At 71.1% G+C, this 57,671-nt stretch carries 47 protein-coding genes, 2 tRNA genes and 1 pseudogene; 13 read left to right on the top strand and 37 right to left on the bottom strand.

The window, feature by feature from the left end; all coding sequences use genetic code 11:
* Positions 1-19: 19 nt before the first annotated feature.
* From ACWER9_RS20360 to ACWER9_RS20345, 4 genes are all read right to left on the bottom strand, one after another.
* On the bottom strand, positions 20-1,237 hold the full coding sequence (locus ACWER9_RS20360) for an Imm21 family immunity protein (RefSeq protein ID WP_452303309.1): 1,218 nt from the start codon (positions 1,235-1,237) through the stop codon (positions 20-22).
* 270 nt (positions 1,238-1,507) lie between these two features.
* Positions 1,508-2,395: a hypothetical protein gene (locus tag ACWER9_RS20355; RefSeq protein WP_452303308.1), complete on the bottom strand. Its 888-nt coding sequence runs from the start codon at positions 2,393-2,395 to the stop codon at positions 1,508-1,510.
* Positions 2,396-2,438: 43 nt separating this feature from the next.
* Positions 2,439-3,158: a hypothetical protein gene (locus ACWER9_RS20350; protein ID WP_452303307.1), complete on the bottom strand. Its 720-nt coding sequence runs from the start codon at positions 3,156-3,158 to the stop codon at positions 2,439-2,441.
* Between the two features lie 88 nt (positions 3,159-3,246).
* Positions 3,247-6,027, bottom strand: coding sequence for a BTAD domain-containing putative transcriptional regulator (locus ACWER9_RS20345; RefSeq protein WP_452303306.1), 2,781 nt, complete (start codon positions 6,025-6,027; stop codon positions 3,247-3,249).
* Positions 6,028-6,189: 162 nt separating this feature from the next.
* Between ACWER9_RS20345 and ACWER9_RS20340 the strand changes: the two genes are divergently transcribed.
* From ACWER9_RS20340 to ACWER9_RS20330, 3 genes are all read left to right on the top strand, one after another.
* Positions 6,190-6,627 (top strand): hypothetical protein, encoded by a 438-nt coding sequence (locus ACWER9_RS20340; RefSeq protein ID WP_452303305.1) that lies wholly within the window; start codon positions 6,190-6,192, stop codon positions 6,625-6,627.
* A gap of 97 nt (positions 6,628-6,724) precedes the next feature.
* On the top strand, positions 6,725-7,180 hold the full coding sequence (locus ACWER9_RS20335) for a hypothetical protein (RefSeq protein WP_452303304.1): 456 nt from the start codon (positions 6,725-6,727) through the stop codon (positions 7,178-7,180).
* A gap of 111 nt (positions 7,181-7,291) precedes the next feature.
* A complete protein-coding gene (locus ACWER9_RS20330) occupies positions 7,292-7,996 on the top strand; it encodes a TMEM175 family protein (RefSeq protein ID WP_452303303.1) in 705 nt (234 codons plus the stop codon).
* 21 nt (positions 7,997-8,017) lie between these two features.
* Here the strand turns inward: ACWER9_RS20330 and ACWER9_RS20325 are convergent, their stop codons facing one another.
* Positions 8,018-8,620 carry a hypothetical protein gene (locus tag ACWER9_RS20325; protein WP_452303302.1) on the bottom strand — a complete coding sequence of 201 codons (603 nt, stop codon included), beginning with the start codon at positions 8,618-8,620 and terminating at the stop codon, positions 8,018-8,020.
* Between the two features lie 104 nt (positions 8,621-8,724).
* Between ACWER9_RS20325 and ACWER9_RS20320 the strand changes: the two genes are divergently transcribed.
* Positions 8,725-9,153, top strand: coding sequence for a hypothetical protein (locus tag ACWER9_RS20320; RefSeq protein ID WP_452303301.1), 429 nt, complete (start codon positions 8,725-8,727; stop codon positions 9,151-9,153).
* 477 nt (positions 9,154-9,630) lie between these two features.
* On the opposite strand, the gene ACWER9_RS20315 is transcribed toward ACWER9_RS20320, so the two are convergent.
* The 4 genes from ACWER9_RS20315 to ACWER9_RS20300 all read right to left on the bottom strand — a co-directional run bounded on the left by ACWER9_RS20315 (position 9,631) and on the right by ACWER9_RS20300 (position 13,515).
* Positions 9,631-9,707, bottom strand: a tRNA-Ile gene (locus ACWER9_RS20315).
* 122 nt (positions 9,708-9,829) lie between these two features.
* A complete protein-coding gene (locus tag ACWER9_RS20310) occupies positions 9,830-11,068 on the bottom strand; it encodes an FAD-dependent oxidoreductase (RefSeq protein WP_452303300.1) in 1,239 nt (412 codons plus the stop codon).
* Complete coding sequence (locus ACWER9_RS20305) at positions 11,058-13,175, bottom strand: MMPL family transporter (RefSeq protein WP_452303299.1); 2,118 nt, start codon at positions 13,173-13,175, stop codon at positions 11,058-11,060. Before ACWER9_RS20305 ends, ACWER9_RS20310 begins: the two co-directional genes overlap by 11 nt.
* 267 nt (positions 13,176-13,442) lie before the next feature.
* Positions 13,443-13,515: transfer RNA gene (locus tag ACWER9_RS20300), tRNA-Asn, on the bottom strand.
* A 262-nt stretch (positions 13,516-13,777) separates the two neighbouring features.
* On the opposite strand from ACWER9_RS20300, the gene ACWER9_RS20295 reads away from it, so the two are divergent.
* Positions 13,778-14,182 (top strand): hypothetical protein, encoded by a 405-nt coding sequence (locus ACWER9_RS20295; RefSeq protein ID WP_357358432.1) that lies wholly within the window; start codon positions 13,778-13,780, stop codon positions 14,180-14,182.
* 64 nt (positions 14,183-14,246) lie between these two features.
* Here ACWER9_RS20295 and ACWER9_RS20290 read toward each other — a convergent pair whose 3' ends face one another.
* The 18 genes from ACWER9_RS20290 to ACWER9_RS20205 form a co-directional block, all read right to left on the bottom strand.
* Positions 14,247-15,254 (bottom strand): sugar phosphate isomerase/epimerase family protein, encoded by a 1,008-nt coding sequence (locus ACWER9_RS20290; RefSeq protein ID WP_452303298.1) that lies wholly within the window; start codon positions 15,252-15,254, stop codon positions 14,247-14,249.
* Positions 15,255-15,465: 211 nt separating this feature from the next.
* Positions 15,466-15,969 carry a sensor histidine kinase gene (locus tag ACWER9_RS20285; protein ID WP_452303297.1) on the bottom strand — a complete coding sequence of 168 codons (504 nt, stop codon included), beginning with the start codon at positions 15,967-15,969 and terminating at the stop codon, positions 15,466-15,468.
* Between the two features lie 263 nt (positions 15,970-16,232).
* Positions 16,233-18,347 carry a ThuA domain-containing protein gene (locus tag ACWER9_RS20280; RefSeq protein ID WP_452303296.1) on the bottom strand — a complete coding sequence of 705 codons (2,115 nt, stop codon included), beginning with the start codon at positions 18,345-18,347 and terminating at the stop codon, positions 16,233-16,235.
* Between the two features lie 75 nt (positions 18,348-18,422).
* On the bottom strand, positions 18,423-21,281 hold the full coding sequence (locus ACWER9_RS20275) for a PQQ-dependent sugar dehydrogenase (protein ID WP_452303295.1): 2,859 nt from the start codon (positions 21,279-21,281) through the stop codon (positions 18,423-18,425).
* A gap of 218 nt (positions 21,282-21,499) precedes the next feature.
* Positions 21,500-22,567: a polyprenyl synthetase family protein gene (locus ACWER9_RS20270; RefSeq protein WP_452303294.1), complete on the bottom strand. Its 1,068-nt coding sequence runs from the start codon at positions 22,565-22,567 to the stop codon at positions 21,500-21,502.
* Positions 22,564-23,979 carry an alkaline phosphatase family protein gene (locus ACWER9_RS20265; protein ID WP_452303293.1) on the bottom strand — a complete coding sequence of 472 codons (1,416 nt, stop codon included), beginning with the start codon at positions 23,977-23,979 and terminating at the stop codon, positions 22,564-22,566. The genes ACWER9_RS20270 and ACWER9_RS20265 overlap by 4 nt, the downstream gene beginning before the upstream one ends.
* Positions 23,976-25,175, bottom strand: a complete 1,200-nt coding sequence (gene eboE, locus ACWER9_RS20260; RefSeq protein WP_452303292.1) for a metabolite traffic protein EboE — start codon at positions 25,173-25,175, stop codon at positions 23,976-23,978. The genes ACWER9_RS20265 and eboE overlap by 4 nt, the downstream gene beginning before the upstream one ends.
* Positions 25,175-26,032, bottom strand: a complete 858-nt coding sequence (locus ACWER9_RS20255) for a TatD family hydrolase (RefSeq protein ID WP_357845432.1) — start codon at positions 26,030-26,032, stop codon at positions 25,175-25,177. Before ACWER9_RS20255 ends, eboE begins: the two co-directional genes overlap by 1 nt.
* Positions 26,033-26,641, bottom strand: a complete 609-nt coding sequence (locus ACWER9_RS20250; protein ID WP_452303291.1) for an EboA domain-containing protein — start codon at positions 26,639-26,641, stop codon at positions 26,033-26,035.
* Positions 26,642-26,694: 53 nt separating this feature from the next.
* Entirely contained in the window at positions 26,695-27,615 is a 921-nt protein-coding gene (locus ACWER9_RS20245; RefSeq protein ID WP_452303290.1) for a sugar phosphate isomerase/epimerase family protein, read from the bottom strand.
* Complete coding sequence (locus tag ACWER9_RS20240; RefSeq protein WP_452303289.1) at positions 27,612-28,502, bottom strand: SCO3242 family prenyltransferase; 891 nt, start codon at positions 28,500-28,502, stop codon at positions 27,612-27,614. The genes ACWER9_RS20245 and ACWER9_RS20240 overlap by 4 nt, the downstream gene beginning before the upstream one ends.
* Positions 28,486-29,652 (bottom strand): inositol-3-phosphate synthase, encoded by a 1,167-nt coding sequence (locus tag ACWER9_RS20235; protein ID WP_452303288.1) that lies wholly within the window; start codon positions 29,650-29,652, stop codon positions 28,486-28,488. The genes ACWER9_RS20240 and ACWER9_RS20235 overlap by 17 nt, the downstream gene beginning before the upstream one ends.
* A gap of 415 nt (positions 29,653-30,067) precedes the next feature.
* Positions 30,068-30,202: a hypothetical protein gene (locus ACWER9_RS20230; protein ID WP_452303287.1), complete on the bottom strand. Its 135-nt coding sequence runs from the start codon at positions 30,200-30,202 to the stop codon at positions 30,068-30,070.
* A gap of 93 nt (positions 30,203-30,295) precedes the next feature.
* Positions 30,296-31,471, bottom strand: a complete 1,176-nt coding sequence (locus ACWER9_RS20225) for a Gfo/Idh/MocA family protein (protein ID WP_452303319.1) — start codon at positions 31,469-31,471, stop codon at positions 30,296-30,298.
* Positions 31,472-31,525: 54 nt separating this feature from the next.
* Entirely contained in the window at positions 31,526-32,578 is a 1,053-nt protein-coding gene (locus tag ACWER9_RS20220) for a substrate-binding domain-containing protein (RefSeq protein WP_452303286.1), read from the bottom strand.
* Between the two features lie 97 nt (positions 32,579-32,675).
* Entirely contained in the window at positions 32,676-33,803 is a 1,128-nt protein-coding gene (locus ACWER9_RS20215) for an ABC transporter permease (protein WP_357357936.1), read from the bottom strand.
* Positions 33,800-35,308, bottom strand: coding sequence for a sugar ABC transporter ATP-binding protein (locus ACWER9_RS20210; RefSeq protein ID WP_452303318.1), 1,509 nt, complete (start codon positions 35,306-35,308; stop codon positions 33,800-33,802). The genes ACWER9_RS20215 and ACWER9_RS20210 overlap by 4 nt, the downstream gene beginning before the upstream one ends.
* A gap of 313 nt (positions 35,309-35,621) precedes the next feature.
* Positions 35,622-36,800, bottom strand: coding sequence for an ROK family protein (locus tag ACWER9_RS20205; protein ID WP_452303285.1), 1,179 nt, complete (start codon positions 36,798-36,800; stop codon positions 35,622-35,624).
* Positions 36,801-37,342: 542 nt separating this feature from the next.
* Here ACWER9_RS20205 and ACWER9_RS20200 point away from each other — a divergent pair.
* On the top strand, positions 37,343-37,816 hold the full coding sequence (locus ACWER9_RS20200) for a hypothetical protein (RefSeq protein WP_452303284.1): 474 nt from the start codon (positions 37,343-37,345) through the stop codon (positions 37,814-37,816).
* A gap of 74 nt (positions 37,817-37,890) precedes the next feature.
* Here ACWER9_RS20200 and ACWER9_RS20195 read toward each other — a convergent pair whose 3' ends face one another.
* From ACWER9_RS20195 to ACWER9_RS20185, 3 genes are all read right to left on the bottom strand, one after another.
* On the bottom strand, positions 37,891-38,919 hold the full coding sequence (locus ACWER9_RS20195) for a YihY/virulence factor BrkB family protein (RefSeq protein WP_452303283.1): 1,029 nt from the start codon (positions 38,917-38,919) through the stop codon (positions 37,891-37,893).
* 190 nt (positions 38,920-39,109) lie between these two features.
* On the bottom strand, positions 39,110-39,301 hold the full coding sequence (locus ACWER9_RS20190; protein ID WP_452303282.1) for a DUF397 domain-containing protein: 192 nt from the start codon (positions 39,299-39,301) through the stop codon (positions 39,110-39,112).
* Complete coding sequence (locus ACWER9_RS20185) at positions 39,292-40,080, bottom strand: helix-turn-helix domain-containing protein (RefSeq protein ID WP_452303281.1); 789 nt, start codon at positions 40,078-40,080, stop codon at positions 39,292-39,294. The genes ACWER9_RS20190 and ACWER9_RS20185 overlap by 10 nt, the downstream gene beginning before the upstream one ends.
* Before the next feature lie 269 nt (positions 40,081-40,349).
* Between ACWER9_RS20185 and ACWER9_RS20180 the strand changes: the two genes are divergently transcribed.
* Entirely contained in the window at positions 40,350-40,586 is a 237-nt protein-coding gene (locus ACWER9_RS20180; protein ID WP_452303280.1) for a flavin reductase, read from the top strand.
* A 20-nt stretch (positions 40,587-40,606) separates the two neighbouring features.
* On the opposite strand, the gene ACWER9_RS20175 is transcribed toward ACWER9_RS20180, so the two are convergent.
* A complete protein-coding gene (locus ACWER9_RS20175; RefSeq protein ID WP_452303279.1) occupies positions 40,607-41,146 on the bottom strand; it encodes a hypothetical protein in 540 nt (179 codons plus the stop codon).
* 346 nt (positions 41,147-41,492) lie between these two features.
* On the opposite strand from ACWER9_RS20175, the gene ACWER9_RS20170 reads away from it, so the two are divergent.
* A complete protein-coding gene (locus ACWER9_RS20170) occupies positions 41,493-43,736 on the top strand; it encodes a TRAP transporter permease (RefSeq protein ID WP_452303278.1) in 2,244 nt (747 codons plus the stop codon).
* On the top strand, positions 43,733-44,752 hold the full coding sequence (locus tag ACWER9_RS20165) for a TAXI family TRAP transporter solute-binding subunit (protein WP_452303277.1): 1,020 nt from the start codon (positions 43,733-43,735) through the stop codon (positions 44,750-44,752). Before ACWER9_RS20170 ends, ACWER9_RS20165 begins: the two co-directional genes overlap by 4 nt.
* A 9-nt stretch (positions 44,753-44,761) precedes the next feature.
* Here ACWER9_RS20165 and ACWER9_RS20160 read toward each other — a convergent pair whose 3' ends face one another.
* Positions 44,762-45,298, bottom strand: a complete 537-nt coding sequence (locus ACWER9_RS20160; RefSeq protein ID WP_452303276.1) for a hypothetical protein — start codon at positions 45,296-45,298, stop codon at positions 44,762-44,764.
* Positions 45,299-47,201 (bottom strand): annotated as a pseudogene (dnaG, locus tag ACWER9_RS20155) (DNA primase).
* A gap of 113 nt (positions 47,202-47,314) precedes the next feature.
* On the opposite strand from dnaG, the gene ACWER9_RS20150 reads away from it, so the two are divergent.
* A complete protein-coding gene (locus ACWER9_RS20150; RefSeq protein WP_452303275.1) occupies positions 47,315-48,520 on the top strand; it encodes a low temperature requirement protein A in 1,206 nt (401 codons plus the stop codon).
* Positions 48,521-48,527: 7 nt separating this feature from the next.
* On the opposite strand, the gene ACWER9_RS20145 is transcribed toward ACWER9_RS20150, so the two are convergent.
* From ACWER9_RS20145 to ACWER9_RS20135, 3 genes are read right to left on the bottom strand one after another with little or no spacing between them, the layout of a single operon-like run.
* Entirely contained in the window at positions 48,528-49,376 is an 849-nt protein-coding gene (locus tag ACWER9_RS20145) for a siderophore-interacting protein (protein WP_452303274.1), read from the bottom strand.
* Positions 49,377-49,391: 15 nt separating this feature from the next.
* Positions 49,392-50,657, bottom strand: a complete 1,266-nt coding sequence (locus tag ACWER9_RS20140) for a deoxyguanosinetriphosphate triphosphohydrolase (RefSeq protein WP_452303273.1) — start codon at positions 50,655-50,657, stop codon at positions 49,392-49,394.
* Positions 50,641-50,994, bottom strand: a complete 354-nt coding sequence (locus tag ACWER9_RS20135; RefSeq protein ID WP_452303272.1) for a VOC family protein — start codon at positions 50,992-50,994, stop codon at positions 50,641-50,643. The genes ACWER9_RS20140 and ACWER9_RS20135 overlap by 17 nt, the downstream gene beginning before the upstream one ends.
* 252 nt (positions 50,995-51,246) lie before the next feature.
* Here ACWER9_RS20135 and ACWER9_RS20130 point away from each other — a divergent pair, with 252 nt between their 5' ends.
* Positions 51,247-51,747: a roadblock/LC7 domain-containing protein gene (locus ACWER9_RS20130; protein WP_452303271.1), complete on the top strand. Its 501-nt coding sequence runs from the start codon at positions 51,247-51,249 to the stop codon at positions 51,745-51,747.
* A gap of 42 nt (positions 51,748-51,789) precedes the next feature.
* Here the strand turns inward: ACWER9_RS20130 and ppdK are convergent, their stop codons facing one another.
* Positions 51,790-54,525: a pyruvate, phosphate dikinase gene (ppdK, locus tag ACWER9_RS20125; protein WP_452303270.1), complete on the bottom strand. Its 2,736-nt coding sequence runs from the start codon at positions 54,523-54,525 to the stop codon at positions 51,790-51,792.
* A 368-nt stretch (positions 54,526-54,893) separates the two neighbouring features.
* Between ppdK and ACWER9_RS20120 the strand changes: the two genes are divergently transcribed.
* Together ACWER9_RS20120 and ACWER9_RS20115 are read left to right on the top strand one after the other, a co-directional pair.
* Positions 54,894-56,555 (top strand): beta-N-acetylhexosaminidase, encoded by a 1,662-nt coding sequence (locus tag ACWER9_RS20120; RefSeq protein ID WP_452303317.1) that lies wholly within the window; start codon positions 54,894-54,896, stop codon positions 56,553-56,555.
* A 329-nt stretch (positions 56,556-56,884) separates the two neighbouring features.
* On the top strand, positions 56,885-57,547 hold the full coding sequence (locus ACWER9_RS20115; RefSeq protein WP_452303269.1) for a C39 family peptidase: 663 nt from the start codon (positions 56,885-56,887) through the stop codon (positions 57,545-57,547).
* Positions 57,548-57,671: the final 124 nt, after the last annotated feature.

The following is a 57,671-nucleotide window of genomic DNA, read 5'->3' as shown; positions in this document are numbered from 1 at the left end:
TCGGACCTGTTCGGAGCACTCAGACCGGCTGCGTCTGCTCGACCAGGTGGACCAGCACCAGCGCCGTGCTCCTGTCCGGTTGCACGAACGCGGTGCGGATCAGGTACGTGCCCCGAGGCAGGTCCACCGCGAGGTGGGTGGCGTGCTCCAGCCCGTCGCCGGTGTAGCCGGAGTCGAACAACTCGGCCGGCCCACTCGTCGTCCAGGTGCCCGCGTCCTCCCAGTCGGCGATCTCGAGTGCCCGGGGAATGAGGCGGACGACCTCCGCTTCGGAGGGTGCGTAGAGCCACCGCACGAAGACCCGCCGCTCCGGCAGGTACGTGGTGGGGGCCGGTTCGTCGGCCAGAACGAGCGCCTGGTCGGCACCGACCTCCAGCACTCCCACGTAACCGTCGACCCGGCAGGCCCGCTCGTAGTCACCCCAGGAGTCGTCGTCGTCCACCGACGCGCCCCTCCACTCGCCGAGCGCCGACGTGGGCACCACGATGAGCGGCCCGCCGCCGGAGTCGACCCACGGCAGCTCGCTGACCGGCCTGCGCGTACGAGCGAGGACGCCGGCCAGGTCGCTCATGTCGGTCACGATCGCGTCGGCACCGGCGGCGGCGAGGCGTTCCGCCTTGCCGGGCCGGTTCGCGTACCCGATGCAGGCGACACCTGCCGCTCGGGCGGCTGCGATGTCGGTGGTCGAGTCACCGACCAGCACAGCGGCACCGGGTGCGACCTTCAGCGCCCGCAGGGCCTGCACCACCGGCGCAAGGTTGGGCTTCAGCAGGTCGGGGTGCTCACCTCGGCCGATGACGGCGGCGAAGTAGCGGGCCCGGTCGCGGCGCCCGAGGTAGGCGCGGATGGCTGCGGCGGAGTTGTTGCTGACGATGGCGAGGGGACGCCCGGTCTCCAGGCACGCCGCGACCACGTCGAAGGCCCCGATCGTGGCCTCCGCCGACGCCGACGCCTCGACCTCGGCCGCCGCAAGTGCCGCACCGACGACGCCGACCAGGTCGGGCGCGAGCACGGCGGTCGCGCGGAACAGCTCCAGCGGGTCGTCCCCGTCGCGCAGCTCGTCGGGCAGGGCGACGCCCCGGTCGAGGATCAGTTGACGCAGGTCGGCGGCGATGCGCGGCGCGGCCTTTCTGCCGAACAGGCGGCAGATCGGGCCGTCGAAGTCGACGAGTACGACCTCGGCCCGCTCGGCGATGTCGGCGAGCCAGTCGGTTGGCGGTGCCGCCTCGGTCGTCATCGTGCGCCCCCGCCTGCCGTCGTCGCCGTCAAGGCTGTCGATCCTAGAGGCCAGCGAGCGGCCGAGCCGTCCTCGGACGACTCGGCCGCTCGTCGCTGGGTCAGCGTGTCACCCGGGTGGCCGGGCTGTCGCCCGGCAGACCCCCCGCATCGCGGTCCGCCTCCACCGGCGGCAACGGGGTGGTCCCGAGAACGCCTGAGGTATACCGCTCAACACCGCATCCGCCCCGACGACGATGACCGACGGTGACGGCCGAGCCGTGCGGTCCGGTCAGAACCCGCCCCACTGCCGGGCCGAACACTTCCAGGTCTTTCCGTCGTCCTGCGAGATGCAGACCGCGAGGAACTTGCCGAGAAACGGCAGGGTGAAGGTGAAGATATGGGCCTTCGTCTTCGCGTACACGACGCCTGACTTCTCGGCGATGTCGGCAAGCGCCCACCCGGGGTCCGGTCGGTCCACTGTCGCCACCCGGCGTAGCGACGGGATGTCCTTGCCGTCGAGGAGCGTCCTGATCTCGTCCGCCGAGGGCTCTCCCTCGCCGACAAGCGTCTGCACGCTTGACGGGCCGTCGACGGCGACGCCACCATTCGCCTTCTCGAAGGCCGCCCTCGTCCCGCCGACCGTGGTGCCACCGGGGAGGTCGAGGGTGAGAACCAGTTCACCGGTCCGGCGCGACAGCAGGCACTCCCAGACGGACTTGCCGGACGCGACGCACATGGTCAGGCACCACTCCCGCCCGTCCGGGGTGGACGAGGCGAAGAGCAGGGACGTTGCCGTCCCGCCCTCGCCCCTGCCGTCGTACGCCCCGTCGGCGAGGTCGGCCATCGTCGTGCCGAGCACGTCCCGGCTACCCGGGATCGTGCCGACGACAGTGACACCGTCGACCTCCTTGCCGGCGGCGAGCGCCTCGAGCTGGTCGCGGGTGAGTTTCCGCCCGCCGGTGTCGACGGCCAGCACCGTGTCCAGGTCGCCGACGGGCCGGCCGGTCAGGTCCTCGAACTGTTGGAGCATGGTCCCCGGGGCGCCGGGGTGGTCGGTGATCGTCGTGCGGGCCTCGCTGTCGGCGGCGTGGGACGGGGCGTACGAGGCGGTCAGCCCGACGAGCAGGGCGGCCGCGACGACCGTGGCGCGCCTGGTGACGTTCCGCAGAGTTGTCATGCTGTCCTCACTTCCGTGATCGGAGTCGGCGGGTCGGAACGGGCTACCAGCGACACGTGACGATGTCGCCCACGGTGTTGGGGGACCCCCACTCGCAGTGGTCGTCGATCCACTCACCGATATAGTTGATCGTGTCCACGATCCAGGCGAACACCGACTTGATCGCGCCCCAGAGGCTGAAGTAGACGACTGTCGTCTCCGGGGTTCCGCCGGCCTCGTCGATGACGTCCTTCGTCGACATCGCGGCATCCGGCTTCTCGATGATGTCCAGCACCCGTACCCCGGTGTCGTCCTTGCCGGCCAACAGCGCCGCGATCTGTTCGGGCGTCCGCTCCTTGCCGTCGTCGACAGCGACTATCGCGCGGTCGACGAACACCTCTGGGCTGCCGCTGACAGCCCTGGCGATACCGGCGATCTCGCCCACCGTGAGGTCGTTGCCGAGCGCGGGGCCGGTGAACCGCCGGACCGACACGGCACCTGACGGCTCCACCTGGATCGCGTCGGCCGTGATCCTGTCGTCCTCTCCGAAGGGCTCCCAGGCGTACGCCCACGTCCCGCCGGCGCAGCGGAACGGACCGTACTCCCGCCCCTCGGGCGCGGTCTCGGTACGGACGACGCCGCCGCGCTCGTCGACGTGCTGGACCACGCAGTCGGCGCCCTTGCGCGGCGGCTTCTCGGTCTGCGCCACGGCGGCGGAGGACATGGTCAGCACCGTCGCGCTGACCACCCCGACCACCGCGAGGCGGTGTGCCAAACGACTCATCGGACGCTCCATTCCTGAACGGAAGAGACTGGTGTCCGAAGAGTGCCGGGCTGCGCTGAAGCGGCCCGGAAACGGCGCTGAAAGAGGGTCAGCGCAGCCGGGTGGCGTCGAGCTGTTCGAGGTCGACGCGGATCGACTCGGCGTCGGCATCGCCGAGTTCGTCGAGGATGGTCAGGGCTCGACGCCAGGCGGCACGGGTGGCGGTGAGGTCGTCGAGCGCCCGGTGGCTCCCGCCGAGGTTCACGTACGTGCTCGCTTCGGCGTACCTGTCGTTGACCTGGGTGAAGAGTTCGAGCGCGTGCTCGTAGCAGGCGATCGCGCGCCGGTCGTCCCCGAGCTGGTGGTGGGCGTGGCCGAGGCTGTCCCAGGTGTCGGCCTGTCCCTGGACGTCGTCGACCTCCTGCAACATGCGCAGCGCCTCGCCGCACGAGTCGAGGGCACTGTGGTAGTTGCCGAGCAACGCTTCCTGCCAGCCGACCGCGTTGAGGGTGTACCCCTGCCCGGCCCGGTTCCCGGTCCCCCGGAACAGCGCCAGCGCCTGCCGGGAATGGCGCAGCGCCTGCTGGTGCTGCCCCTGCCGCTCGGCCAGCTGACCGAGGTTGAGGCAGGTGTGTGCCCGGCCGGCGTCGTCACCGACGTCGGTGAACAGGTCGAACGCGCGCCGCAGGTGGTCGTCGGCCTCGTCGTACCGTCGCAGGCGGGAGCAGGCGAGACCGAGGCTGCGGTGTGCGTGGCCCTGCCCCGTCCGGTCCCCGATGCGGGACGCGGCAGCCAGGGCTATCTGCTGCGTGCCCAGCCAGTCCTGCCAGTGCCCCTGCCGGTGCAGGAAACCGGCCAGGGTCCAGGCGAGCCGCCAGGCGTGTCCCTCGAACCCGGAGCGCGCCGCGAGCGGCACTGCGGCGAGCAGGACGGGGACCTCGACGGTGAACCATGCCGTGGCGGCCGACCGGCTCCTGGGGCGTTCCGCCGTCACGCCCGCCCGAGGCGGCGGGAGGCTGATCGCGCTGAAGTGCGGGTGCAGTGCGAGATCGGCGGCGTGGGCGGTGTGCAGGCAGTGGTCGAGCAGCCGGTGGACGGCGGCACGGCGCTCGGCCGGCGGCTCCGCCTCGTCGGCGAGGTCGGTGGCGTACGCGCGCAGCAGGTCGTGGAACGCGTAGCGCCCGTACGTGTGCTCGGTGAAGAGGTTCGCCCGGGTCAGCTCGGTGAGGAGAGGGCCGATCGCCGGCCCGTCGACGCCGGCCAGGCTGGCCACGGCCGGGGCCGAGACATCCGGACCAGGGTGCAGGCTCAGCAGCCGGAACAGCCGGGCCGCCGGTGGGCTGAGCGTCCGGCACGACCAGGAGAAGACCGCCCGGACGTCGGTGGCCTCGTCGCCACCGTGGAAGGCGTCCAGGTCGCCCAGCTCGCCGGCGACGGCGGCCAACGAGAACTGCCGGTTGGTGGCGGCTCTGGCCGCCACGATCGCCAGGGCGATGGGCAGCCGCGCGCAGCGGTCGGCGATGGTGTCGGCCGCGCCGGGTTCGGCGGCGACCTGACCCGCCCCGAGCCGGCGGACAAGCATGTCGCGGGCTTCGCCGGGGCTCAGCAGGGCCAGGGGCACCGGTTGGGCGCTCTCGGTGACGACGAGCGGGATGAGCTGGTCGCGACTGGTGACGATGGCGAGGCACTCCGGTGAGCCGGGCAGCAACGGCCGGACCTGTTCGGCGTCGCGGGCGTTGTCCAGCACCACGAGCAGTCGCTTGCCCGCCAGCGTCGTGCGGTACAGGCTCACCATCGTGTCCGGGTCGCTGGGCATCCGCGCCGCCGGGACGCCGAGCGCCTCCAGGAAGCCGTGCAGCGCTCGCGCCGGCTCGGTGGGTGCGGCCGCCGGGTCGAAGCCGCGCAGGTTGACGTAGAGCTGCCCGTCGGGGAAGCGCTCGGCCACCCGGTGCGCCCAGTGCACGGCGAGCGCGGTCTTGCCGACACCTGCCGTCCCGGACACCACGACGGCGCCGCCCCGGTCGACGAGCGTGTCGAGGGTGGCGAGCTCCGCGTCACGTCCGGCGAACGTGGGTACGGGAGGAGGCAGTTGCGCCGCGACAGGTGCCGCCGCAGCCGGCCCCGCCAGCGCGGGCGCGGCGATGGCGGTGTCCTGGCGCAGGATGGCGCACTCCAGGTCGCGGAGCCGCGGCCCCGGGTCGATGCCGAGGTTGTCCCGCAGGTTGTCGCGCAACCGTCGGTAGGTGGCGACCGCGTCGCCCTGTCGGCCGTCGCGGTACAGGGCGAGCATCAGCTGCGCGTGCAGGTGCTCGTCGAAGGGGTGCTGTCGGACGAGCCGTTCCAGACCGGGTACGAGCCCGGCGTGCTCACCGACGGACAACCTGGCGTCGGCGAGCGACCGTTCGGCCTCCAACCGCAGGCGCGCCAGGTGCTCCGCCTGCTCCTCCAGCCAGGCCGACCCGGCCACGTCGGCAAGCGGTGGACCCCGCCACAGCGCCACCGCGGCCGTCAGGTGCTTCACCTGCTCGTTGTGGTCCGTCGACCGCCGGGCCAGCTCGATGAGGCGCTCGGCGGCCTGGACATCTGTCGAGTCTGGCCCGGTGTCGAGCAGATAACCGGGCGGGCGTGCCACGATCGTCCCCGGCTCGCCGAGCACTCCGCGCAGGTAGGAGATGTGGCGTTGCAGCGTGTTCGCCGCGGTGGCCGGTAGCTGGTCGCCCCAGACCACGTCGATGAGCCGGTCGACGCTTACCACCCGGCCCGCGTGCAGCGCCAACGTCGCCAGCACCGCCTTGCGGCGCAGGCCGTTGACCGCCTGCGGTCGGCCGGCGACGACCACCTCCACCGGCCCGAGCAGCCTGACCCGTACGCCCGAGGCAGCCGTCGACATCACCGGCTCAGGCTAAGTCTCCAGCCCAGCGACCTCGGTCGGTTCGTCGCGCACTGGACACGTGCGGCCAGCCTGGCGCTCGACCCGGTGCGCACGAATACGGTGGCAGGCGATGACGGTGGTGTGGCAGGGTTCCCGTCATGATGCAGCCCCGAAAGGTCCATGGCGCGTAGGTCCCCCGGCGCGCTACGCGCCCTGTCGAGGTCGGCCAGTCGGAACGCCGACAGGATCCGCTTCATCGACGGCCTGTCGATCGGTGCCAACGCGGCCATTGTCCGGCTCGAACGCAGGCATCCCGGCCTTTGGTCGCTGAAAACCGCGCTGGACGGCTATCGCCGTGCGATCAGGCAGTCGGGGCGGTGGCTGGATCTGTCTCCGGACTACTGCTCATGCCCGGGTTGCGGCGATGTGGTGGAGCACCGGGACGTCCTGGGCGATGCGCTGCGCCGACTGCCAGCGAGGGCCCGTCGCGAGTTGCAGCGTGTCGTCGACCCGTTGGACGAGGAGTTTCTCCGCAAGACCCTGCCGGACCCCCGAGCTGCCGAGCTGAGTTCCTGGCACGCGCAGGCGTGGTGGCGGCAGCGGCTGAGGGATCGGTGAACGCGCCACGTCGACCGGGACGGCCCGCGACCCGGTCACCGAGTAGCCTGCCGACGACCGGAGGCGGTACCGGCCGAGTCGTACGAGGGAGACCGTGGTGTCTGCGATCGCATCCTTGACCCTGGTCCCCAGGGACAGCATCCCTCACCTGGCCCACCTGGCCCGCACGGCACCGTCGTCGCTCCACTCGTACCTGGCCGAACACGGGAGCAGAGTCCGGAGGGAGTACGACTGGTCCGGCTACTGCCTGCTGTACGTCCTGACCTATCTCCAGGAGCACGGCATCGACCTGGAGCGGTCGGCCTTCCATGCCGAGTCGGAGGCCATCAACGGTGCTTACGGTCTGACCGTCCTCGTCACTCCCGCCCCGCAGCGGTTACTGGACCAGCTCGATCCCGCCGAGCACCGCGCGGAGGAGTTGGCCGCGCACTTCGAGGAGATGGGGATGGACTTCGAGGAGAGCGGCACGGCCGGGCTGGACGGGCTGGGGCTGCTGCGCGACAGCATCTCCGACCTCCGCGACGACCAGGTGTTGCTGCTGCACATCGGCTGAGGCCGGCAGTTTCGCCTCTGCTTGATCGTCGCCGGCGGGTCCCCGGCGGTTTGGTTCGGGCGGCGGCGGGAACCCGCGCCACCGGAAGGCCGCTCACCGTTGGAGGAGCTCATGGGCTGGTTCCGCGCGGGCCGCGGCACCTCCGCGACGGCCACCACCAGAACCAGCAACCCGATCGGTGCGGAACGAGATCCGAAGCGACTTGTCACCTTCAGCGACGCGGTCATCGCCATCGCGGTCACCCTGCTCGTCCTGGAGATCCAGCCGCCGGAGGACACCGAACACCTGCTCCGCGGCCTCGTCGAGCTGTGGCCCTCATACGTGGCGTACGCCATCACCTTTCTGCTGATCGGGCAGATGTGGGTGAATCACCACGTCATGTTCGACCACATCCGGTCCGCCGACCGGCTGCTGCTCCTGCTCAACACCATGCTGCTGATGGTGATCGCGTTCCTGCCGTTCGCCTCGTCCCTCCTGGCCCACGCCTTCGAGTCCGGCCACGGCCAACGCACCGCACTCATCTTCTACGGGGCCACGTACGTGGTGGCCGCCATTCTCTTCAACGTGATCTGGGAGTACGCCAGGTATGGACGCCGCCTGTTGACCTCCACCACCGACAACGACACCGCCTGGGCGATCAGCAGACGTTTCCGCCCCGCGCCGTTCTGGATCGTCGCCGGGACCGCGCTGGGCGCCCTTCATCCGGTCGTGGGCCTCGTGGTGGTCACCGCGTTCATCCCCTTCTACTGGCTGCCGATCAAAGGCGAGATTGCAAGCATCAAGCGCACCCGCGAGCAGAGCCACGGTGACCGGTAGCCGGCAGACCGGCGCTGGGTGTCAGCTCGCCGCGCCGGGCCAGACCGTCACCCGAATCTTCCACGCGCCGCTCATCGGCTGGACGAACTCGACGACTGCGACGTGCAGATCGCCCTGCGTGCGGACGCAGTATCGGCTTCCCTTGACGAATCGGGAGTCGGTCGTCGGGAAGCTGTTGAGCAGCGAAAGGCAGTCCTGCCGCTGCGGCGTGCCGGGCTGGTCCCACTTCGCCAGACCGGGCCAGGCCGGGTAACTCTTCAGCAATGCGCCGGCGTCGTAGATGTCGATGCTCGGGTCCGGGCCCGCGGCGACCTTCGGTGGGTCCGCGTCGAGGTCGACACCGTTGTTGGTGAAGAGCAGTTCGTACGGACCCGCGCCCGCGCCTTCCACCGGAGCGACACGCGTTGGCGTTGCCTGGGCGCCGGCCGTTCCGGCCGGGTCGAGGGCGACGGAAGGCGTGGTGGCCACCTGGTGACCGCCGTCCGCGCCGAAGCCGCCAATCTGGTGGACGAAGGCTGCGGCACCGACGATCGCGGTGATCAGGGCTGCGATGGCGGTGAGCATCCCGGTCATCGTCTGCCAGAACGGCTCCCGCCGTCCGGAGCCGTGCTGCGGATCGGTCACGCTCTTTCCTTCCGCCACGTGGCTCTCGCGCTGATCATCGCACGCACCTGCCACTCGGCATTGCCTTTGGCGTTCTGGACATCGACGGTCGTAAGATGCCCGCCGTGGGATATTCGGTGTGGCCGTCAGGCCGTCTGCACCTACCGGAGTCGGACGACATCGCGGCGACCGCCGCCGCCAAGGCCGCGATGGCCGAACACGCGGGTTGGTACAAGCCCGATGCGTCTCCGTCGGATGACACGCTCGTCGACCTAGCGTGCGAGGCCAGAGCATCCATAGCCCGTGACGGAGACTGGATCGAGTTCGACCATGACGACGAGGGCGACCCCAAGTGGTCGTACCAGGCCATGGCCTTCTACGTCGCGATCGCGCCATTCGTGCGCTCGGGGGTGGTCCACATCGAAGGCGAAGACGGCGCTCGTTGGTCCTACGTCTACGCCGACGGACAGATGACCCAGCAGGGGTGGAATGGTTGGGACGGGTCCGTCGAGCCGTTTGGCAAGTACGTCGATCTCCCATCCCAGGACGACTAAGGCCCCTTCGTGACGTGGCGGCTTCACCGTGCGCTCGACCGGCCGGGAGGTCGATCTGCCGAAGAACTCGATACCTCAGAGGTATGAATATGACTCTGAGGTATACCGCTCACCACCGCATCGGCCCTGACAGACGTGACCGACGGCGCCCGGCCTGCTGAGCCGGCCGGACCCTAGATTGGTGGCACGAGCAGTCGGATCTCGCAGTGGGACCAGTGGAGGCAGCGTGTCGATGGCCTACTGAGCGCGGGCAGGGCTCGACAATCATGCGGCACTACCCCCAGGGCCTCCCCGCTCTCGCTGGCCTGTCAGCTCTCCAGCGCTCTCCCCCGGAAGTGCTCGGGTGCCATCAGAACGGCCGGTGAAGCGAGAAGTCTTGCTCACGAGCGACCTCACGAAGAGAAGCCTGCCGCCTGGGATCCGCTTTCGCTCATGACTTCGGGTCGTCGACAGGCCCGGCTGACCAGAGGGAACGTTTGGTGGGGCGGGCGGGGCTCGAACCCGCGACCGAGGGATTATGAGTCCCCTGCTCTAACCGGCTGAGCTACCGCCCCGAACACCGCGCCGGATCTTATCCCGCTCGGCGGTCAGCAGCCAGCACCGAGCCGGCCTGGTGCCCACGCCTGCGCCAGCACGATGGGCTACAGGAATATAACAGCGTGCTCGGGTACGACGATCAGCCGGCGCGCAGCTCGTCAAGTACGGCGCCGGCGGCGCGCCAGCCACTGGTGAGAGCGCCCTGGATCGATGGGCTGTCCCGATGGTCACCGGCCACGAACAGGCCCTCGCCCAGCGCCACCGGCTTGCGCAGCCGGTCCTGCGGGGGTGGCGCGGCGGGGAGAGCCTTCGGCACGGCAACCGTGGTGAGGTGGGTCCAGTCGGCGGTGGAGTGGCCGTACAGCCGGGTCAACTCGGCCCGGATGGTCGGCTCCGGTGGGGCGGTCGGGCCGACCACCGACGTGGCGATCAGGTGCCGTCCGGCGGGCGCGTACGTCGCGGCGGCGTTGCTGAGCACCACCGTGTTCGCCACGAGTTCGCGTCGGTCGCCGTCGACGAGCAGGATCGGCTCGTTGAGCGGCGGCTCGGGCGCGCTGTGGTAGTAGGTGGTGTAGCTGTGCATGCGTACCGTCGCCAGGGCTGGCAGCAGCGCGGACGCGGCGGGTGGGTCGACGGCGACCACGACGGCCCGGCAGCGGATGTCGCCGGCCTGGGTGCGGACCCGGCCCGGGGCGACCTCCGTGACCGGGGTGTCCAGGTCGAGCAGGTCCGCGGGCAGCGGCGCGGCGATGGCCCGGGGCAGCGCGGCCATTCCTTCGGCGGGCAGGCCGATCCGGCCGCGGGCGAAGGAGCGCAGCACCATCGCGAACACGTGGCTGGAGGTGGAGAGTTCCCGGTCGACGAACACGCCGGACAGGAACGGTCGCAGCAGCTCCTCGATGATGGCGTCGGAGAGACCGGCCCGGCGCAGCGCCGTTTCGGTGCTGGTCTCCGGCGCGGCGAGCAGTCGGGACGCGGGCAGGGTGGCGCAGCCGGTGGCGAGCGCGGCGAAGCGCAGCCGGTCGAGCAGCGAGCCGACCCCGGCGAGCGCGGTGCCGGGCCCGCCGGTCGGCTCGCGTACCGGGTTGACCAGCCGCACCAGGTTGTCGCCCTTGCGGACCAGCACGCCGGAGGTGAAGTACCCGAGGTCGAGCGTGTCGGCGTCGAGCAGCGTGCCGAGCCGGGGGTAGGCGGTGTTGAGCACCTGGAAGCCCCGGTCGATGAGGTGACCGTCGACCACGTCGGTGGCGACCCGGCCGCCGAGCCGACCCCCGGCCTCCACAAGCCGCCAGGGCACGCCGGCGCGGTGCAGCCGGCGGGCGGCGGCGAGGCCGGCCAGGCCGCCGCCGACGATGACCACATCGGTTTCAGCCAGCACCGCGCGCCTCCCGCTCACCGTTCGTCCGGGACAACCGGCCCGGCCACCAGATCTTCGGCCCGATGTCGTACGCGAGTGCGGGCACCAGCAGCGACCGGACGATGATGGTGTCGATAAGTACCCCGATCGCGACGGCCGTACCCAACTCGACGAGCACCACGAGCGGCAGGACGGCGAGGGCGGAGAACGTCGCGGCGAGCACGATGCCGGCTGAGGTGATCACCCCGCCGGTGACGGCGAGACCGGCGAGCACCCCGGCGCGGGTGCCGCGCTTGACCGATTCCTCGCGAACCCGGCTCATCAGGAAGATGTTGTAGTCGATGCCGAGCGCGACCAGGAAGACGAACGCGAACAGCGGGAACGACGAGTCCACGCCGGGGAAGTCGAAGACGTACCGGAACAGCAGCGCGCAGAGGCCGAGGGTCGCCGCGAAGCTGAGCAGCACGGTGGCGATCAGCAGCAGCGGGGCGAGCAGCGCGCGCAGCAGCAGGGCCAGGATGACCGCGATGACCACGAGCACCACCGGGATGATGACGTTCTGGTCGCGCTTCGCGGCGTCCGAGGTGTCCACGTTGATCGCGGTGAAGCCGCCGACGACCGCGTCCGCGCCGGGCACCCGGTGTACGGCCACCCGCAGCTCGCGGATGGTCCGCTCGGCGCGGTCGCTGTCCGGTGGATCGGTGAGGGTCGCCTCCAGCTGCACCCGGCCGTCGACGACCTTCGGAGCGGCGTCCTCCTGGGGTGGGCCGGTCTGCGGGCCGGCCGTCAGGGGGCGGACGTCGGCGACGCCGGGCACGTCCTTCGCCACCTGGGCGACCTGTCGGGCGGTCTGTTCGGTGGTGAAGATGGTGGCCGGGCTGCCGGTGCCCGCCGGGTAGTGCCGGGAGATCACTTCCTGGCCGTCGACGGAGTCGGTGCGCTGGGTGAAGAGGTCGGACTGGCCGAGGGTGGTGGCGCCGAGCTGGGTGAGGCCGAGGGTCAGCAGGGCCAGTACGACGGCGGTGCTCAGCCAGATCGGGCGGGCGTGCCGGGCCACGAAGCCGGCGACGCGACTCCAGATGCCGTGTTCGGCCCGCGGGTCGGCCTGGTCGGCGCGGGGCCGTCGGGGCCAGAACGCCCACCGCCCGCCGAGCACCAACAGCGCGGGCAGGAAGGTGAGCATCACCAGCAGGGTCGCGGCGATGCCGATGGCGGCGACCGGGCCGAGCGCCCGGTTGGAGTTGAGGCTGGACAGCAGCAGGCAGAGCAGGCTGACGATGACCGTGCCACCGGAGGCGATGATGGCCGGTGCGGCACCCTTCCAGGCGGTCTTCATGGCGTCCCACGGGCGGTCGTGCCGGTGCAGCTCCTCCCGGTAGCGGGCGATCAGCAGCAGCGCGTAGTCGGTGCCCGCACCGAAGACCAGCACGGTGAGGATGCCCTGGGCCTGCCCGTTGAGCTTGACCACGCCCGCTTCGGCCAACAGGTAGACGAAGACCGAGGCGAGGGCGTACGACATCCCGGCGGCGAGCAACGGGAAGATCCAGAGGACCGGGCTGCGGTAGACGACAAGCAGGATGACGAGCACCACGACCAGGGTGACGAGCAGCAGTGGCCCGTCGATTGCGGAGAAGACCTCGATCAGGTCGGCGAGCAGGCCGGCCGGGCCGGAGACGTCCACGGTGAGGCCGTCCCGGTCGCCGCCGGTGATGTCGCGCAGGTGCTCGACGACGGTGCCGATCTCCTCGCCCTCGGCGTCGTCGACGGGTACGACGACCTGGAGTGCCTGGCCGTCGGCGCTCGGTATGGGTGGGGGCAGCGGGGTGACCACGCCGGGGATCTGGGCGAAGCGGGCGACGTCGGCGCTCACCCGTTGCCGGTCGGCGTCGGTGATGCCGGCCTTCCGCTCGTAGACGACCACGGCGGGGATCGTCTGCCGGTCCACGAACTCGCCGGCGAGGTCCTGGGCGCGGGTCGCCTCGGCGTCGGTGGGCAGGAACGCGGCGTTGTCGTTGGTGGCGACCTCGCTGAGTCGCCCCGCGTACGGGCCGGACACGCCGCCGATCACCAACCAGGCCAGCACGACCGCCACCGCGATCAGCGTGGCCTTGCCGCCTCGTCTGGACATCCGCCCTCACTCCATGGATCCGACGCACTGAACGCGAGTCAACATCGCCCATCCTGCCGCCGAAACCACTCAAGCCAGTGCGAATCCGGCATCCCGCCGGCAGCAGACGTCCCGCCCTCGTCGATCATGGAGTTGTGGTGGCGGACGAAGGCCGCATAGCGCCACACAACCGGCACCACGACTCCATGATCGACGCCGGGGGCGGGGGCGGGGGCGGATACGACGAACGCCCGCCGGCCTTGGGCCGACGGGCGTTGGGTGGAGAAGCTCCCCCGATTGGACTCGAACCAATAACCTGCCGGTTAACAGCCGGCTGCTCTGCCAATTGAGCTACAGGGGATCGTGCTCCGCGCGGCTTCGGATCTCCCCCGACGCCGTGCGACGGGACAAGAGTACAGGACTTTCCCCGGGGTTGGTCCAGTGGGTTCCCTCCCCACCCGCGCATCGACAAACGGGGTAAATCGCCATCCTGGCACAAGCATGCTTGAGCGGAGAGCAGGATGGGTAGTTAGCTGCGGACAGAGGACGCAGGCGCGAACAGGTCGCCTTCCGACGGGGCAACTCGCCGGGGCGACGGCGCGTCAGGTACGGAAGGAGCCGCCATGCGCGGAAAGATCATGTTTCTTGGCGGGCTGGCTGCGGGATTCGTCCTGGGCGCCCGTGCCGGCCGGGAGAAGTACGAAGAGCTCGTGGTCCGGGGCCGCAAGGTGCTCGACCACCCGACCGTCCAGGAGGCGGCCGGGGTCGCGCAGGCCCAGGCCACCAAGCTCTACAGCGAGGGTAAGGACAAGCTCGGCCAGACCAAACTGGGCGAGAAGCTGGGCACCGGCAACGGCAGCACCGGCACGCAGGAGTTGACCGCCGCCGACGACGCGTTCGCCGGCACGCCCGCCACCGTGGGCGCCAAGGCGGGCACCAGCACGGTCGGCACGACCTCCGGGTCGCCGTCGTCCACCAACCCCCGCACCAAGCCGTCCGGCTCGGGCACGAACGCCAGCACGCTCTGACCAATCGCACGTCGACGGGCCGGTCGCCGCAGGGCGACCGGCCCGTGGTCTGTCCGGCGTACGGTCAGTCCTTGCTGCTGAACGCCGCGTCGAAGGCGGCGCTCGGAGCGTCGAAGGCGAGCCGGCGGACGAACTGCAACGCCTCCGGGGCACCGACCAGCCGGTCCATCCCGGCGTCCTCCCACTCCACCGAGATCGGGCCGTCGTAGCCGATCGCGTTCAACGCGCGGAAGCAGTCCTCCCAGGGCACGTCGCCGTGGCCGGTGGAGACGAAGTCCCACCCACGACGCAGGTCGGCCCAGGGCAGGTGCGAGGCGAGCCGGCCACGCCGGCCGTCACCGGTACGCACCTTCGCGTCCTTGCAGTCCACGTGGTAGATCCGGTCGGCGAAGTCGAAGATGAAGTTCACCGGGTCCAGTTCCTGCCACACGAAGTGCGACGGGTCCCAGTTCAGCCCGAACGCGGGCCGGTTGCCGATCGCCTCGAGCGTCCGCTTGGTCGTCCAGTAGTCGTACGCGATCTCACTCGGGTGCACCTCGTGCGCGAACCGCACCCCCACCTCGTCGAACACGTCGAGGATGGGGTTCCACCTGTCGGCGAAGTCCTGGTAGCCGCGCTCGATCATCGCCGGCGGCACCGGCGGGAACATCGCGAGGGTGTGCCAGATCGACGAACCGGTGAAGCCGACGACGGTCTTCACCCCGAGCTTCGCCGCAGCCCGCGCGGTGTCCTTGATCTCCTCGGCGGCCCGCTGGCGAACACCCTCGGGCTCCCCGTCGCCCCAGATGCGGCCGGGCAGGATGTCCTGGTGCCGCTCGTCGATCGGGTGGTCGCAGACCGCCTGACCGACGAGGTGGTTGGAGATCGTGAAGACCTGGAGGTTGTGCTTCGCCAGGGTCTCCTTCTTACGCTCGACGTACGAGTCGTCGGCGAGCGCCTTGTCGACCTCGAAGTGGTCGCCCCAGCAGGCGATCTCCAGACCGTCGTAGCCCCACTCGGAGGCGAGCCGGCAGACCTCCTCGAACGGGAGGTCGGCCCACTGGCCGGTGAAGAGCGTGATGGGTCGCGCCATTGTCCTTCTCCCCTGATGTGATGGGGATTCCATGTGCGGACCGGGGCGAGGGTGACCGGACGTACGCGACGCTCGGGCGGTCACCGGTGGGTGCGGAACACACCTGAACCCGGCGGGTTGCGCCTCCCACCGGGTCACCGGCCACCAGCACGGTCGCCGCCCCCACCCTATTTCCGCGCCACCCCATCGGGGAAGCCCCGCAGCCGGCCGATCATTCGGCCACCTCCTCGGGCGCGGGCAGGACGGCCCGTACGGTGAAGCCGCCCCCGGCGCGCGGGCCGGCCGAGAACGTGCCGCCGAGTCGCTCGGCGCGCCGGCGTACCCCCAGCAGACCCCGACCGGCGGCCTGGGTGCCGCCGCCGGACGGAGCGGGACCGGCGCCCTCGTCGCGAATCTCGATGGTGATGCCCGCGGCGTCGTAGCGCAGACGGACACCGACAGGTGCGCCAGGCGCGTGCCGGTCGGCGTTGGTCAGCGCTTCCTCGATGATCCGGTACGCCACCACGTCGACCGGGCCGGGCAGCGGGCGAGGCTGCCCCGCCATGCTCCACCGCACCGGTTGACCGGCGGTGAAGCCCTCCACCAGAGCGTCGAGACGGTTCAGGCTTGGCGTCGGCCCGGACGGGTCGTCGGACTCCTCCGCCCGGCCCAGCGCACCGAGCAACTGATGGCCTCGCGCCAGCACCGTCCCGCGCCACTGCGCGAACAACCCCATGCAGGTCAAGGTACGGCAGCCACCTGTGAGCCACCGCCCCCGTCCCCGCACTCCGCCCCCCGACGCGCCCCCACCCCGGCCCCGCACCCCCCACCCCGCCGATCTTGCACTTTGGGTTGCCGAAACTTCGGCCTTGCGGCATGTGTCGCCGCAGAAAGTGCAAGATCGACGAGCGCAGGGGGCGGAGGCCGGGGCGGGGTGGGGCGGGGGGTGAGCGCCGCAGGGGCCGGGGCTCACGCCGTCGGCCCCTGCGGGTCAGGCGGTCAGGGCAGGGTCCACTTCTGGTTTGCTGCGTTGAGGCAGGTCCAGAGGTGTACGGCGGTGCTGTCGGCGGAGTTGTTGCCGGAGACGTCCAGGCACTTGCCCGACGACGGGTTGCGCAGGGTGCCGTCGGACGCCGCGGCCCAGTTCTGGGCGCCGCTGCCGTTGCAGGTCCAGAGCTGGATCTTGGTGCCGTCGGCGGTGCCGCTGCCGTTGACGTCCAGGCACTTGCCGAGCGCCTTGATCGTCGAGTTCGGCGTCACGGTCCAGGTCTGCGCCGTGCTGCCGTTGCAGGTGTAGAGCTGGATCTGGGTGCCGTCGGCGGTGCCGCCGTTGCGCACGTCCAGGCACTTGCCGGCCAGGCCCTTGATCGGGCCCACCCCGGTGCTGCCACCACTGCCCTTGACCAGGGTGAAGTCGTCCAGGTCGAAGAGCCCCGTGCCGCTACCGGTGAAGGTGAGGTAGAGGTTCTGGGTGCTTGACGGAACGTTCGACAGCGCCGTGGTGACGTTGGCGTAGGTGCTCCAGCTGCCGGTGTTCGGCACCGCCACCGAGCCGAGCACCGGGCCGGTGGCCGAGCCGGTGCGTACCTGGATGGTGCCGCCCGCACCCCCGGAGACGACCCGGGCGGTGAACGAGGTGACCCCGGTCAGGTTGACGCCGTTGTACGCGGCCCAGTCACCAGGCTCGATGTAGCCGAGGGTCTGCCCACCGTTGGCGCCCGCCTTGGTGAACGCGCTGACCCCGTTGGCCGAGCTGAACGCCTCGGCCTGGATCGTGGTGTTCCCGCTCGGCGGCGGGGTGGTGCCCAACTCCTTGATCCGGATGTTACGGAAGTAGGCGTCGTCACCGGTGCCGTGGTTCTGGATGCCGATGTGGCCGGCCAGCGACCGTACCGGGTTGGTGTTGGTGAAGTCGTTGATCTTCACCCCGTTCAGGAAGATCTGCAGCCGCTCGCCCTCGACCAGCAGCTCGTACGTGTTCCACTCGCCCGGCGCGTTCAACGCCGCGTCGCGGGCGGCGATGTCGGCGGACTTGAAGGTGTAGACCGCGCCGGTGGTGCGGTCGGTCGCGTCGGTGGCGTCGATCTGGATCTCGTAGCCGTTGTCCACCGCCGACCACGGGTCACTCGACGGTGGGAACCCGATGAAGATGCCGGAGTTGTCGTCCCCGGCCAGCTTCCAGTCCAGCTTCAGCGAGTAGTTGGTGTACTGCTTCGCGTTGTACCAGAACAGCCCCATGCCGCCGACCGAGGTCAGGGTGGCGTCGGAGTTGGTGAAGCTGCCCGGACCGGCCTGTGACCAACCGGCGGTCGAGCCGTTGAAGATCGGGGTGTAGCCGGTCTCGGGCCGGCAGTCGGCCTTGCTCCGACCGGAGGCGTACCGGATGCCGCCGAGCAGGTGGTTGCGGAAGTTCGACTCCGCGTATGACGCCTGGGTGTGGCCCGCGCCGGTGTAGAAGGAGCGGCCGCCGCCGTAGCTCTTGCACCAGCTCAGCGGGTGGTCGGCGCCCATTCCGCCGCCGGAGTACGACGACTCGTCGAGGGTGGCGAGCACGTGGGCCGTCGACCGGGCGTTGGTGCGGTAGTTGTACCACTCGTCGGTGCGGGTCCAGGTCTGCGGCAGGTGCCCGGTGGCCGCGTGCCCCCGGTCCTCCACCTTGATGTTTGCCTGCTGGATCGCGGGGTGCGAGGCGAACCACGCGCCCACCAGGTTGCCGTAGAACGGCCAGTCGTACTCGGTGTCGGCCGCGGCGTGCACACCGACGTACCCGCGTCCGGAGCCGATGTACGACTCGAATGCGGTCTGCTGGCTGGCGTTGAGCACGTCGCCCGTGGTGTTGAGGAAGACGACCGCCTCGTACTGGTTGAGGTTGCTCGTGGTGAACGCGGCGGCGTCCTCGGTGGCGGTGACGGTGAAGTTGTTCGCCGCCCCCAGGTCGCGGATGGTCTGGATGCCGACCGGGATCGCGTCGTGCCGGAAACCTGCGGTCTTGGAGAAGACCAGCACGTCGTACGGGGCGTCGGCGGCACTGGCCGGGGTGGCCGGTGTGGTGCAGGCGATGACGGCGAGTGCGGCCATTGCCGCACCGAGGACGGGTCGTAGGCGTCTGCGCATATCGCTCTCCTAATTGCGGTTAGGAGGGGCCCCTCGCCTCACACTAGGCGTGGTCGAGAGGCCCCTCCCGCCAGCTCAGGGCAGGGTCCACTTTTGGTTGGCGGCTCCGCTGACGCAGGTCCACAGGTGGACCACGGTGCTGTCGGCGGAGTTGTTGCCGGAGACGTCGAGGCACTTGCCGGACGCCGGGCTGCGCAGCGTGCCGTCAGCCTGGGCGGACCAGTTCTGCGCGGCGGTTCCGTTGCAGGTCCAGAGTTGGATCTTGGTGCCGTCGGCGGTGGCACCACCCGAGACGTCCAGGCACTTGCCCAACGACTTGACCGTGGAGTTGGGGGTGACCGCCCAGGTCTGCGCGGCGCTGCCGTTGCAGGTGTAGATCTGGATCTGCGTGCCGTCGGCGGTGGCGGCGTTCCGCACGTCCAGACACTTGCCGCCCAGACCCTTGATCGCCCCGGCCCCGCCGGCCGGCGGCGTGCCGGTGACGAGGCTGAAGGCGTCCAGGTCGAAGAGCGCCCCGGTGCCCGACCCGGCGAAGGTCAGGTACAGCGTGGTCGTGCCGGTCGGGGGGTTGCTGATCGTCCCGGTGACCGTGGTGAAGGTTTCCCAGCCGCCGGTCACCGGGACCGTGGCCGAGCCGAGCACCGTGCCGGTGGCCGAGCCGGCCCGGACCTGGAGGGTGCCGCCGGCACCCGCCGAGGAGACCCGGGCGTTGAACGAGGTGACGTTGCCCAGCCGGTACGGCTGGAACGCGATCCAGTCGCCGTTGTTGATGTCGCCGACGGTCTTGCCGCCCTCGGCCGGGGTCTTGCTGAACACGTTGATCCCGGACGAGGTGCCGTAGAACTCGGCCTGGCGGTGCCGCGGCGGCAGCGTGTGCTGGGTGTGCGTGGTCAGGCCACCGGCGTCGGTGTACTCGGCGTCGAAGATCGCGAAGATGTTCGCCGCGTCGTCGTGCTCACCGTCGACCGGGATGGTGATCGTGCCGGAGCAGCCGTTCTGCGAGGTGATCTGGTGGCCGTGCTGGTCGTGGCCGAGCACGTAGGTCATCTTGACCTTCGAGCAGTCGATCGTGCCGTCCTCCGGGTCGGTCACGGTGATGCTGAACGGCACCGTGTCGCCGAAGCTGAACAACTGACCGTTGCCCGGGTTGTTGATCGTCACCGTGGGCGCGGTGTTGCCGACGTTGATCTGCACGCTGCTGCTGCCGGTGGCGCCCTGCGGGTCCCGTACCGTCAGCGTGGCGGTGTAGGTGCCGTTGGTGCTGTAGGTCTTCGTCGGGTTGGCCGCCGTCGAGGTGGTCCCGTCACCGAAGGCCCACGAGTAGGTCAACGTGCCACCCTCGGGGTCGGACGAGCCGGCCGAGGAGAAGGTCACCGCGAGCGGCGCCGCGCCGGAGGTGCGGTTGGCGCTTGCCTTCGCGGTGGGCGCCCGGTTGCCGCCGCCGACGTAGTCGAAGCGGTAGAGCGCCGAGTTGGCGTCACCGTTGAAGTAACCGGTGCCGTAGTCGAGCACGTAGTACGCGCCGTCCGGGCCGAACGCCGAGTCCATCACCTGCTTGCCGACCCAGGGGAAGGTGTCGATGGTGCCCCGGGAGCCGTCCGAGTTGACGTGGATCGGCTTGATCCAGCCCCGGCCGAACTCGGTGGCGAAGAACTGCCCGTCGAACGACTGCGGGAACTTGGTGGTGGAGGTCGACGAGGCGTCGTACCGGTAGACCGGGCCGCCCATCGGCGACTCGGAGCCGCCGCCGAACTCGGTCGGGGTGCCGGCGTCACCGGCGTACCGGATCCAGGCCGGCTGGGCGGGCGGCAGGGTGGTCCGGCCGGTGTTGCGGAACGAGTTGTTCGTCGGCCCGCCGGTGCAGTTGTACTTCGCCCCGCTGGCGTTGGTGGCGAAGTCCCACTCGTTGTACGTCTCGGTGCTGGTGTTGGTGCCGGTGCAGTACGGCCAGCCGAAGTTGCCCGGCGCGGCGACCCGGTTGAACTCCACCTGGCCGGACGGCCCGCGGGTGGAGCTGGTGGAGCCGGCGTCCGGCCCGTAGTCACCGACGTAGACGACGCCGGTGGCCTTGTCCACGCTGATCCGGAACGGGTTGCGGAACCCCATCGCGTAGATCTCCGGGCGGGTCTGGGCCGTGCCCGGTGCGAAGAGGTTGCCCGACGGGATGGAGTACGTGCCGTTCGCGTTCACCTTGATCCGCAGGATCTTGCCCCGCAGGTCGTTGGTGTTGCCGGCGCTGCGCTGCGCGTCGTACGCCGGGTTGCGGTTGGTCCGCTCGTCGAGCGGCGAGTAACCGGCCGACTCGAACGGGTTGGTGTCGTCACCGGTGGACAGGTAGAGGTTGCCGGCCGCGTCGAAGTCGATGTCGCCACCGACGTGGCAGCACATGCCCCGGTTGGCCGGGACGTCGAGCACGTCGACCTTGCTGGACTGGTTGAGCGTGAAGTCCGAGTTGAGGGTGAACCGGGAGAGGCGGTTCACCCCGTTCCAGGCCGAGAAGTCGGTGGCGGTGGCGGGCGCGTCGCCGCCGGGGGTGGAGAGCGGCGGGGCGTAGTAGAGGTAGATCTGCCGGTTGCTGGCGAAGCCCGGGTCGACGCCGACGCCCTGCAACCCCTCCTCGTCGTGGGTGTAGACCGACAGGGTGCCGATCACCGAGGTGGTGCCGTTCGCGTCGGTGCGGCGCAGGGTGCCGTTGCGGGCCGTGTGCAGGACCGAGCGGTCCGGCAGCACCGCAAGCGACATCGGCTCACCCATGTCGGCGACGCCGCGGGCCAACTCGACCTGCTGGAAGTCGCTGGCGACGATCGTGTGCGCCTGCGCGGGGGCGGAGCCGGCGGCAAGTGCGACAGTGCCGGCGGCGACCGCCAGCAGCAGTGCTGATCCGGCGGAGGACCATCGTCGGGACCGTGGTCTGGGGGCGTCCTTCATAGACATCTGTGCTGTCCCTTCCTGACGTGTGACTGCCAGGCCGGGCGCGCGCCGTCGCGCCGGATGCCGTAGCGGTGGTGGGGGGTCGATGGGTTACCGCGCCGCCGGTTCACCTCGACGAAACATTCTCGTGTTGCTCACGACACTAAGTCGCAGGTGTCGATGTGTCCATACCTTCCGGCAGTTCAGCATCAACTTTTGTCAATTTGATCGAAAGTCGCCGGTCAGGCGCGTCGATCGATCGCCTGCCCGGCCAGCGCAACAAGCGCCGCGCGGGCCTCGTCGGCAAGCACGGCGCTCTGCAGAGCGGAGAGCGCGGCCTCGGTGCGGACCCGGATCATCTGCTCGATCCGCTCCCGCGCGCCGGTCGCCTCGATGATGTCGCGCAGCTCCGCCGCGCCGTCGGCGTCCAACGCCGGGTTGCCGAACAACTCCCGCAGCCGGATGGTCTGCGGGCGGTCGGCGGCGCTGCGGGCCAGTGCCATCATGACCGTGGGCTTGCCCTCCCGCAGGTCGTCAAGGACCGACTTGCCGGTGACGGCCGGGTCACCGAACACGCCCAGGACGTCGTCGCGGAGCTGGAACGCGTCGCCAAGCGGGTCACCGAACTCGCCAAGCGCGGCGATCAGCTCCGGCCCCGCGCCGGCCAGGGCCGCGCCGATCTGCAACGGGCGGGTGACCGTGTAGCGGGCAGCCTTCATCCGGATCACGGTGAGCGCGCTGGCCACCGAGCCGTCACCTACGCCCGACACCAGATCCAGGTACTCCCCCGCGATCACCTCGGTACGCATCAGCGCGAACACGCTGTACCCCCGGTGTACCTCCTCGGTGCTCAGCCCGCACTCGTGGAACATCTGGTCCGACCAGGCCGCACAGAGGTCCCCGCAGAGCAGCGCGGTGTTGCGGCCGTACGCCTCGGGGTCGCCGCGCCACGACGAGCGGGCGTGCAGGTCGGCGAAGAGCCGGTGCACCGACGGCTCACCCCGGCGGCGGTCGCTGCCGTCCAGGATGTCGTCGTGGATCAGCGCGAACGCGTGGAACAGCTCCAGGGCCGCCGCGGCCACCACGATCGGGGTGCCGTCGGCCGCCCCGGCACCGCGCCAGCCCCAGTAACAGAAGAGCGGTCGCAACCGCTTGCCGCCGGCCAGCACGAACCGTTGGAGCGCGGTGAACACGCCCCGCGGCGCCCCGTCCGGCCAGTCCGGGCCCTGCCTGCTGAGGAACCCGGCCAGCTCCGCGTCGAAGCGTGCCCGCAGCTCGCTGGCGTCGGCGGGCGCGACGGTGACCGTCATGTCCGCTCCCCCGAGCCGCTCGCGCCGTCAGCAGCTAAGCCGGCCAGCTCCAGCAGCAGCGCCTTGACCTCGGTCGCCGCGATCGTGTCCCGGGCGGCGCTCGGGTCGGAGCAGAGCAGCACCGGGGCGTCCGCCGGGTCGTCCGGCAGCCGCCCGTGCGAGCCCCGCACCGCCTGCGCGCCGGCGTCCAGGCCGACCGCGCTCATCAGGTAACGCATGCCGAGCTTCTTGCGGGCCAGGGCCACCCCGGCGCGGGCCTTCGCGGCACCGGGGTTGGCCGGGTCGAAGAACAGCTCCGCCGGGTCGTACCCCGGCTTGCGATGGATCTCCACGAGCCGGGCGAAGTCCGGTGCCTGGGCGTCGTCGAGCCAGTAGTAGTAGGTGAACCAGGCATCCGGCTCGGCCACCAGCACCAGCTCACCGGCGCGCGGATGGTCCAGTCCGTGTGCGGCCTTGCCGTCCGCGTCGAGCACCTCGGCCACCCCGGGCAGGCCGGCGCAGAGCTTCGCCACCGCCGGCACGTCGGCCGGGTCCTTGACGTAGACGTGCGCGATCTGGTGGTCGGCGACCGCGAACGCCTTCGACGTCCACGGGTCGAGGTACTCCATGCCGGCCTGGGTGTGCACCCGCAGCAGCCCCTCGGCACGCAGCAGACGGTTGACGTCCACCGGCCGGGACACGTCGGTGATGCCGTACTCCGACAGCACCACCACCGTGGCGTCCCGCGCCCGGGCGGCGTCCAGCAGCGGGCCGAGCACCGCGTCCAGCTCGGCTGCCGCCGCGGCGGCCTGGGCCGACGAGGGACCGAAGCGTTGCAGGTCGTAGTCCAGGTGCGGCACGTAGACGAGCGTCAGGTCGGGTGACACGTCGGCGAGGATCTGCTCGGCCGCCTGGCAGATCCACGTCGACGACGGCAGCCCGGCCGTCGGTCCCCAGTAGGTGAAGAGCGGGAACGTGCCCAACCGCCCGGTGAGCGCGTCGTGCAGCTCCGGCGGGTCGGTGTAGCAGTCCGGCTCCTTGCGCCCGTCGGCGTAGTAGACCGGGCGGGGCGTGACAGTCCAGTTGACGTCCGCGCCCATGGCGTACCACCAGCAGACGTTTGCCACGGTGTAGCCGGGCTCGGCCCTCCGGGCGGCCTGCCAGAGCTTGTCCCCACCGACGAGCGCGTTGTGCTGCCGCCACAGCAGCACCTCACCCAGCTCCCGGAAATACCACCCGTTGCCGACGATCCCGTGCCCGCTGGGCGGCTCACCGGTGAGGAAGGTGGACTGCACCGAGCAGGTCACGGCGGGCAGCACGGTGCCCAGCTCGGCCTGGAAGCCGCCGTCGGCGACCCCGCGCAGTCGAGGCATGTGCTTCAGCAGTCGTGGGGTCAACCCCACCACGTCGAGCACCACCAGGCGCTGACTCATCGCTCCACTCCCATGCTCACGGATCGCTGCGGGGTCAGACCGAGGCCGACCAGTTCGTCTTGGGCGAAGGCCAGCTCCGCGGCGATGCCGGCGGCCAGCTCCGCGTCGGTGCCGGGCCGTCGTGCGGCCGGCAGCACCCCCCAGGTGTACGTCTCGACGTCGAGGTGGTCGCAGCCGGCGGCCGGGCCGTCGAAGAGCGCTCTCAGGGCTGCGCGGAGCACCGGCAGGGTCGAGCCGAGCGGCTCCTCGGGTGGGGCGTGCAGGGGTACGTGGTAGTGCACCCGCCACGGGCCGGGCAGCTCCCGGTCCAGCGCCTCGTCCAGGTCGTCGGCGGCGTACGTCGGGTCGGCCGGGTCGGCCAGGCCGGCGCACCCGGCGCCCCGGGTCTGGTGCAGGAAGCGGGGCTCCACCCACCGGCGCAACGCCTCAACCCCGCCCTCCGGGTCGGCGGCCTCCACGGCGGCCGACACCTGCACCTTCACCACCGGCAGGCCGGCCGCCCGCAGTCGGTGCAGCGCCTCGGCCGGCTCCTCCCAGGCGCAGGCCAGGTGGGCCAGGTCGAGGCAGACGCCGAGCCGGTCGGTGTCCATCCCGGACAGCAGCGCGGCCGCCTGACCGGTGCTCTCCACGACGCAGCCGGGCTCCGGCTCGAAGGCGACACGCACCTCGCGGCCGGTGTCCCGCTGCACCGTGGCCAGACCGGCGGCGAGCTGGTCCAGCCGACGCCGGGCGGCATCGGCCCGGTCGGTGTCCCACGGTCGACGCCAGGCCAGCGGCAGGGTGGAGATCGAGCCCCGGACGGCGTCGTCGGGCAGCAGGTCGGCGAGCACCCGGGCCAGGTCGAGGGTGTACGTCAGACGCTGCTCGGTGGTCCAGTCCGGGTGGTACACGTCCTGCTTCACCACCGGCGCCTGGAAGGCCGCGTACGGGAAGCCGTTGAGGGTGACCACCTCCAGCCCGCGCGCGTCCAGCTCGCTGCGCAACCGGCGGCGGAGCGTCGGGTCGGCGGCCAGCTCGGCGGCGACCGGCGCGGCCAGCCACAGGCCGAGCCCGAGCAGGTCGCTGCCGAGCGCCTCGCGCACCGGCACCGCGTAGGTGTCCAGTTGACCGAGGATGCCGGCGAGGTCCTCGGCGGGGTGCACGTTTGTGCAGTAGCCGAGGTGGACGGTCTCGCCGCCGGCATGTCGCAACCGCATCAGCTGCCGCCGCGCAGGATCGAGTTGCCGGTCTGCGGGTCCACGGCGGCGGGGTCTTCCAGGTCGCTGAGGTCGAGTCGCCCCGACTGCCCGTAGAACTCCACCGGGTTGCGCCACAGCACCGTGTCGACGTCGTCGTCGCTGAAGCCGGCCAGCAGCATCGCCTCGCCGGTGGCCCGGGTCAGCAGCGGGTCGGAGCGTCCCCAGTCGGCGGCCGAGTTGACGAGCATCCGTTCCGTGCCGTACTCCCGCAGCAGCTCCACCATCCGCTGCGGGGTCATCTTGGTGTCCGGGTAGATGGAGAAGCCCAGCCAGCAGCCGCTGTCGCGGACCAGCTTGACGGTCACCTCGTTGAGGTGGTCGACGACCACCCGACCCGTGTCGATGCCGGACTCGGCGACCACGGCGAGGGTCCGCTCGCAGCCGCGCGCCTTGTCCCGGTGCGGGGTGTGCACGAGCGCCGGCAGGTCGTACGCCACCGCCAGGGCGAGCTGCGCCGCGAACGCCTCGTCCTCCTCGGGCGTCATCGAGTCGTACCCGATCTCGCCGACCGCCACCACCGCGTCCTTGTCCAGGTAGCGGGGCAGCAGGTCGAGGACCGGACGGCAGCGCGGGTCGTTGGCCTCCTTGGGGTTCAGCGCGATGGTGGCGAAGTGGCGCACCCCGAACTGCCCGGCCCGGAACGGTTCCCAACCGATGAGCGAGTCGAAGTAGTCGGTGAACGACGCGGCGCTGGTGCGGGGTTGCCCCAGCCAGAACGCCGGCTCCACCACGGCGCGCACGCCGGCGGCGGCCATCCGTTCGTAGTCGTCGGTGGTGCGTGAGGTCATGTGGATGTGGGGGTCGAAGATGCGCATTCACGCCTCCCGGGGCAGTGCGGCGGTGAGCCGGTGGAGCAGGTCGGTGGCGTCGGCGGGCAACTCGCGGCCGGCGGCGTGCCGTTCGGCGGCAAGCGCGGCGAGCATCGCGGTCAGCTCGCTGTCGGCCCGGGTCTCCAGGTCGGCAACGGCCGCCAGGGGGACGCCGCTGAACACGCACTTGAGCACCGCCTGCCGCCAGGCTGCCGGCTTGAGGTGCCGCGCGTACGGGCCGAGCGCGGCGGCGACCAGCCGGGTGTCGTTGGTCCGGATCGCGTCGTGCAGCAGCGGAACCGCCTCGGCGCCGATCGGCAGCAGCGGCAGGGCCCGCAGCACGGCTCGTCGTTCGGCCGCGTCGCCGTGCTGGTAGAGGCTCTCGGCGTACGACGCGTGGTCACCGGGCAGGGTGGTGAGCAGCAGCACCCGGGCCGCGTCGTCGGCGGTCCAGCCGGGGGCCTCGGGCAGCGCGGCCCGACCGCAGCGTCGGCCGACGGCGGGGAAGAGCCGGGTGATCGCGGTGGGCTCGGCCGCGACCCGGCGCAGCGCCGTGTCCAGCCAGTCGGGATCGGGTACGCCTCCCAGCGCGGCCCGTAGTGAATCCGGTGTCATCCCGTCTCCTCCCTTGTGCTGCTCCCGGTGCCACGCCACCCTCTGCTCCGCACCTACATATGCACCGGGGCCTCTTTCGCGGATGGCGTCTCGTCTGGTGTCGCCGCGGCGGCCCGCAGGAACTCGATCGACCGGGCGGCCACTGCGGGTGCGGCGTGCGAGTCGCGGGGCAGCTCCACCGCGACCAGCCCCTGGTATCCGGCGGCCGCCAGGGCGGCCAGCACCGGCGGAAAGTCGATCTCGCCGACGCCGAACTCCAGGTGCTCGTGCACGCCTCGGCGCATGTCGTCGATCTGGACGTTGACCAGGTGGCCGGCGACCTCGGCGACGCACTGCGGCACCGGCCAGGGCTCCAGGCACCGGCAGTGACCGATGTCGAGGGTGATGCCGAAGCGGGCCGGGTTGTCGAGGGCGTCGTGCAGCCGACGCCAGTCGGCGATGTCCTGCACCAGCATTCCCGGCTCCGGTTCGAAGCCGACGGTGACGCCCGCGCTGTCGGCCGCGTCGACAACCGTGGCGCAGCCGGCCACCAGCCGGTCCCAGGCGCACTGCGGTGACACCGACTCGGGTCGGACGCCGGCCCAGAACGAGACCGCCTCCGCGCCCAGGTCGGCACCGATCCGCACGGCCCGGCGCAGGAACTCGACCCGCCGGGTCGGGTCGTCGTGCAGCAGCGTCGGCGCGTGCTTCTGCCACGGGTCGAGCAGGTAGCGGGCCCCGGTCTCGATGACCACCGCCAGGCCCAGCGACTCCAACCGTCGACCGACCGCGGCGACCCGGCGGGTGAGCCCGGGCGCGAACGGGTCCAGGTGGTCGTGGTCCAGGGTGAGCGCCACCCCGTCGTAGCCGAGGTCGGCGATGACGGCGAGCGCGTCGTCGAGACGGTGGTTGGCGAAGCCGTTCGTGCCGTACCCGAGACGCAGCGTCGTGGCGTCGGCGGCCGGCGCCCCCGACCGGGCCTCGGGGACGTTCACGTCGGGGAGACCTTCCGGGCCAGCCGTCGACCCAGCGGCGCGGCCGCCGCGACGGCCACTCCGAGCAGACCTGCTCCGCCCCGCGCGGTGAGGGCCCCCTGCAGGGCCGGCAGGCCGGTGATCCCGGCACCGACCGCCGCGCGGACCCGCCCGGCCGACGGGTCCCGGACCACCGCGGCCTGGGCCGCACCGTAACGGGCGGCGTACCAGCCGGCCAGCACGGCGGGCAGCACCGCGGCGACCCCGGCCGATCGGCTGCGACCCGCGGCACGGCGGACACCCGGCACGGCGACGGCGGCACTGGCGGCCACCAACGCGGTGCCGGCGAGGGTACGCATCGGCAGGGCGGCGTCGGCGCCGGTGACCTCCCGGCGGGACAGCGCGGTGACCGTCCAGGTGTGCGCGGCGACTGTTGCCGCCGCCGGCAACGCCCGGGGCATCCGGCCGCCGGACGCGCCGAGCAGCACGTCCAGCCCGCGGCAGACGGCCATCACGGCCGGGCCGGCGGCGGTGTTCTTGGCCAGCAGGTCGTACCCCCAGATGCTGGCGGCAAGCGGCACGGCGAGCGCGGCGGCGCGGCGACCGCCCACGGCGGCGGCCAGGCCCACGCCGGCGGCCGTGAGGCCCGCCGCGAGACCGACCGCGGCGGCCGAGGTGATCCGCCCGCTGGGAATCGGCCGCTCGGGCCGTTCCTCGGCGTCCAGACGCCGGTCGGCCCAGTCGTTGGCGGCCATGCCGGCCCAGTAGAGCAGCACCGAGGCACCGGCCAGAGCGGGGGTACGCGGGTTCAGCGCGCCGGCCGCCGCCGCACCGGCGATCACGTCACCGGGCACCGAGAGCGCAGCCGGCGCCCGGACCAGCTCGGCGAGATCAGCCAACGTTGTCATGGGTACCGTCCCCGCCGTCGTGCAGGTGCCGGGTGAAGGCGGTCAGCCGGGCCCACTGCTCACCCAGCGAGTGGGTGGGCGCGCCAAGCGGGTCCTTGAAGAAGAAGGCCAGGTCGGCAAGCGGCCCCACCAGCCCGGCGGCGTGTGCGGCGGCGGTGAGTCGGGCCAGGTCGAGCACCAGCGGCGCGGCCAGCGCGGAGTCGCAACCGTGCCAGGTGAACTCCATCCGCATGCCGGTGCCGAGGAAACCGCTGAAGGTGATCAGATCCCAGGCGGTCTTGAAGTCGCCAAGCTCCTCGACGTACTCGATGCGGGTGCCGCCCTGCGGGACGTAGCCAAGCGTCTCGCCGAGCACCCGCTGCTTGCTCTGCACCTTCGCCGCGTTCGCGGCCGGGTCGGCGAGGGTGGCGCCGTCGCCACCGCCGAGCAGGTTGACCCCGGACCAGGAGCCCACGGCCAGGTTGCGCATCGCGAACATCGGCGCGAGCACCGACTTGACCAGGGTCTCGCCGGTCTTGCCGTCGTGCCCTGCGTACGGCAGGCGGGCCTCCTCGGCCAGCGCGGCGAGCGCCGGCAGCCGCAGCCCGGTGGACGGGGTGAAGTCGACGTACGGGCAGCCGGCGCGCAGCGCCGCGTACGCGTAGAGGGAGCTGACCGGCAGCACCTCGTCCGGCCCGTCGAGGGCGGCGCGCAGCGCGGCCGGGTCGGCGTGCCCGGGGTGCGGTCGAGGGGACGGCTCGGTGGCGGAGACGTTGACCACCACCACCCGGTCCAGATCGTGTCGCTCGCGGAAGCTGGTCAGGTCGCCGACCACCACGGCGGCCCGGTCGGCCTGGGTGTCGCCGGTCGGTGCGGGGCGCAACTCCTGCTCGACCACGCCCAACTCGTCGCGGAGCGCGGCGACCAGCCGCCAGGGGATGACACCGGCGTCGGCAAGCGCCTCGGCGCGCTTGCACAGCGGGGTGGTGGCCACGTCGTGCCCGCCGAAGACCAGATCGGCGAAGGCCGGCAGGGCCGGACCGCGCAGCTCGGGAAGCTCTGTGACACAGCCGGTGGGCCCGGCCAGGCCGGCCCGCAGCGCGAGCGCCCCGACGATGCTGGTGGTCGCGACGGACCCGCGCGCTCCTACCAGCCAGACACCTGTTCGCATGGTGCTCCTTCCCCGTCCACGAGGAACCGTCGGTACTGCTAAATATAGGAATATCAGAATATGTTTCGGAAAGATACGGGCCGGTTTCGGAAAGTTTCGGGCCGGGTGGATGGGCCCCGTCCGCTCGCCCCGCACCGGAACAGCACCGGCTTCCGACGTCGGCGTCGGCGGCGACGACGCCGGACCGGATCCCGGCAGGTGCGAGCAGACGGGGCTGGTAGGCAGGGTCGGGTCGGCGTCTCGACCCTGCCTCCCCCGCATCCGGCCGGTCGGGGCATTGGTCTGCCCCGGCCGGGCGTCTCAGGCCGCCGCGCCCACCGCGACACCGACCGAGCCACGACCCGCCGGAGACCGGCGAACGGGCGCGGAACGAATGAGGGCGGCGGCGGGCGGTGTCATCAGGTCCTCCGGAACGTCACCGGTGGTGGCGGTCCTCCGGTGCGGCCGGGGAATCCCGGTCCGGTCGCACCGGACGACCGTCCTGCTCGTGCGCCACCGGGCCGTACGGCCCGGCCGCACGCTCTCCGGTGCCGACCCTCGTCCCGGCCACGGGGCGCAATCCGTGGCTGGTCCCTCGCCGGTCGGCGTCGGAAAGCTGGTCGGGCGACGGCGGTGCGGACACCACCGTCGCGGATGGTCACGGTCAGACAGCCGCCGCGGTCAGCGTCGGTGCCACCTCGGCCCAGGAGGAGCCGAGCTCCGCCGAACGGGCCACCGCGTCCAGCACCAGCTGGACCTGCAACGCGTCGGCGAAGGACGGAGTCGGGTCGACACCTGTGGCGACCGCCTCGATGAAGTCGCGCATCTCGTGCGTGAACGAGTGCTCGTAGCCGATGATGTGGCCCGGGGGCCACCACGCCGACATGTACGGGTGCTCGCCCTCGGTCACCAGGATGCGGGTGAAGCCCTGCTCGGCGGCCGGCCGGGTGGCGTCGTAGAACTCCAGCTCGTTGAGGCGCTCGAGGTCGAAGACCACGCTGCCCAGCGAACCGTTGATCTCGACGCGCAGCCCGTTCTTCCGCCCGGTGGCAAACCGGCTGGCCTCGTACGTGGCCAGGGCGCCACCGTCGAGCCGCGCCACGAAGACCGCGGCGTCGTCGACGGTGACCGGTCCGGTGGGCGCCGTGTTGCCGTCCACCGAAGCCGCCAGCCCGCTCGACTCTGCCGGCAACGGCCGCTCCTTGACGAAGGTCTCGGTGACCGCGCTGACGCCGCTGATCCGCTGACCCGTGACGAACTGGGTCAGGTCGATGATGTGCGCACCGATGTCACCGAGCGCGCCGGAGCCCGCCCTGTCCTTCTGTAACCGCCAGACCAGCGGGAACTGCGGGTCCACGATCCAGTCCTGCAGGTACGTCGCACGGACGTGTCGAATCACCCCGAGCCGTCCGTCGGCGACCAACTGGCGCATCATCGTGACCGCGGGGACCCGGCGGTAGTTGAACCCGCACATCGACCGCACTCCGGCGGCCCGGGCGACGTCCGCCGCGGCGGTCATCGCCCGTGCCTCCTCGACCGTGTTGGCCAACGGCTTCTCGCACAGGACGTGCTTGCCTGCGGCCAACGCGGCGAGAGCGATCTCGGCGTGACTATCGCCCGGGGTGCAGATGTCGACGACGTCGATGTCGTCCCGGTTGATCAGGTCACGCCAGTCCGTGGTGTACGCGTCCCAGCCGAGCGTGTCGGCGGCATCGGCCACCTTCGCGGTGTCTCGGCCGCAGATCAGCGCCATCCGGGCCCGCGCCGGCACGTCGAACACGCGGTTCACGGTGCGCCACGCCTGTGAGTGCGCGGCGCCCATGAACGCGTAGCCGACCATGCCGATCCGCAGTTCTTTGTCTGTCGTGGACAAGGTGGGTCTCCCCCCGGTATGTCAGAACCCGAGCTTGTCGTAGCTGCTCGCGTTCTCCTTGGTGATCGTCTCGGAGGCCAGGGTCACTTCCTTGGGCACCTGCAGCTCCGTCAGGTCGCCCAGGCCCCGGCCCTGCGCGATGAGCCGCGCGAGCGAGACCGCCGAGGAGGCCATCGACGGGTTGTAGGTGACCGTGGCCTTCAGCACGGTGTTGTCGGCCTTGATCGCGTCGATGGCGAGCTTGGAGCCCGCGCCGCCGACCATGAAGAACTCGGAGCGGTTGGCCTGCTTGACGGCGGCCAGCACGCCGATGCCCTGGTCGTCGTCGTGGTTCCAGATGGCGTCGATCTTCGGCAGCGCCTGGAGCAGCTGGGACGCCTCGCGCTGGCCGCTGTCCGAGGTGAACTCGGCCGAGCGACGGTTCCGCACCGTGAAGCCGTAGGTCGCCAGGGCGGCCTTGAAGCCCTCGCTGCGCTCGACGGTCAGCGGGATCTCCAGACCGGCGATCTCACCGATGACCGGGTTGGCGACGCCCTTGTCCTTGAGCATCTTGCCGATGAAGTGCCCCGCCGAGACGCCCATGCCGTAGTTGTCACCCTTGATGACCAGCCGCGACGCGAGCGCGTCGGGGAAGGCCCGGTCCAGGTTGACGATCGGGATGCCGGCCTGCATGGCCTGGAGGGCAACGGCGTTGACCTCCTTGCCGTCGTGCGGCAACACGACGATGATGTCCGGCTTCTGGGCGATCAGGGTGCCGAGCGTGGAGCGCTGGGCCTCGGAGTTCGACCCACCGTCGACCTCCTTGAACTCCACGTCCGAGTAGGCGGCGGCCTGCGCCTTGGCGTTGGCGTGGATCGCGCCCATCCAGCCGTGGTCGGCGGCCGGGGCGGAGAAGCCGATGACGACCTTCTTGCCCGGGGCGTTGTTGCCTTCGCTGTTCCCGGCAGCCTTGGTCTGCGTGCTGGCGGCCGGGGTCTCGTTGCTGGTGCAGGCGGTGAGCAGGGTGGCAGCGCCCACTGCGGCTCCACCGAAGAGCAACCGGCGGCGCGACAGGTCGCGACTGTTCTGGGTCATGAACGACCTCCTGGGAGCGGGATGTGACTTATTGAGGGTGTGCGAGGCCCGGCCGGCGTCGACGTGCTCGACGTCGCCAGGACAACGGTGCGGTGCGTCAGGTTGCGGTGGTGACCCTGTTCCGCGCGAGGAGCCGAGTGACGGACTTGAACTGGAACTGCTGGACCAGGACGGCGGCGACGATGATGCCGCCCTTGACCATGTTCTGTGCCTCGATGGAGAGGCCGTTGATGGCGAAGAGGTTCGTGATCGTGGCGAAGATGATGACGCCGAGCAGCGAACCGACGATCGTGCCCCGACCACCGCTGAGCAGCGTCCCACCGATGATCGCCGCGGCGATGGCGTCCAACTCGTACAGGTTGGCCATCGCCGCCTGCGCGGAGGTCGCCTGCGAGGTGAGCATGATCGCGGCGATACCGCAGCAGAGACCGGAGAGCGCGTAGAGCAGCATGGTGTGCCGCCGGACGTTGATGCCGGCCAGCCGGGCCGCTTCCGGGTTGCCGCCGACGGCGATGGTCCGCCGGCCGAAGGTCGTACGGTTGAGCACGACCCAACCGGCGAGCACGACCGCGCCGAGGATGTAGACGAGGATCGGGATCCCGATCACCTTGCGCGCCGCGATGTCGTTGATGAAGGTGCTGCTCGACACCTGGGTCTGCTTGTTGGAGATCGAGGCGGCGAGCCCTCGCGCGGCCACGAGCATCGCGAGCGTCGCGATGAAGGGGACCAGCCGGCCGTACGAGATGAGCACACCGTTGACGAGGCCGACGCAGACACCGACCGCGAGGGCGGTGAAGATCATGCCGCCGGCACCGTAGCTCTGGGTGGCGACAGTGGTGCACCAGACCCCGGCGAGCGCGACGATCGCGCCGACCGACAGGTCGATGCCACCGCCGATGATCACGAAGGTCATCCCGACCGTGACCACGCCGACCACCGAGGCCAACTGGAGGATGGCCAGGACGTTGTTCCAGACCCAGTTCGGGTCGCCGTACAGGTCGGGCTTGGTGACCGCGCCGACCACGATGAGCGCGGCCAGCACCCCGATCAGACCGAGGTTGCGCTTGGCGCCGTCGCCACCGTCACCCCGCCACCAGGAGAGCCGGCCCGTGGATGCTGCTTTATCGCTTGCCACCGCCGTCTCCGCCGGATCCACCGGCGGCGACTGCGCCGGAAGCTGCGGGCGCTCCGGTGTCGCGGTGGGAGTGGGAGTCGCGTCGCTCATGCCGGTGCGCCTTCCATCAAGGACCCCGCCATCACGAGGTCAAGCACAGTGTTCTCGTCGAGTTCGCCGGCCGCGGCTTCGCGGACGACCCGCCCTTCCCGCATCACCAGCACCCGGTCGGCCAGACCCAGGACCTCGGGCACCTCGCTGGAGACCAGCAGCACCCCCACGCCCTGAGCGGCCAATGCCCGGATGACCTGGTAGAGCTCGGCCCGGGCGCCCACGTCCACGCCCCGGGTCGGCTCGTCGAGAAGCAGCAGCTTGGTGCCGCCGAGCAGCCAACGCCCGACCACCACCTTCTGCTGGTTGCCGCCGGACAGCGTGCGTACCGGCCGGTCGACGTCCCGGGGCCGCAGCTCCAGGGTCTCGGCGATCCGGTCCGCCTCGGCGCGCTCCTTGGCGGCGTTGGTGAAGCCCAGGCGCGCGTACCGACCGAAGGTGGCGAGCGTGACGTTGCGATAGATCGGCTCACCGAGCAGCAGCGCCTGGCTCTTGCGCTCCTCCGGGGCCATCCCCATGCCGGCGCGAACCGCCGCGCCGACGCCGGGACGCAGCACCTTGCCGTCCATCTGCACCGTGCCGGCCTCCGCGAGACGGGCACCGTAGATCGTCTCCAGCAGTTCGGAGCGACCGGAGCCGACCAGGCCCGCGATGCCCACGATCTCCCCGGCACGCACGCTCAGCGAGACGTCGGCGAACTCGCCGGTGCGGGTCAACCCCTCCACCTGGAGCAGGTCGGCTCCGGTGGAGTCGTCGGTCGGCCGGTCCGGGAAGACGTACTCGATGGTGCGGCCGGTCATCCGGCTCACCAGGTCGCGGGTCGGGGTGTCGCGCGCCGGCAGGTTCGCCGCCGTGGTCCGGCCGTCCTTGAGTACGGTGACCCGGTCGCCGATCTCGCGGATCTCCTCCATGCGGTGGGAGATGTAGATGACGGCGATGCCCTGCGCGGTCAGCTCGCGGATGATCCGGAACAGGTTGCCGACCTCGTCGTGCGCCAGCACCGCGCTCGGCTCGTCCATGATGATCAGTCGCGCCTCGTGCGACAGCGCCCGGGCCATGCTGACGATCTGCTTGCCGGCAGCCGGCAGCGACCGGACCATCCGGCCCGGCGGAATCTCACCGTGGCCGAGCCGACTGAGGATCTGCCGGGTGTGCCGGGCCATCCGGCCACGCCGAACGAACCCGAAGTTGCGGTACTCGTGCCCGAGGAACGCGTTCTCCGCCACCGACAGGTCCTCGACGAGGTCGAGCTCCTGGTAGATCGTGGCGATGCCGGCCTTCATCGCGGCCTGCGGGTTGGCGAACGTGGCCGGCTCGCCGCGCCACTCCACGAGCCCGGAGTCCGGTTGGTGCACCCCGGCGAGCACCTTGATGAGGGTGGACTTGCCAGCGCCGTTCTGCCCGAGCAGGCAGTGCACCTCGCCGGCACGCACCTCAAGCTGCACGCCGTCGAGCGCACGTACGCCGGGGAAGGTCTTCACCAGATCGGTGAGGCGCAGGACCACCTCGCCCGCGACGGTGTCGGCGGGAGCCTCGACCAGCGGCGCCTCGGCGACGGCCTCGGCCGACGCGGTGGCGGGGTCATCCTCGGGCAGAGCCACAGTCTCCTCCTCGCTCACGACGGAACCTCGAACAGCTTCACGGTGCTGGCCTTTGTTCGCGACTGCGGGGCTCGCAAACCCGGCTCACTCCTCGCGCTCACGACGCTGGCCTTTGTTCGCGACTGCGGGGCTCGCAAACCCGGCTCACTCCTCGCGCTCACGACGCTGGCCTTTGTTCGCGACTGCGGGGCTCGCAAACCCGGCTCACTCCTCGCGCTCACGACGCTTCCCCGAAGGCGACGTCGCTCGCGAGCACCGCCGCGCCGGTGACACCGGCTCGACCGCCCAGCTCGGACAGGACGACGGGGAGGTTGCCGGTGGCCAGCGGCAGTGACCGGCGGTAGACCACACTGCGGATCTCGGCGAGCAGGATGTGACCCAGCTGGGCCAACCCGCCGCCTATCACGATCATCGACGGGTTGGTGAAGCTGACCAGGCCGGCGAGCACCCCGCCGACCCGCCGTCCGCCGTCCCGGATCAACTGGATGCAGGTCACGTCGCCCTCGACAGCGCCCTCGGCGACGTCGAGAGCTGTCACCACACCGCGCAGGGACAGCCGCTCGGCAAGCGCCGGCGACGTGCCGCTGCGGGCGGCGGCGGCCGCGTCCTTGGCCAGCGCGGCACCGCTGAACAGCGCCTCCAGGCAGCCGACGTTGCCGCAGGAACACATCGGACCGTGCGAGTCGACCTGGATGTGGCCGATGTCGCCGGCGCAGCCGTCGGTGCCCCGGTAGACCTCGCCGGTCAGGTAGATGCCGCAGCCGATGCCGGTGCCGATCTTCACGAAGAGGAAGTCGTCCACCGAGTGGGCGACCCCACCGTGCCGCTCGCCGATCGCCATGATGTTGACGTCGTTGTCGACCACCGCCGGGCAGCCGTGCTCCCGGCTGAGCAGTTCACGCACCGGGAACCGGTCCCAGCCCGGCATGATCGGTGGTGAGACGGGAACGCCGTCGCGGAAGCTGACCGGGCCGGGTACGCCGATGCCGACCGCGTCCAGTCGCTCGTACGCGCCGTCGACCCGGGCCTTGTGCAGCAGCTCGTTGACCCGTTGCAGGGTCACCTTCGGACCGTTGCGGATGTCGGCCGTCTCGGCGTAGTGGGCCACTGGTTCGAGGCGGCCGTTGACCACCTCGACATCCATCGAGCTGGCGCCGAGGTCGACGGCGGCGAAGCGCAGCTTCGGGTTCAGCTCGACGAGCGTCGAGCGACGTCCACCTCGGGACGCGGCGAGCCCCGCCTCGGCGACATACCCCAGCGCGACCAGGCGGTCCAGCTCGGCGAGCATGCGGGGGCGCGGCATCTGGAGTCGGTCGCCCAGCTCGGCCCGGGACACGGCGCCCTCGTCGCGGAGCAGCCGCAACAGGCGCACGTGCAGGGGGTCGACGGTGCGCACCCGGGCCCCCTCTTCTGTGTCAGCGTTCACATCGACGCAACGCCGATGTGTTGTGTCCGACACAGTAGGAGCGGTCGCAGCACCTGTCCAGAGCTTCGGCTGTTCCGACGCTAACTTTTGCTCAAACGGACAGAAGTTTCGGTCGCGCTTGCGACGGGATGGATCGGTTTCGCTGTGCCCGGTCGCCGCAGCGGCACCCACCCGCCAGGGGAGGCGGCGGCCGAGCCCGCCCCGAGAGTCGCTGCGACGACGTCGCCTCCACCCGCACCCGAGGGGCGGGCGACGTCACCGTCCACCACCTATGGCGTCGATGGATATCGATCCCCATTGAGCAGCGACGACGCCACCGGGGCGGGCGACCGCGACACACCTAATCGTCGACTCCACCGTCGCCACAATTGGAAGGGACGTTGACAGTCGTCTACACGGTCGTTAACGTTCCGGGGCATCGACAGCCACGGGGCGAGTCGCGCACCGCAATTCTCCAATCGCGATGGCCTTCCGTTCTGTCGTGCCCGAACACCCCGACGGGAAGGACCCCAATGAAACGACCGACGCGCTTTATCGCGGCCGTGTCCGCAGTAGCGTTCGTCGCGCTGTTCTCACCATCGGCAGCCCAGGCGGCACCGTCTTCGAGCAGCTCTGACCTCGGCGTTGCGGCTGCAGCGCCCGTCCGGCAGGCTGCCTCCAGCGCTGCCGAGGGCGACTTTGGCACTCTCGGAAACTGCACCGCCGGCATTTTCTGCGGTGAGGTGAAGAACCGGCTCGGCCGATCCGTCAAGCTCTCGGGCAACTGGCCCACCAACAGCAAGACCATGTGGCTGCCGGCCGGCCAGGGCAGCGCCTCCGATTCGAGGTACTACTACGACTTCCGGGACACCGACGGTTTCCAGGTGCCCAGTGGCTACATTTACTACGACAGTGTGGGTAACAAATATTACCCCGGTTGGCACAAGGTGAACGACCTCCAAGTAGTTACGCTCAACGGCTGGTGCCTCACCTCAGCCTGTAGCTGACGGCCAGCTCCTGACAATGGTCGTCCGTGGCTGCCGGACCCGGCACGGCTCCCGGCAGCCACGGACGCATCGCGTCAGTTGACCGAACCGCGCTGGTTGCGCTTCTTCTTGAGCTTGCGGTCGTCGCGAAGCTCGACGTACGGCTCGTCGTCCGCCGGGTGGCCGGCCGAGATCGCACGACCGCGCTCCAACTCCGCGTCGAACTCCGCCCCGAGCAGGATCGCGATGTTGCTCAGCCACAGCCAGACCAGGAAGATGATCACGCCGGCCAACGTCCCGTACGTCTTGTCGTACGAGCCGAAGTTGCTCACGTAGAAGGCGAACAGGCCGGAGATCACCAGCCAGATCACCACGGCCAGCACTCCGCCGGGGCTGACCCAGCGGAAGCCACCGTGCCGCGCGTTCGGCGAAGCCCAGTAGAGGATCGCGAACATCAGGCTGACCAGGATGAGCAGCACCGGCCACTTGGCGACGTCCCACACCGCGACCGCCGTCGAGCCGAGCCCGATCACGTCGCCCACCGCCTCGGCGAGGCGGCCGGTGAAGACCACGATCACCGCGCAGACCAGCAGCAGCACGCCGATCACCGCTGTCACACCGGCCCGGATCGGCAGGGTCTTCCAGATCGGCCGACCCTCCGGCACGTCGTAGATGGTGTTGGACGCGCGCATGAACGCGCCGACGTAGCCGGACGCGGACCAGAACGCGGCCAACAGACCGATGATCGCCGCGACGCTGGCCAGGCCGCCGTTCTGCTGGGCGGTGTTGATCGCGCTCTCGATGATCTTCTGGATGCTGTCGTTCGGCACCGCCTGGTTGACGGTGTCCTTGACGCCCTCGGTGGCGCTCTCACCGAGCAGACCGAGCAGGGAGATCAGCACCAGCACGCCGGGGAAGATGGACAGCACCCCGTAGTAGGTGAGCGCCGCCGCCCAGTCGGTCAGGCTGTCGTCCTGGAATTCGGTGACCGTCCGACGGAAGGCAGCCTTCCACCCACTGCCGGGCAGGTCGGTGGGGCTGTCCGGCCCCGCGTCGGGCCCGACCGGCGCACTGACGGGATCACGCTCCTGCTCCCGCTGGGCGGAAGACTCGTTCGAGGCCATCGCCCCTCCTCATCGTCGGTGGTGTCACCCCCCGACATGCCCCGTCGACAGGCGCGCATAACCCCTAGCTGGAGAGCGACCTCGCCATCCGGCCTTGATCGACTCGATTCTGAGAAAGTCGCGGTGTCGGAGTCGCCCCGATGCCCCGACTTCCTGAAAGCCGAGTTGATCTGGACGGTGGGGCCGCTGGTTACCGGCCGACGGCGTCGGACTCGACGAACGCGCGCCACGTGCCGGGCGCAAAGACCAGCACCGGGCCGGTCGGGTCCTTGGAGTCACGGACGGCCACCAACCCAGGCAGGTTGCTGGCAACCTCCACACAGTTGCCGCCATCGGGGCCGCTACGAATGCTCTTGCGCCACCGGGCACCGGTTAGATCCATGTCTCCGCCACTTCCGCCATGAGATCGAGGGATTGCCCGTGCGATAGTGCCTCACCGCGGATCGACTCCCACACCTCGACCATCTGACGGACGTACTCGGCGCGGTCGATGACCTGCCCGTGACGCTGCCCAGCGAGGTAGACAAGGTCCTCCCCCTGCGACGAGCTTGCGATCACGAACGGCCCTCCGAGGCCAGCGTAAGCACCGGCGGGAGTCGGCACTACCTGGATCCGGACCCTCGGGAACGCCGTGCCAAGCTTCACGAGGTGCTGAATCTGCTCGCGCATGACTTCCGGCCCACCGACAGATCGGCGCAGCACGTGCTCGTCGATCACGGCAGTCAGCAGCGGAGGCCGGTCTCGGGTGAGCAGTCTCTGGCGGTCCAGCCGGGTTGCCACCTGCTGCTCGACCTCGTCTGCCGCGAACAAGCCGCCGCCGGCCAGTAGTGCGCGGGCGTACCCCTCGGTTTGCAGAAGGCCCGGCACACACAGCGGCTCGAACGAGCGCAGCGCTGTGGTCTCCTGCTCGATGCCGGCCCAGTCGCGGAACCACGGCACCACCGCCTCACGGCTGATCCGCCGCTGGATGCGCTCGAAGCGACCGTCGGCCCCGAACACCGCGTCACACCGGCGGGCGAAGTCCAGACTCGGCCGGCGCTCGGATGTCTCCACCTTGGCGACCAACGCCCCGGAGTAGCTCAACGCCTCGGCCAGCGCCGCCTGTGACATCCCACTGGTGGCCCGCGCCAACCGCAACTCCTCGGCGAAGTGCTCCAGCATGGACGAACTCTCCACGGACAACCCCCGTACATTCCCGTACCGTGCCGGGCCGATCACCGTACGCCCTGGTCGTCGGCGTGCGGAATCTCCCACAGTAGTCGGGTCCTCAGCAGACTGTCACGCAGCGGAACCGCTCACGGGATCGGACGGAGGGCGGAACCAGGCCGGGAGCGCCCCGTGACCCCCGATCCGGGGCGCTCCCCACCCACCCGATGGAGGTTCTCCCCCGTGCGACTCACCTGGTCGGCTCAGCACGGCGAGGGGCGCTGATGCCCCGGTACCGCCCGCACGTCGCGGCACGCCCGTCCTGGCGCTGCCGGGTCTGCGGCGCGGCGTGGCCCTGCTCACCGGCCCGGCTGGCGCTGCTGGGCGAGTACCGGGAGGACCGGATCGGCCTGCTCGTCTACCTCGCCGCGTTGCTGTACGAGGCGACCGGGGACCTCCCCGGCCAGGCCGGTCAGGACCGGTTGACCGACCGGTTCATCACCTGGGCCAGAGCCCGTTGAGCGTGCTCGTCGGCAACCGCTCAGGCCGGTCGGTACGCGCGGAGCAGCGCCTGTACGGCGTAACCGAGCAGCAGCACTCCCGCGCCGACGCCGACCACCAGCCCAGCCGAGACCGCCGAGGCGAGGCCGGTGACGAGGCCCGCCACCGCCACCAGGCACAGCGCGCCGCCGAGCGGACGAAGCAGTGGATCCCGCAGGAGCGGGGCGAGCGGGAAGAAGTGCAGACCGACCACCAGGCAGACCAGGACCGGAACGTACTCGGACCAGCCGGCGGCCACCAGCACGGCGGCACCGAGCCCGGCGGCGGCGAACTCGGCCAGGACGATGAGCAGGTACGGGCGGTCGGCGGTCCGGTCCCGAGAGCTGCCGGCTCCCCGCAGTCGGGCGGACAGCACACCGCCCAGCGCGGCGGTGAGCAGCGCGACCAGGCTGCCCACCACGAGCAGAGCCCGCAGCGGCTGCTCCGCCGCCGGCACACTGAACCAGACCATCGCGAAGACACCCAGGTAGAGAGCGGTAAGCCCGGCCTGACGTCGGTTGACGGTCACCAGATCAGACATGAAACCCCCGTGGTCGAAGGCCGACTCGGTTTCGGCTGGGCGATGCTACGCCCATGATCAGAGGCAGTCGAGCGGTGATCGTTGGCAACTGGGCGGTGGGACACGCCGTTGACGGTGTCGCTGAGCTGCCAACGATCTTCCGGAGCGTCCAGTCGACAAGGGTGCGACCGGTCAGGTGCGGGAGGACGTCCTCCAGGCCGCGGCCCGCTCGGTGAGCTGGACGAAGTCGAGCAGCTCGGCGGTTGGGCCCGAGGAGCCCGACCGCCTCACCCGGTGTCCGCACCCACCGACGCGAAACGCCGATCAATGCCCCACCCGTCAGCCAATCGACGTGTATCGTCCTTTTGTGTCGCCCATCAGCTCGCCCGATGGTTCGCCGTCACCTGTCCGACCAGCCAACTTTCCCGCCGACGGGTCCGCAGCGAGCCCTGACGGCGGGCCACCCCGACCGCGACGGGAAGCCGAGCCGGCGGAGCCGAGCGACCCGAGCGTCGCCGAGCGGGCAACCCGTGACCTGGCCGCCCAGTTCGAGGACGAGAAGCCGGGGCGGGTGCTCTCCGGGCCGGCGGGTCTGCTTCTCACCACGGCGGCGTTGGCGGTCGGTGCTCTCGCCCTGTGGCAGGTGTTCCGTCCCCTGTCGCAGGGCAGCAAGTATTACCTGATCATCTTCCTGACCGGCGTACTTCCGCTGGTGTTCCTCGCCTACCCGGCCAACCTGCGGCTGCCGGTCCGCCTGCACCCCCGCCGACGAGGCGGAAGCGCCAACAACACCGCAGGCGGCAGCAGGAGCACCCGGGCACCGGCGTCGACGCGACCCACCGCCACCGACTGGGTTCTGGTCGCCCTGACGGTCGCGGCCTGTCTCTACCCTGTCCTGCCGATCCGGGTCGGCAGCGGTGGCGGCGGCTACAACGCGTTCCTCGACCGGCAGGGCCTGCTGACACCGACGGATCTGGTGCTGGGCACCGTCCTGCTGCTCCTGCTGCTCGAAGCGTGCCGGCGTACCACCGGGTGGATCCTGCCGGCGGTCTGCCTGCTGTTCCTCGGCTACGGCTACTACGGCGGGCTGTTGCCCCAGTCCTGGCCGGTCGCGCACGCCGGGCTCGACTTCAGTCAACTCGTCGACGCGTTCTACAACTCCGACAGCGGCTTCTACGGCACACCACTCGACGTGGCCGCCTCGTACATCGTGCTGTTCACCATCTACGGCGCGGTGCTGGAGTTGTCCGGGGCCGGGCGCTTCTTCGTCGAGTTGTCGGCTGCGGCGTTCCGGCGCTCGCGTACCGCCGCCGGGCGGACGGCGGTGGCCTCCGGCTTCCTGCTCGGCACCGTCTCCGGCTCCGGCGCGGCAACGACGGTGAGCATCGGCGCGGTCACCTGGCCACTGCTGCGCCGCGCCGGCTACCCGCCGGAGCGGGCCGGCGGCATGCTGGCCGCGGCCGGGGTGGGCGCGATCCTCTCCCCACCCACCCTGGGCGCGGCGGCGTTCATCATCGCCGAGTACCTGGGCGTCTCGTACCTCCAGGTGCTGGGCTGGGCGACGGTGCCGACGGTGCTCTACTACCTCGGCATCCTGCTCGCCGTGGAGATCGACGCCCGCCGTTGCGGGGTACGCCCCGTGGTGATCGACGTCGACTCGCCCTGGCGTCTGCTGGCCCGGTTCGGCTACCACTTCGCCTCGCTGATCGCCATCATCGTCTTCCTCGCCATCGGTGTGTCCGCGACGCGCGCTGTCGTGTTCGCAATCGTCGTCGCCGCCGTGCTCTCCTACCTGGACCGCGCGCACCGACTCACCCCGGGCCGGCTGGTGACCGCGTTGGTCACCGGCGTACGCGGCGTCCTCGCCGTCACCGCGGTCTGCGCCGCCGCCGGCATCATCACGGCGACCACCACCAAGACCGGCCTCGGGCCGCAGGCGGCGGCACTGCTGATCGGCGGGGCGCAGGCGGCCACCTCGGACCCGACGCTGGTGCTGGTGCTCACCGCGCTGCTCGCCGCCGTCGCGCTCAGCCTGCTGGGCCTGGCCGTGCCGGTCACCGCGTCGTTCGTGATCGGTTGGGTGATCGTCGGGCCGGCCCTGCTCGACCTGGGCGTCACGGCACCGGCGGCGGCGATGTTCGTCTTCTACTTCGCGGTGCTGTCCGAGGTGTCCCCGCCGACAGCGCTCGCCGCGGTGGCCGCCGCCGCGGTCACCGGCGGCCGGCTGGTGCCCACCATGTGGCAGACCCTGCGGTACGCGCTGCCGGCGTACCTGACGCCGATCGCGTTCGTCATCACGCCGGCCGGGCTCGGTCTGCTGGGCATCGGTGGCGTCCAGCGGATCGCCTTCGCGGCCGTGGTCACCGCGCTCAGCGTGGCGGTGCTCGCCGTCGCCGCCGGTGGCTGGCTGCCAGGTGTGGGTCCCGTCGGCGTCCCGGAGCGGGTGCTGGGCGCCCTCGCCGGCGTCACCCTGCTCTGGCTCGAACCCGTGCCGGTCACGGTCGGCGCGGTGCTTGCCGCCGTCGCGGCGGCGGGGGTGTTCGTCCGACGCGGATCCACCGGCCGGCCACCGTCCGGATCACCAGCCAATCCTGTGGAGGAACAACTGTGAGACGAATCGACGTACGGCTCGCGGTGGGCCTGAGCGTGCTCGCCCTCGTCACGGTCAGCGCCGCGGGTTGCGGAGGCCAGCAGGGCGGCGCGGCCACTGACGACGCGGCCAGCGAGGTCACCTGCGAGGTGACCCGGGAGACCCGGGTCGGCATCGCCACCGGCAACGCGACGGGCGTGTACTACGTGGTCGGCAACGCCCTGGCCGGGCAGTTGTCCGGTGCGACCGGCGGCAAGCTCACCGGCACCGCCGCCGAGACCGGCGCCTCGGTGCAGAACGTCGAGCAACTTGTCGGTGGCCAGTACGATGTGGCGTTCTCGCTGTTCGACACGGCGGTCAACGCCGTCGAGGGCAAGGGCAGCTTCACCGCGCCGCAGCCGGTGCAGGCGCTGGCCCGCATCTACGACAACTACACCCAGGTGGTGGTCCGCAACGACTCGCAGATCACCTCGGTGGCCGACATGCGGGGCAAGCGGATCTCCACCGGCTCGCCGAAGTCCGGCACCGAGGTGATCGCCAACCGGCTGTTGGAGGCCGCCGGGCTCGACCCGGCCAAGGACATCCGGGCGCAGCGACTGGACCTCACCAAGACTGTCGAGGGGATCAAGGACGGCAGCGTCGACGGCTTCTTCTGGTCCGGTGGTCTGCCCACCGGGGGCCTCACCGACCTGTTCACCACGGCCGGCGACTCGGTGACGTTCGTCGACCTCTCGCCATTGCTGCCGAAGATGACCGCGCAGAGCCCCGGCTACCAGGCCGGGACGATCGGCCGGGACGCGTACAAGACGGCGACCGACACCCCGACCATCGTCGTACCCAATGTGTTGTTGGTGCGCAAGGACCTGGACGCCAACGTCGCCTGCGCGATCACCCGGACCGTGTTCGACAAGCGCGACGTCCTGGCCCAGGCCAACCCGGCGGCCAAGGGGATCTCGCTGGAGAAGGCCCGCAGGACCCTGCCGGTGCCGCTGCACCGCGGCGCCCAGAAGGCGTTGCAGGACCTCGACGCGAACTGACCGGGCCGGTCAGGTGTCGGCCGGCGCGGTGGCGGCGCGGGCCACACCGACCAGCCGGTCGGTCTCGGCGAGCAGGGCCTCGTCGTCCCCCGGAGTGCCGGGGTCGAGTCGGACCGTCCAGGTCAGACCGTCGACCCCGGCCACGCGCCGGGCCGCGACCCGCGCCGCGCCGCCGGGCACCGGCTGGTGCTCGGTGTACGCGACCGAGCGGGTCACCCGCGCCCGCACCTGGTGCGGCAGCTCCCCCGGGTCGAGCAGCAGGTACGTCTCGGCCGGACCGTCGGCGACCACCGTGTAGCCGTCCCGCTCGACGACGGGATCCGCGGGGGTGACCGTCAACTCCCGGCCGGACCAGACCGCCTTGAGGACGCTGTGCCAGCCGAGTCGGTGCCCTCGGCCGGGCAGCCACAACCCGAGGTTGGTGGCGACCACCACCCCGTCGCCCTCGCCGTTGCCGGCGGCGGCCCAGGCCAACACCCGTTCGTCGGCGGTCAGCGGCGGCCGGTCGGCCGGCGGCAGCTTCGGCTTGCGGCTGAACAGTCCCATCTAGAGGCCTCCCGCAGCCTGCTCGCGCAGCGCCCGGGCGTGCTGCTCCAGGGACAGCAGCTCACCGAAGGCGGCGAAGTACTCGTCCTTGTTGTTGACCGGGTTGATCCGCTGGATGCGTGACTTGAGGTCGCGGATGCGGGCGGTCACCGACCCGAACTGCACCCGGGCCATGGTGATCGACACGTAGCGCGGGTCCGGTTCGCCGTCGATCCGGAGCGGTTCGACGGCCAACTCACCGACCAGCGCCGCGGACGCCAGGTCGTCGCAGGCGTCCCGGACCGACTCGATCCAGACCGCGCCGCCGGTCGCCGACGCGGCACCACCGGCCGCCGCGATTGCCGCGCGCACCGCGACGTGCACCGGGTGGCGGTACTCGGTGGCCTCGACCGCGTCGAACATCGGCCCGGCCAGGACCGGCTGCTGGAGAGCGAGCTTCAGCGCCTCCCGTTCGACCATCGACTGCGGGCTGTCCACCGCCGGCTCGGGGCGGGCCGAGGCCGGCCGGGCGGCGGGGGCGGCGTCGCGGGCGCCGGGCGGTGGGGTGTTGCCGGCGGCGAGCACCGCCCGCTGCACCGGCTCGATCTCCATGCCGAGGTCCATGGCGAGCTTGCGGACGTACTCCGGGCGCTTCTCCCGGTCCTTCAGTCGCGCGACCAGGGGCGCGGCGTGCCGCATGGCCTCGACCCGACCGTCGACGGTGTCCAGGTCGAAGCGGCCGATCACGTGCCGCAGCGCGAAGTCGACGAGCGGCTCGCGGCGGGCGACCAGGTCACGCACCGCCAGGTCGCCCTTGGCCAACCGCAGATCGCACGGGTCCATGTTGTCCGGGCTGACCGCGATGAACGTGCGCCCCACGAACCGCTGGTCGTCTTCGAAGGCGCGCAGCGCGGCCTTCTGCCCGGCGGCGTCGCCGTCGAAGGTGAAGATGATCTCGCCGGCCACCTCGTCGCTGTCGAACAGGAGCCGACGCAGGACCGAGATGTGGTCCGCCGCGAAGGCGGTGCCGCAGGTCGCCACCGCCGTGGTCACCCCGGCCAGGTGGCAGGCCATCACGTCGGTGTAACCCTCGACGATCACCGCCCGCCCCTGCTTGGCGATCTCCCGCTTGGCCTGGTCGATGCCGTAGAGCACCTGCGACTTCTTGTAGATCGGCGTCTCGGGGGTGTTCAGGTACTTCGGGCCGTCGTCGTCGTCGAAGAGCTTGCGCGCGCCGAAACCGATCACGTCGCCGGCGAGGTCGCGGATCGGCCAGAGCAGCCGACGGCGGAACCTGTCGATCAGGGAGCCGGAGCGGGCCTCCCGGGACAGCCCGGCGGTGACCAGCTCCTGGTGGGTGAAGCCCTGCTGGCGCAGGTGCTTGGTGAGCAGGTCCCAACCATCAGGGGCGAAGCCGCAGCCGTAGCGCTCGGCGGCGACCCGGTCGAAGCCCCGTCGGGCCAGGAACTCCCGTGCCGGCCGGGCGCCGGCGGTGCTCAACTGCGCCCGGTAGAACTCGACGGCGGCGGCGTGCGCGGCGACCAGACGCTGCCGCTGACCCTGCTGCGGGCGGGGGCGGGGGGCGCCCCTGTCGTCCTCGATGTAGCGCAGTTGGATGCCGGCACGGCCGGCCAGCCGCTCGACGGACTCCACGAAGCTGAGGTGGTCGGCGTCCATCAGGAACTTGATCGCGTCCCCGCCGGCCCCGCAGCCGAAGCAGTACCAGACGTTGCGGGCCGGCGAGACGTTGAACGACGGGCTCTTCTCGTCGTGGAACGGGCACAGGCCCTTGAGGTTGCCGCCGCCGGCGGACTTCAGGGTGACGGTCTCGGAGATCACATCCCCGATCGAGGTGCGTTCCCGGACCAGTGCGATGTCCTCGTCCCGGATCCGCCCAGCCATTCGCCACCCCCTCGCCGTACATCCTGCCCTGCCGGACCGACGACACGCCGGCCGGGGGACGCCGGTGTGGCGGCGACCGCTGCCGGCTGCGCGATTCCGGCCCGGCAACCGGGCCCGCGCGGGGACCATGACCAGATGCCCACGGTACGGACCGAAGCCCCTCGCCTGCCCCGATGGCTGGCGCGGTGGTTGGGGATCGGTGGCCAGACCCCGCAGACGGACGAGGCCGGGCACCGGCACGCCACCTGGCTGGAGCTCTTCCTCGACCTCATCTTCGTGTACGCCCTGGCTGCGGTGGTGGCCCGACTCGGTGACGACACCACTCCGGGGCCGGGCTCCGTGCTTGCCGTGATCGGGCTCTTCGTGGTGATCCAGTGGGCCTGGATCGGGCAGGTCTACTACGACACCCGCTTCGATCCGGACGACGCGCTGCACCGGATGCTGGTGCTCGTCGCGTTGATCGGCGCGGGCGCGATGACGCTCGGCGTCGACGAGGTCCCGGAGAGCGTGCTCCTGCCCATCGGGTACCTGATCGTGCGGGGTGTGCTGCTCCTGCTGTACCTGCGCGCCCGTCCCAGCAGCCCGATGGCCCGGATGGTGACCACGATCTACCTGATCGGCTTCGGGTCGGGCTGGCTGATCTGGTTGGTGTCGCTGACCGTGCCCTCCGAGCTGCGGCCGGTCCTGTGGATCGTCGCGATGGTCATCGAACTGGCCACGCCCTGGGTCGGGGCGCGCTGGCTGAACCGCTGGCCGGTGGACAACAGGCACCTGCCGGAACGCATCGGCCAGTTCACCATCATCGTGCTGGGCAGCGCGCTGGCCAGCCTGCTCTTCGCCGTGCCGGACCATCCCCCGCCACACATGATCCTCACCGCCGCGTTGGCCTTCCTGATCCCGGCGGCCGTGTGGTGGGTCTACACCACGTTCGTCACCACCCGCCTGCTCCAGCGCCGGCTACGCGGCGGGCAGGCGTACAGCTACCTGCACATCCCGCTCGGCGGTGCGCTGTTGCTGCTCGGGTGGTCGCTCGGGCAGGTGGTCCGACTGGTCGACGACAATGCGAACCACCTGCCGCTCGAGTTGCGGCTGCTGCTCGGCGCGTCGATGGTGATCTGGACCCTCTGTGGTCTCGCCCTCTATTGGCTCTGGACCCGGCCGAGCAGCGCCCGGTTGGCGATCGCCGTCTACGGGGTGGTCTCGGTCTCGCTGATCACCGTGACGGTGCATCGACCAAGGGTGATGCTGTCGCTGCTCTCCCTGGCTGTCGTCGGGTACGCCGTCCTGGTCAGCAGGCGACTGGCCAAGGCCGGCGCGGCGAACCAGACGCCCGAGGGATGACCGGCGCTCAGGCCGCCGCGGCAGGCTCCGGAACGGCTACCTCCTCGGCCGCCACCTGCTGGTTCCAGTCGGCCTTGGTGGAGCGCCAACCCTCGTCGTCCATGCCGCGCCGCCAGTAGCCGGAGATGGAGAGCCGGTCGAGGGGTACGCCCCGCTCGCCGCGCAGCAGTCGGCGCAACTCCCGGACGAAGGCCGCCTCGCCGTGCACGAACGCGTGCACCTGGCCGGCCGGGAACTCCAACGCCCGCACCGCGGCGACGAGCGCCTCGCCCACCGGGCGTTCGCCCCGGTGCAACCAGGTCAGCTCCACCGCCCCGGGGCTGAGCAGCTTCTGCTCCTCGCACGGGTCGGCGATCTCCACGAAGACGTGGGCCGGTGCGCCACGTGACAGCCGCTCCAGTGCGGCCGCGATCGCCGGCAGCGCGCTCTCGTCACCGACAAGCAGGTGCCAGTCCGCGTCCGGGTTCGGGGCGTACGCGCCGCCAGGCCCGACGAAGTGCACCGGGTCGCCGGGGCGCAGCGCGGCGGCCCACGGCCCGGCCAACCCCTCGTCGCCGTGGTGCACCACGTCGACGGTCAGCTCCCCGGCCAACGGATCCCAGCGCCGCACCGTGTAGGCGCGCAGCCGGGGCCACTGCTCCCGAGGGAGGTCCCGGCGGATCGCGGCGAGGTCCAACGGCTGCGGGTACGCGACCCCCGGCTGCGGGAAGACCACCTTGATGTAGTGGTCGGTGAACTCGCCCACCGGCAGGCCGACCAGCTCGTCCCCGCCGAGGACGAGGCGGATCAGGTGCGGGGTGGGCCGCTCGGTGCGCAGCACGTGGGCCGAGGTGACGTTCCTGGGGCGTTCCGTCATGTCAGTTAGGTTAGCCTAAGCTGTCGCGTCGCCGGGCACGGGTGCGCCGGTGCCGACCAGGCGGGTGTGCCAGGTCACCGCCGCCGGGTCGGTGAGCGAGGCGACCTGATCGATCACCACCCGCAGTCTGGCCGCGTCGTCCGCCGCGGCCCGCCACAGCGGAGCGAAGATCGGGTCGAGCCCCTCCGGGGCGCGCCGGACCAGCGCGGCTACCAGCTCGGCGAGCATGGCCCGCTGCCGCTCGTAACGGCCCCGGAAGCCGCTGCGACGCATCACGTACCGGAGCGCGATGCCCTTGAGCAGGGCACACTGCGCCCGGACCAGACGGGGCACCACGAGGTCGGCGCCGTAGCGGCGGTGCGGGCCCGGCCCGAAGCGCTCCTCCGTGGCAGCCACCGCCGCGGACACGAACAGCCCCGTCACCCCGCTCGTGGTGGCCTTCAACGCGACCTGCGCGCGGTGGCTGCCGTCGTACCCCGCCAGCGGGGCGAGCAGCGGGCCGGCCAGCAGGTCGACCAGCACCTCGGCGAGGTCGGCCGCAGACTCCCCGGAGTAGGCGGCGGCCACGTCGGCGCAGAGCGCGGCGCGCTCGTCGGCGTCGGTGAGCAACGGGTGCAACGTGACGTAGCCGCCGTGGATGCCGTCCTCCACGTCGTGCACCGAGTACGCGACGTCGTCGGCCCAGTCCATCACCTGGGCCTCCAGGCAGCGCCGGTCGCCGGGCGCGCCGGTCCGGATCCAGTCGAAGACGGCCGCGTCGTCGGCGTACACCCCGAACTTGCGCTCCCCCGGCCGGCGCGGCCAGGGGTACTTGCCGATCGCGTCGAGCGATGCCCGGGTCAGGTTCAGCCCGGCGGACGAGCCGTCCGGGGCGAGCACCTTCGCCTCCAGGCGGGTCAACACCCGCAGGGTCTGCGCGTTGCCCTCGAAGCCGCCGCACGGCGTGGCGAGCAGGTCCAGGGCGGCCTCACCGTTGTGCCCGAACGGCGGGTGCCCCAGGTCGTGCGCGAGCCCCGCGACGTCCACCACATCCGGGTCGCAGCCCAGCCGGGCGCCCATCTCCCGGGCGATCTGGGCCACCTCGAGCGAGTGGGTCAGCCGGGTACGCAGGAAGTCGTCGGTGCCGGCGGTGTGCACCTGGGTCTTGGTGGCCAGCCGGCGAAACGCCGCCGAGTGCAGCACCCGCGCCCGGTCCCGCTCGTACGGCGAGCGGCGGTGCCCGGTGTCCTTGGGCGGCTCCTCGACCAGCCGGGCCTCCGCCGGGTCATTCCTCCCGGGCATGCAGCACGCAGAACTCGTTGCCCTCCGGGTCGGCCAGCACCGTCCACTCGACGTCGCCCTGGCCGATGTCGACGTGCCGCGCGCCCATGTCGACCAGGCGCTCGACCTCGGCCTCCTGGTCGGCGGGGCGCAGGTCGAGGTGCAGCCGGTTCTTGCGCTCCTTGCCCTCGGTCACGGGCACGAAGACCAGGCCGGGCAGGCGGTCGGCGGACTGGCGGATCTCCACCTCGTCGGGCTTCTCGGTGACGATCTGATAGCCGAGCGCCTCGGCCCACCACCGGGCCAGTCGGGCCGGATCGCGGGCGTCGACAGTCAGGTTCTCCCAGACACTGGTCATGCAGTCACCTCTTCCCGTTCGACGCGGCGCCGAATCGGCCGTGTGCGAGCGAGAAAAGATTACGCCCGCCACCACCGCGCGACCCGCCCACGACGCATCGACGACTGGCACACAACCACCGATCGGTCCCCAGTTGCCAACCGATCGCCGAGGGTTACGGGCTCGCGGCTGGAAGTGGCCACCTGTAGCGTTCCCGGCGCGGAACGTGACCAGCCGACTGACGCAGAGCCCGACCGGTGAGGGGTAACGCTCGTGGACGCAGACACGGTGATGGGAACGGAGCTACGCGGGCTGCGCCAACGCCGACCCGACGTCGCCGGCGCGGTGCTCGCGGGCACCGACGGGATGCTCATCTCCAGCGACCTGCCCAGCACCGACGCCACCCACCTCGCCGCGCTCGCCGCCGCGAGTTTCGGGCTCGGCCACCGGGTGGCCGACACCGTCGGGCGGGGTGAGTTCCGGGAGTCGGTCGTGTGCACCACCGCCGGTTGCGTGGTGACCTACCCGGCCGGGCGCAGCGCCCTGCTGACCCTCGTCACCGGCTCGCCACCGGGAGACCTGGAGGCGCTGCACGAGGAGGCGCGGGTGGTGGCCCGGCGGGCGGGCTCGTTCCTCGACGTTCGCGGCGGAGGCATCGGCGCGACCTCGGTGCCCGACGCGCACGCTCCACTCGCGACCCGTACCCCGATGGCGACCCTGCCGACCCAGTTGCGCCGCTCGTCCCGACCCACCTGGCGTCGTCCACCGATCTGAACGCCGGCGGCGGCCGGGTGACCGGGCCGCCGCCGGCGTACGTCAGCGGCTGTCCGACCCGCCGCTTCCCACGACCGCCCGACCGGCCTCCAGCCGTGCCACCGGCACCCGGAACGGCGAGCAGGACACGTAGTCCAGACCGACCTCGTGGAAGAAGTGCACCGAGTCCGGGTCGCCACCGTGCTCACCGCAGATGCCGAGCTTCAGACCGGGCCGGGCGGCGCGCCCCTCCTCGGCGGCGATCCGCACCAGCCGGCCGACGCCGTCGCGGTCCATCGACTCGAACGGCGAGATGCCGAAGATGCCCAGCTCCAGGTACCGCCAGAAGAACGCGCCCTCGACGTCGTCGCGGGAGAAGCCCCAGCCCATCTGGGTCAGGTCGTTGGTGCCGAAGGAGAAGAACTCGGCGGCCTCGGCGATCTGCCCGGCGGTCAGCGCCGCCCGGGGCACCTCGATCATGGTGCCGATCAGCACCTCGACGCCGCTGTCCCCGACCACCTCGGCGATGATCTTCTCCGCCTCGGCGCGGACGGTCTCCAGCTCCTGCACCGCCCCGACCAGCGGCACCATGATCTCGGGCTTCGCCACGCCCCCGTCACGGGCACAACTGACCGCCGCCTCCGCGATGGCCCGGACCTGCATCGCGAACAGGCCGGGGATGACCAGGCCGAGGCGTACGCCCCGCAGCCCGAGCATCGGGTTCTCCTCGTGCATCCGCCGGACGGCGGCGAGAAGCGCCTCCTCCTTGGCCACGTCCTCGCCGCGTTCCTGGGCGACCGCCACGTTGACGGCGAGTTGTTCCAGCGGCGGCAGGAACTCGTGCAACGGCGGGTCGATGAGGCGGACGGTGACCGGCAGGCCGTCCATCTCGCGGAAGATCTCCTCGAAGTCGGCCCGCTGCAACGGCAGCAGCGCCGCCAGGGCGGCCTCCCGCTCACCCTCGGCCCGGGCCAGGATCAGCCGCTCGACCAACTCCCGCCGGTCGCCGAGGAACATGTGCTCGGTGCGGCACAGCCCGATGCCCTCGGCGCCGAAGCGCCGGGCCCGGGCGGCGTCGGCACCGGTGTCGGCGTTCGTGCGGACCGCGAGCCGCCGCTTCCCGTCGGCGTGCGTCATGATCCGGTGTACGGCCCGGACCAGCGCGTTGTCCACGTGCTCGGGGTCGAGACTGCCCTCGAAGTACTGCACGACCTCCGACGGCATGACCGGCACCTCACCGAGGTAGACCTTCCCGGTGGTGCCGTCGATGGAGACGACGTCGCCCTCGCCGACGGTCTGCCCGGCCACGGTGAACCGCTTCGCGGGCACGTTCACCTCGATCTCGTCGGCCCCGGAGACACAGGTCTTGCCCATGCCCCGGGCCACCACCGCGGCGTGGCTGGTCTTGCCACCGCGCGAGGTGAGGATGCCCTTCGCGGCGATCATGCCGTTCAGGTCGTCCGGGTTGGTCTCCCGACGCACCAGGATCACCGACTCACCCTGGGCGGCCAGCTCGACGGCCCGCGCGGAGGTGAAGACGACCGTGCCGGACGCCGCGCCCGGCGAGGCCCCGATGCCCTTGGCGACCGGCTGGAACTCGTGGTCGAGTTGGAAGCGCGGGAACATCAGCTGGGCCAACTGCGCGCCGTTGACCCGGTGCAGCGCCTCGTCCAGGTCGATCAGACCCTCGTCGACGAGTTGCCCGGCGATGACGAACGCGGCGGCGGCGGTGCGCTTGCCGACCCGGGTCTGCAACATCCACAGCTTGCCGCGTTCGATGGTGAACTCGATGTCGCAGAGGTCCCTGTAGTGCTCCTCCAGCCGGGCCATGATGCCGAGCAGTTCGTCGTAGGAGGACTTGTCGAGCTGCTCCAACTCCTGCAACGGCACGGTGTTGCGGATGCCGGCGACCACGTCCTCACCCTGGGCGTTGGCCAGGTAGTCGCCGTAGATGCCCTGCGCGCCACTGCTCGGGTCGCGGGTGAACGCGACCCCGGTGCCGGAGTCCGGCCCGAGGTTGCCGAACACCATGGTCACCACGTTGACCGCGGTGCCGAGGTCGGCCGGGATCCTCTCCTGGCGACGGTAGAGCACCGCGCGCTCGGCGTTCCACGACTCGAAGACCGCGCGAATGGCCAGGTCGAGCTGTTCGCGTGGCTGCTGCGGGAACTCCCGACCGGTGTGCTTCAAGAAGATCTTCTTGTACGCGTCGACAAGCCCCCGCAGGTCGTCGGCGTCCAGGTCCAGGTCGTCGTGGGTGCCCTTGGCGTGCTTGGCCTCGTCGAGCGCGTGCTCGAACTCCTCGCCCGGCACCTCGCAGACGGTCTTGCCGAACATCTGGATGAGTCGTCGGTAGGAGTCCCAGGCGAAGCGGTCCGCGCCGCCGGGTGCGGTCTGGTCGGCCGAGCTGCCGGCCTGTCGTGCGAGACCTTGCACGCTCTGGTCGTTGAGGCCGACGTTGAGGACGGTCTCCATCATGCCGGGCATGGAGAACTTGGCACCCGAGCGGACGGACACCAGCAGGGGGTCCTGCGGGTCGCCGAGGCGTTTGCCCATCGCCCGCTCCAGCGCCTGCAGGTGCGCCTCGATCTGACCGGCGAGCCCGTCCGGTTCCCGTCCCGTCGCGAGGTACGCCTGGCACGCCTCGGTGGTGATGGTGAAGCCGGGCGGGACGGGCAGGCCCAGGTTGGTCATCTCGGCGAGGTTCGCCCCCTTGCCGCCGAGCAGTTCCTTGAGATCCTTGTTGCCCTCGGAGAAGTCGTAGACGTACTTGTGATCGACGGTCTCTTGCGCTGCCACCAGAGCCTCCACAACACGCGCCGGCTGGACACTTAACGAAGGTTCAGTTTTCTTCTTCCCCGGGACGGACCGCCGGTAATCCCGGGGTCTACGTCGATCGGTGGGCGAAGGTTAAGCGAACATCGAGCGACCTGGGACCGTTCGGTGACAATTGGCACAGCCATCACGACTATCCGTGTTCGTACCGGTTTTTGGGAACGCTTCCACGCGCACCATCACGCATCCCGGCCGAGCGTCGTACGCTTGACGCCACGCCAGCCAGTGAACCTCACTTTTGCCATAACCGACGCGAATACACCCCCCTCGGAGTCGCCGCCGTGTCGACCACCTCCTCCCCTGGCCCCACCGCCGTCCCCGCGACCGGCGAGGTGCCGCTGCCGACCCGGGAACCGGACGTGGCCGCGCTGGCCCGGGCGGCCGAGCAGTTTGCCGGCGATCTGCTCGCCCCGTCGGCCTCGCACCGGCTGGCCGACGTCGTCCCCGCCCCGCGCCAGGTCCAGCCGGACCCGACCGGGGACTGGGTGCTCCCGGCCGAAGCGGTGATCGTGGTCAGCGCCGAGCCCGCCGCGCTTGCGATCGCCGAGCAGCTCGCCCAGCTCCTACGGCCGGCCACCGGCTACCCGCTGCCGGTCACCGACGCCACCACGCCGGAGCCCGCAGGTGGCATCGCGCTCGTGCTGGAGGACACCGCCGACCTCGGCGCGGAGGGCTACCGGCTCGACATCACCACCGGCGGAGTACGCGTCACCGCCGCCACCGGCGCCGGCCTCTTCTACGGCGTCCAGACGCTGCGCCAGCTACTGCCGGCGGCGATCGAGAGTCCCGAGCCGGTCGCCGAGCGCTGGGCGTTGCCCGGCGGGACCATCACCGACACGCCCCGGTTTCCCTACCGGGGCGCGATGCTCGACGTCGCACGGCACTTCTTCGCCGTCCCGGACGTGCTGCGGGTGATCGACCACCTGGCCCGCTACAAGCTCAACCACCTGCACCTGCACCTCACCGACGACCAGGGCTGGCGGATCGCCGTCGACTCCTGGCCGAAGCTGACCACCGTCGGCGGGGCGACCGAGGTCGGCGGCGGCCCCGGCGGGTTCTACGCGAAGGCCGACTACGCGCGGATCGTCTCCTACGCGGCCGCCCGCCACATCACCGTCGTCCCGGAGATCGACCTGCCGGGGCACACCAACTCGGCGCTCGTCGCGTACCCGGAGCTGGCACCGGACAAGACCGCCCCACCGCCGTACACCGGCACCGAGGTCGGCTTCAGCTACGTCGACCCGGCCGACGAGCGGACGTACGACTTCGTCGCCGACGTGTTGGGCGAGGTGGCCGCGCTCACCCCCGGCCCCTGGCTGCACGTCGGCGGCGACGAGGCGTTCAAGGTCAAGGGCGAGGTCTACACCGGTTTCGTCGAGCGAGTCCAGCGCATCGTCGCCGACCTCGGCAAGACGGTCGTCGGTTGGCACCAGCTCGCACCGGCCGCCCACCTCGACGGGCGGGTCCTGCAGTGGTGGGGCACGAACGGCGAGGACCCCACCACGGTCGACGCCGTACGCCGGAGCGCCCGCCTGATCGTCTCCCCCGGAAACCACGCCTACCTGGACATGAAGTACGCCCCGGACACCCCGATCGGGCACGACTGGGCCGGCCTCATCGACGTACGGAAGGCGTACGACTGGGATCCCGGAACGCACGTCACAGGCGTACCCGCCGAGGCCGTGCTCGGTGTGGAGGCCCCGCTCTGGACCGAATCGGTCACCTCGCTGGCCGACATCGAACTCCTGCTCCTGCCCCGCCTTCCGGCCATCGCCGAACTGGGCTGGTCACCCCGGGCAAGCCACGACTGGGCCGACTTCCGCGACCGCCTTGCCGGCCAGGGCCCGCGCTGGACGACTGCCGGGATCACCTTCCACCGCGCGCCCGAGATCCCCTGGTCGACCGGACCGACCATCCCCGCCCAGCGCGACCCGGCCGTGCCCACCCACGCCGACACCCGAGAGGGCGCCGACCCCGACCCGAACACCCCATAACGCCGACCGGCGCGGGTCGTCCCGACGCCGGCTGTCCGGTATACGCCGCGCCGTCCCGTGGTCGGGGCCACCCGGACGGCGGAATCGCGGACCCGGCGGGGTCGTTATACCTGGCACGACACCGCGACTGTCTGGTCGTCGGTGCAGGGCAGCCGCCGGGAACACCGGCCGGGCCGCCCCGGTTACATCCCCCGCACCGCCGAGCAGCACGGGCCGAGGAGCCCGGCGGAATGATCCGCCGCCCCGAACCGTTGCGCTCTGTCCCGCGCGGAGAACGTCCCTCTGTCACGCCGCGCGGCACCCCCGATGAAGCAGAGGAGCACGCCATCATGCGTACCGATCTGATTCGTAAGACCGCTCTGACCGCCGCCGGCCTCGCCTTCACCGGTGGCGCCATCGCCGGCCCCGTCACCACCGCCTTCGCCGCCCCGAACACCAGCAAGCCGGCGTCGCAGGCGCAGACCGACCGCAAGGGCCACGGCGAGCGTCAGCTGGGCGTGCGCTACGAGGCCCAGCCGAACTTCTACTACTGCGGCCCCGCCGCCGCCCGCAACGCCCTGTCCGTGCAGGGCAAGGACATCAGCGTGGACGCCATGGCCAAGGAGATGGGCACCACCGAGGCCGGCACCAACTCCATCAACGACATCACCCCGGTGCTGAACAAGGAGACCGGCAAGAACGACGCGTACCACTCCGTCGAGATCAGCACGCCCAAGGCCGACGACAAGCAGACCGACAAGCTGCGCGCCGACATCGTCAAGACCGTCGACGACGGCCGGGCAGTGGTCGCCAACATCGCCGGCACCACGACCGACACCGACGGTGGTATCCACTCCTTCGAGGGTGGGCACTACATCAGCGTCGTCGGCTACCGCGACAACGGCAACATCGTCAAGATCGCCGACTCCGCCGACCCGAACACCGCCTCCTACGAGGTCACCGTCGAGCACCTCGCCGACTGGATCGCCACCCGCGGCTACGCCGCCAGCTAAGCACCACCGAACACCCGAAGGGCCGGACCCCACCACGGGTCCGGCCCTTCGGCATGCCCAGGTCACGGCGCCCCGCGCCCCGCGCCCCGCGCCCCGCGCCCCGCGCCCCGCGCCCCGCGCCCCG

It is taken from the genome of Micromonospora sp. NPDC003944 (assembly GCF_053605225.1).
Note: the sequence above shows the minus strand (reverse complement) of the source record. Positions and strands in the feature narration are given on the sequence as shown.

Coding starts and splice junctions, on each gene's coding strand:
- ACWER9_RS20280 (WP_452303296.1), bottom strand. CDS start 18,347: ATGCGCAGACGCCTACGACCCGTCCTCGGTGCGGCAATGGCCGCACTC.
- ACWER9_RS20220 (WP_452303286.1), bottom strand. CDS start 32,578: ATGACCCAGAACAGTCGCGACCTGTCGCGCCGCCGGTTGCTCTTCGGT.
- ACWER9_RS20185 (WP_452303281.1), bottom strand. CDS start 40,080: ATGCTGGAGCACTTCGCCGAGGAGTTGCGGTTGGCGCGGGCCACCAGT.
- ACWER9_RS20215 (WP_357357936.1), bottom strand. CDS start 33,803: ATGAGCGACGCGACTCCCACTCCCACCGCGACACCGGAGCGCCCGCAG.
- ACWER9_RS20305 (WP_452303299.1), bottom strand. CDS start 13,175: ATGTCCAGACGAGGCGGCAAGGCCACGCTGATCGCGGTGGCGGTCGTG.
- ACWER9_RS20295 (WP_357358432.1), top strand. CDS start 13,778: ATGCGCGGAAAGATCATGTTTCTTGGCGGGCTGGCTGCGGGATTCGTC.
- ACWER9_RS20350 (WP_452303307.1), bottom strand. CDS start 3,158: ATGAGTCGTTTGGCACACCGCCTCGCGGTGGTCGGGGTGGTCAGCGCG.
- ACWER9_RS20360 (WP_452303309.1), bottom strand. CDS start 1,237: ATGACGACCGAGGCGGCACCGCCAACCGACTGGCTCGCCGACATCGCC.
- ACWER9_RS20250 (WP_452303291.1), bottom strand. CDS start 26,641: ATGACACCGGATTCACTACGGGCCGCGCTGGGAGGCGTACCCGATCCC.
- ACWER9_RS20255 (WP_357845432.1), bottom strand. CDS start 26,032: ATGCGCATCTTCGACCCCCACATCCACATGACCTCACGCACCACCGAC.
- ACWER9_RS20330 (WP_452303303.1), top strand. CDS start 7,292: ATGGGCTGGTTCCGCGCGGGCCGCGGCACCTCCGCGACGGCCACCACC.
- ACWER9_RS20150 (WP_452303275.1), top strand. CDS start 47,315: ATGCCCACGGTACGGACCGAAGCCCCTCGCCTGCCCCGATGGCTGGCG.
- ACWER9_RS20265 (WP_452303293.1), bottom strand. CDS start 23,979: ATGAGTCAGCGCCTGGTGGTGCTCGACGTGGTGGGGTTGACCCCACGA.
- ACWER9_RS20200 (WP_452303284.1), top strand. CDS start 37,343: ATGAAACGACCGACGCGCTTTATCGCGGCCGTGTCCGCAGTAGCGTTC.
- ACWER9_RS20195 (WP_452303283.1), bottom strand. CDS start 38,919: ATGGCCTCGAACGAGTCTTCCGCCCAGCGGGAGCAGGAGCGTGATCCC.
- ACWER9_RS20285 (WP_452303297.1), bottom strand. CDS start 15,969: ATGGGGTTGTTCGCGCAGTGGCGCGGGACGGTGCTGGCGCGAGGCCAT.
- ACWER9_RS20340 (WP_452303305.1), top strand. CDS start 6,190: ATGGCGCGTAGGTCCCCCGGCGCGCTACGCGCCCTGTCGAGGTCGGCC.
- ACWER9_RS20180 (WP_452303280.1), top strand. CDS start 40,350: ATGCCCCGGTACCGCCCGCACGTCGCGGCACGCCCGTCCTGGCGCTGC.
- ACWER9_RS20140 (WP_452303273.1), bottom strand. CDS start 50,657: ATGCCCGGGAGGAATGACCCGGCGGAGGCCCGGCTGGTCGAGGAGCCG.
- ACWER9_RS20270 (WP_452303294.1), bottom strand. CDS start 22,567: ATGACGGTCACCGTCGCGCCCGCCGACGCCAGCGAGCTGCGGGCACGC.
- ACWER9_RS20160 (WP_452303276.1), bottom strand. CDS start 45,298: ATGGGACTGTTCAGCCGCAAGCCGAAGCTGCCGCCGGCCGACCGGCCG.
- ACWER9_RS20225 (WP_452303319.1), bottom strand. CDS start 31,471: ATGGTCGGCTACGCGTTCATGGGCGCCGCGCACTCACAGGCGTGGCGC.
- eboE (WP_452303292.1), bottom strand. CDS start 25,175: ATGCGGTTGCGACATGCCGGCGGCGAGACCGTCCACCTCGGCTACTGC.
- ACWER9_RS20275 (WP_452303295.1), bottom strand. CDS start 21,281: ATGTCTATGAAGGACGCCCCCAGACCACGGTCCCGACGATGGTCCTCC.
- ACWER9_RS20355 (WP_452303308.1), bottom strand. CDS start 2,395: ATGACAACTCTGCGGAACGTCACCAGGCGCGCCACGGTCGTCGCGGCC.
- ACWER9_RS20135 (WP_452303272.1), bottom strand. CDS start 50,994: ATGACCAGTGTCTGGGAGAACCTGACTGTCGACGCCCGCGATCCGGCC.
- ACWER9_RS20290 (WP_452303298.1), bottom strand. CDS start 15,254: ATGGCGCGACCCATCACGCTCTTCACCGGCCAGTGGGCCGACCTCCCG.
- ACWER9_RS20345 (WP_452303306.1), bottom strand. CDS start 6,027: ATGTCGACGGCTGCCTCGGGCGTACGGGTCAGGCTGCTCGGGCCGGTG.
- ACWER9_RS20240 (WP_452303289.1), bottom strand. CDS start 28,502: ATGACAACGTTGGCTGATCTCGCCGAGCTGGTCCGGGCGCCGGCTGCG.
- ACWER9_RS20115 (WP_452303269.1), top strand. CDS start 56,885: ATGCGTACCGATCTGATTCGTAAGACCGCTCTGACCGCCGCCGGCCTC.
- ACWER9_RS20190 (WP_452303282.1), bottom strand. CDS start 39,301: ATGGATCTAACCGGTGCCCGGTGGCGCAAGAGCATTCGTAGCGGCCCC.
- ACWER9_RS20235 (WP_452303288.1), bottom strand. CDS start 29,652: ATGCGAACAGGTGTCTGGCTGGTAGGAGCGCGCGGGTCCGTCGCGACC.
- ACWER9_RS20175 (WP_452303279.1), bottom strand. CDS start 41,146: ATGTCTGATCTGGTGACCGTCAACCGACGTCAGGCCGGGCTTACCGCT.
- ACWER9_RS20145 (WP_452303274.1), bottom strand. CDS start 49,376: ATGACGGAACGCCCCAGGAACGTCACCTCGGCCCACGTGCTGCGCACC.